The organism is Halomonas piscis, assembly GCF_031886125.1.
GTDB classification, from domain to species: Bacteria; Pseudomonadota; Gammaproteobacteria; order Pseudomonadales; family Halomonadaceae; genus Vreelandella; species Vreelandella piscis.
In genome coordinates, this window is sequence record NZ_CP119391.1 from 3004584 (window position 1) to 3062254 (window position 57671).

At 63.7% G+C, this 57671-nt stretch carries 43 protein-coding genes, 2 tRNA genes, 3 rRNA genes and 1 riboswitch (1 of these 49 only partly in view); of the genes, 22 read left to right on the top strand and 26 right to left on the bottom strand.

Annotated features, from left to right (window positions below; genetic code table 11):
- Positions 1–155 precede the first annotated feature (155 nt).
- The 3 genes from mobA to moaA are packed head-to-tail and all read left to right on the top strand — an operon-like array spanning position 156 to position 3048.
- Entirely contained in the window at positions 156–770 is a 615-nt protein-coding gene (gene mobA / locus P1P91_RS14155; protein WP_311883430.1) for a molybdenum cofactor guanylyltransferase MobA, read from the top strand.
- The gene (gene moeA, locus P1P91_RS14160; protein ID WP_311883431.1) at positions 767–2053 is read left to right on the top strand and encodes a molybdopterin molybdotransferase MoeA; all 1287 of its coding nucleotides are present in this window, start codon (positions 767–769) and stop codon (positions 2051–2053) included. Before mobA ends, moeA begins: the two co-directional genes overlap by 4 nt.
- Positions 2050–3048, top strand: coding sequence for a GTP 3',8-cyclase MoaA (moaA, locus tag P1P91_RS14165; RefSeq protein ID WP_311883432.1), 999 nt, complete (start codon positions 2050–2052; stop codon positions 3046–3048). The genes moeA and moaA overlap by 4 nt, the downstream gene beginning before the upstream one ends.
- On the opposite strand, the gene P1P91_RS14170 is transcribed toward moaA, so the two are convergent.
- Positions 3045–4763: a putative bifunctional diguanylate cyclase/phosphodiesterase gene (locus P1P91_RS14170; RefSeq protein WP_311883433.1), complete on the bottom strand. Its 1719-nt coding sequence runs from the start codon at positions 4761–4763 to the stop codon at positions 3045–3047. The two genes, moaA and P1P91_RS14170, sit on opposite strands and share 4 nt — an antisense overlap.
- A 109-nt stretch (positions 4764–4872) precedes the next feature.
- Here P1P91_RS14170 and P1P91_RS14175 point away from each other — a divergent pair, with 109 nt between their 5' ends.
- From P1P91_RS14175 to P1P91_RS14190, 4 genes are all read left to right on the top strand, one after another.
- Positions 4873–6030, top strand: coding sequence for an IS701 family transposase (locus P1P91_RS14175; RefSeq protein WP_311882712.1), 1158 nt, complete (start codon positions 4873–4875; stop codon positions 6028–6030).
- A 252-nt stretch (positions 6031–6282) separates the two neighbouring features.
- Positions 6283–7136 (top strand): IS5 family transposase gene (locus P1P91_RS14180; protein WP_311883434.1). Its coding sequence is split into 2 segments (ribosomal slippage): positions 6283–6637 and positions 6637–7136, totalling 855 coding nucleotides; the frame shifts between segments, so codons are not numbered across the junction.
- A 139-nt stretch (positions 7137–7275) separates the two neighbouring features.
- Positions 7276–7647, top strand: a complete 372-nt coding sequence (locus P1P91_RS14185) for a hypothetical protein (RefSeq protein ID WP_311883435.1) — start codon at positions 7276–7278, stop codon at positions 7645–7647.
- A 46-nt stretch (positions 7648–7693) separates the two neighbouring features.
- The gene (locus P1P91_RS14190) at positions 7694–8161 is read left to right on the top strand and encodes a TspO/MBR family protein (protein ID WP_311883436.1); all 468 of its coding nucleotides are present in this window, start codon (positions 7694–7696) and stop codon (positions 8159–8161) included.
- Here P1P91_RS14190 and P1P91_RS14195 read toward each other — a convergent pair.
- A complete protein-coding gene (locus P1P91_RS14195; protein ID WP_311883437.1) occupies positions 8158–8988 on the bottom strand; it encodes a sirohydrochlorin chelatase in 831 nt (276 codons plus the stop codon). The two genes, P1P91_RS14190 and P1P91_RS14195, sit on opposite strands and share 4 nt — an antisense overlap.
- Before the next feature lie 89 nt (positions 8989–9077).
- Here P1P91_RS14195 and P1P91_RS14200 point away from each other — a divergent pair, with 89 nt between their 5' ends.
- Positions 9078–9965: a DMT family transporter gene (locus P1P91_RS14200; RefSeq protein WP_311883438.1), complete on the top strand. Its 888-nt coding sequence runs from the start codon at positions 9078–9080 to the stop codon at positions 9963–9965.
- Positions 9966–9990: 25 nt separating this feature from the next.
- On the opposite strand, the gene P1P91_RS14205 is transcribed toward P1P91_RS14200, so the two are convergent.
- Positions 9991–10284 (bottom strand): hypothetical protein, encoded by a 294-nt coding sequence (locus tag P1P91_RS14205; RefSeq protein WP_311883439.1) that lies wholly within the window; start codon positions 10282–10284, stop codon positions 9991–9993.
- Between the two features lie 135 nt (positions 10285–10419).
- Positions 10420–10531: riboswitch (glycine riboswitch) on the top strand.
- Positions 10532–10699: 168 nt separating this feature from the next.
- On the opposite strand from P1P91_RS14205, the gene P1P91_RS14210 reads away from it, so the two are divergent.
- Positions 10700–11947: a D-amino acid dehydrogenase gene (locus P1P91_RS14210; protein ID WP_311883440.1), complete on the top strand. Its 1248-nt coding sequence runs from the start codon at positions 10700–10702 to the stop codon at positions 11945–11947.
- Between the two features lie 12 nt (positions 11948–11959).
- Here P1P91_RS14210 and hglS read toward each other — a convergent pair whose 3' ends face one another.
- A complete protein-coding gene (gene hglS / locus P1P91_RS14215) occupies positions 11960–13363 on the bottom strand; it encodes a 2-oxoadipate dioxygenase/decarboxylase HglS (RefSeq protein ID WP_311883442.1) in 1404 nt (467 codons plus the stop codon).
- A 203-nt stretch (positions 13364–13566) separates the two neighbouring features.
- On the opposite strand from hglS, the gene cydD reads away from it, so the two are divergent.
- The 5 genes from cydD to P1P91_RS14240 all read left to right on the top strand — a co-directional run bounded on the left by cydD (position 13567) and on the right by P1P91_RS14240 (position 20772).
- A complete protein-coding gene (cydD, locus tag P1P91_RS14220) occupies positions 13567–15240 on the top strand; it encodes a thiol reductant ABC exporter subunit CydD (RefSeq protein ID WP_311883443.1) in 1674 nt (557 codons plus the stop codon).
- Complete coding sequence (cydC, locus tag P1P91_RS14225) at positions 15233–16978, top strand: thiol reductant ABC exporter subunit CydC (RefSeq protein ID WP_311883444.1); 1746 nt, start codon at positions 15233–15235, stop codon at positions 16976–16978. Before cydD ends, cydC begins: the two co-directional genes overlap by 8 nt.
- Positions 16979–17112: 134 nt before the next feature.
- Positions 17113–18525, top strand: coding sequence for a cytochrome ubiquinol oxidase subunit I (locus P1P91_RS14230; protein WP_311883445.1), 1413 nt, complete (start codon positions 17113–17115; stop codon positions 18523–18525).
- The gene (locus P1P91_RS14235) at positions 18522–19520 is read left to right on the top strand and encodes a cytochrome d ubiquinol oxidase subunit II (protein ID WP_311883447.1); all 999 of its coding nucleotides are present in this window, start codon (positions 18522–18524) and stop codon (positions 19518–19520) included. The genes P1P91_RS14230 and P1P91_RS14235 overlap by 4 nt, the downstream gene beginning before the upstream one ends.
- 217 nt (positions 19521–19737) lie before the next feature.
- Positions 19738–20772 (top strand): IS110 family RNA-guided transposase, encoded by a 1035-nt coding sequence (locus P1P91_RS14240; protein ID WP_311882018.1) that lies wholly within the window; start codon positions 19738–19740, stop codon positions 20770–20772.
- A 416-nt stretch (positions 20773–21188) separates the two neighbouring features.
- On the opposite strand, the gene P1P91_RS14245 is transcribed toward P1P91_RS14240, so the two are convergent.
- Complete coding sequence (locus P1P91_RS14245) at positions 21189–21842, bottom strand: peroxiredoxin (RefSeq protein WP_311883449.1); 654 nt, start codon at positions 21840–21842, stop codon at positions 21189–21191.
- A gap of 286 nt (positions 21843–22128) precedes the next feature.
- On the opposite strand from P1P91_RS14245, the gene uraH reads away from it, so the two are divergent.
- Positions 22129–22548 (top strand): hydroxyisourate hydrolase, encoded by a 420-nt coding sequence (gene uraH / locus P1P91_RS14250; RefSeq protein WP_311883451.1) that lies wholly within the window; start codon positions 22129–22131, stop codon positions 22546–22548.
- A gap of 88 nt (positions 22549–22636) precedes the next feature.
- On the opposite strand, the gene P1P91_RS14255 is transcribed toward uraH, so the two are convergent.
- From P1P91_RS14255 to P1P91_RS14285, 7 genes are all read right to left on the bottom strand, one after another.
- Complete coding sequence (locus P1P91_RS14255; RefSeq protein WP_311883453.1) at positions 22637–23557, bottom strand: hypothetical protein; 921 nt, start codon at positions 23555–23557, stop codon at positions 22637–22639.
- 396 nt (positions 23558–23953) lie between these two features.
- Positions 23954–24676 (bottom strand): GntR family transcriptional regulator, encoded by a 723-nt coding sequence (locus P1P91_RS14260; protein WP_311883455.1) that lies wholly within the window; start codon positions 24674–24676, stop codon positions 23954–23956.
- 134 nt (positions 24677–24810) lie between these two features.
- Positions 24811–26286 (bottom strand): pyruvate kinase, encoded by a 1476-nt coding sequence (pyk, locus tag P1P91_RS14265; protein ID WP_311883457.1) that lies wholly within the window; start codon positions 26284–26286, stop codon positions 24811–24813.
- A 256-nt stretch (positions 26287–26542) separates the two neighbouring features.
- The gene (locus P1P91_RS14270) at positions 26543–27430 is read right to left on the bottom strand and encodes a 2-hydroxy-3-oxopropionate reductase (protein ID WP_311883459.1); all 888 of its coding nucleotides are present in this window, start codon (positions 27428–27430) and stop codon (positions 26543–26545) included.
- Between the two features lie 78 nt (positions 27431–27508).
- Entirely contained in the window at positions 27509–28285 is a 777-nt protein-coding gene (gene hyi, locus P1P91_RS14275) for a hydroxypyruvate isomerase (RefSeq protein ID WP_311883461.1), read from the bottom strand.
- A 98-nt stretch (positions 28286–28383) separates the two neighbouring features.
- Positions 28384–30168, bottom strand: coding sequence for a glyoxylate carboligase (gene gcl / locus P1P91_RS14280; protein WP_311883462.1), 1785 nt, complete (start codon positions 30166–30168; stop codon positions 28384–28386).
- 404 nt (positions 30169–30572) lie between these two features.
- Positions 30573–31325 carry a GntR family transcriptional regulator gene (locus P1P91_RS14285; protein WP_311883464.1) on the bottom strand — a complete coding sequence of 251 codons (753 nt, stop codon included), beginning with the start codon at positions 31323–31325 and terminating at the stop codon, positions 30573–30575.
- A gap of 477 nt (positions 31326–31802) precedes the next feature.
- On the opposite strand from P1P91_RS14285, the gene P1P91_RS14290 reads away from it, so the two are divergent.
- The 3 genes from P1P91_RS14290 to P1P91_RS14300 all read left to right on the top strand — a co-directional run bounded on the left by P1P91_RS14290 (position 31803) and on the right by P1P91_RS14300 (position 34836).
- On the top strand, positions 31803–33266 hold the full coding sequence (locus P1P91_RS14290) for a uracil-xanthine permease family protein (RefSeq protein ID WP_311883466.1): 1464 nt from the start codon (positions 31803–31805) through the stop codon (positions 33264–33266).
- A 303-nt stretch (positions 33267–33569) separates the two neighbouring features.
- Positions 33570–34034: an META domain-containing protein gene (locus P1P91_RS14295; protein ID WP_311883468.1), complete on the top strand. Its 465-nt coding sequence runs from the start codon at positions 33570–33572 to the stop codon at positions 34032–34034.
- 28 nt (positions 34035–34062) lie between these two features.
- Positions 34063–34836, top strand: a complete 774-nt coding sequence (locus P1P91_RS14300) for a glucose 1-dehydrogenase (protein WP_311883470.1) — start codon at positions 34063–34065, stop codon at positions 34834–34836.
- Between the two features lie 75 nt (positions 34837–34911).
- On the opposite strand, the gene ssb is transcribed toward P1P91_RS14300, so the two are convergent.
- Both ssb and P1P91_RS14310 read right to left on the bottom strand, forming a co-directional pair.
- Positions 34912–35466, bottom strand: coding sequence for a single-stranded DNA-binding protein (ssb, locus tag P1P91_RS14305; RefSeq protein ID WP_311883471.1), 555 nt, complete (start codon positions 35464–35466; stop codon positions 34912–34914).
- A gap of 45 nt (positions 35467–35511) precedes the next feature.
- Positions 35512–36915 carry an MFS transporter gene (locus P1P91_RS14310; RefSeq protein WP_311883473.1) on the bottom strand — a complete coding sequence of 468 codons (1404 nt, stop codon included), beginning with the start codon at positions 36913–36915 and terminating at the stop codon, positions 35512–35514.
- Positions 36916–37242: 327 nt separating this feature from the next.
- Between P1P91_RS14310 and uvrA the strand changes: the two genes are divergently transcribed.
- Positions 37243–40092 (top strand): excinuclease ABC subunit UvrA, encoded by a 2850-nt coding sequence (uvrA, locus tag P1P91_RS14315; RefSeq protein ID WP_311883474.1) that lies wholly within the window; start codon positions 37243–37245, stop codon positions 40090–40092.
- 62 nt (positions 40093–40154) lie between these two features.
- Here the strand turns inward: uvrA and P1P91_RS14320 are convergent, their stop codons facing one another.
- From P1P91_RS14320 to P1P91_RS14340, 5 genes are all read right to left on the bottom strand, one after another.
- Entirely contained in the window at positions 40155–41276 is a 1122-nt protein-coding gene (locus tag P1P91_RS14320; RefSeq protein WP_311883476.1) for an alkene reductase, read from the bottom strand.
- Positions 41277–41325: 49 nt separating this feature from the next.
- Positions 41326–42324, bottom strand: a complete 999-nt coding sequence (locus P1P91_RS14325; protein ID WP_311883477.1) for an NADP-dependent oxidoreductase — start codon at positions 42322–42324, stop codon at positions 41326–41328.
- Between the two features lie 168 nt (positions 42325–42492).
- A complete protein-coding gene (locus P1P91_RS14330) occupies positions 42493–43494 on the bottom strand; it encodes a DUF481 domain-containing protein (protein ID WP_311883479.1) in 1002 nt (333 codons plus the stop codon).
- Between the two features lie 89 nt (positions 43495–43583).
- Positions 43584–44360, bottom strand: a complete 777-nt coding sequence (locus P1P91_RS14335) for a ribonucleoside-diphosphate reductase (protein ID WP_311883480.1) — start codon at positions 44358–44360, stop codon at positions 43584–43586.
- Positions 44361–44437: 77 nt separating this feature from the next.
- On the bottom strand, positions 44438–46549 hold the full coding sequence (locus P1P91_RS14340; protein WP_311883481.1) for an adenosylcobalamin-dependent ribonucleoside-diphosphate reductase: 2112 nt from the start codon (positions 46547–46549) through the stop codon (positions 44438–44440).
- Between the two features lie 236 nt (positions 46550–46785).
- Between P1P91_RS14340 and P1P91_RS14345 the strand changes: the two genes are divergently transcribed.
- A complete protein-coding gene (locus P1P91_RS14345; protein WP_311883482.1) occupies positions 46786–47370 on the top strand; it encodes a hypothetical protein in 585 nt (194 codons plus the stop codon).
- Positions 47371–47677: 307 nt separating this feature from the next.
- Here P1P91_RS14345 and rrf read toward each other — a convergent pair.
- The 5 genes from rrf to P1P91_RS14370 form a co-directional block, all read right to left on the bottom strand.
- A 5S ribosomal RNA gene (gene rrf, locus P1P91_RS14350) occupies positions 47678–47793 on the bottom strand.
- A 99-nt stretch (positions 47794–47892) separates the two neighbouring features.
- A 23S ribosomal RNA gene (locus P1P91_RS14355) occupies positions 47893–50782 on the bottom strand.
- A 208-nt stretch (positions 50783–50990) separates the two neighbouring features.
- Positions 50991–51066 (bottom strand) — tRNA-Ala (locus tag P1P91_RS14360).
- 112 nt (positions 51067–51178) lie between these two features.
- Positions 51179–51255 (bottom strand) — tRNA-Ile (locus P1P91_RS14365).
- 99 nt (positions 51256–51354) lie between these two features.
- Positions 51355–52886 (bottom strand): 16S ribosomal RNA (locus tag P1P91_RS14370).
- Together the 16S, 23S and 5S rRNA genes with 2 tRNA genes alongside form the textbook arrangement of a ribosomal RNA operon.
- Positions 52887–53370: 484 nt before the next feature.
- Between P1P91_RS14370 and P1P91_RS14375 the strand changes: the two genes are divergently transcribed.
- Both P1P91_RS14375 and P1P91_RS14380 read left to right on the top strand, forming a co-directional pair.
- Positions 53371–55269, top strand: a complete 1899-nt coding sequence (locus P1P91_RS14375; protein WP_311883483.1) for a sensor histidine kinase — start codon at positions 53371–53373, stop codon at positions 55267–55269.
- The gene (locus tag P1P91_RS14380) at positions 55262–56644 is read left to right on the top strand and encodes a sigma-54-dependent transcriptional regulator (protein WP_311883484.1); all 1383 of its coding nucleotides are present in this window, start codon (positions 55262–55264) and stop codon (positions 56642–56644) included. The genes P1P91_RS14375 and P1P91_RS14380 overlap by 8 nt, the downstream gene beginning before the upstream one ends.
- Here the strand turns inward: P1P91_RS14380 and P1P91_RS14385 are convergent.
- Positions 56641–57291: a metal-dependent hydrolase gene (locus P1P91_RS14385; RefSeq protein WP_311883485.1), complete on the bottom strand. Its 651-nt coding sequence runs from the start codon at positions 57289–57291 to the stop codon at positions 56641–56643. The genes P1P91_RS14380 and P1P91_RS14385 overlap by 4 nt on opposite strands.
- A 95-nt stretch (positions 57292–57386) precedes the next feature.
- On the bottom strand, positions 57387–57671 hold the 3' portion of the coding sequence (locus tag P1P91_RS14390) for a gamma carbonic anhydrase family protein (RefSeq protein ID WP_311883486.1). It continues 255 nt past the right edge of the window; 285 of the gene's 540 nt are visible here — the last part of the coding sequence; its start codon lies off the right edge, out of view; the stop codon is at positions 57387–57389.

The window sequence follows — 57671 nt, forward strand, 5'->3', positions numbered from 1 at the left end:
ATCACAGCGCATATTGACCAATCGGTCAACAAGCGGGCTGGACAAAGCGGGAGCGCGGGCGCCATCATTGGCATAGTCGACAATTTTACTCAGGTATCGCACGCGTATCGCCGTGCCCCTGACGGCATCAACGGCTGGCTACGGGAGTCCCCGCCATGATACCCCCAAACGATCTCACAGGGCTGATTCTCGCCGGTGGCGAAGGGCGGCGCATGGGCGGGCGCGACAAGGGGCTCGAGCTTCTTGCCGGCCGGCCGCTGGTGGCCCACGTCAGCGAGCGCTTTGCCGGGCAGGTGAGCGAGCTTGTGATCAGCGCCAACCGCCACCCGGAAAGCTACCAGCGCTACGGCGATCGGGTCGTGGCCGATCGGGCGCTGAACGGCCAGCGTGACGCTTTCCACGGCCCGCTGATGGGCCTCTACGCCGGGCTGCGCACGGCGCGCACCCCCTGGCTGCTGGTGGCGCCCTGCGATACCCCGGCGCTGCCCCGGGATTTCGCCGCGCGCCTGATAGAGGGGCTGGGTGATGCCGATATCGCCGTGGCCCACGACGGCCAGCGGGTACACCCGGTCATCGCGCTGACGCGCACCGACCTCGCCCAAGCGCTGGGCCAGGCGCTCGATGCCGGCCAGCGCTCGGTACGCGAGTTTTATACCGGGCTGAAAGTCAGCACGGTCAGCATGGCCGACTGCGCCGACGCGCTGGTCAACGTCAACACGCCCGCCGACAAGGCGCGCCTTGAAGCCACGCTTGCCCGGGAGGCCTCATGACCCCGTCATCGGTAACACCCCCCGTAAAAAACCCTGACGGCCCGCTTTCCTGCTTTGACCTGGACGACCGCCAGCTAAGCGTGAAGCAGGCGCGCGACACCCTGCTGACGCTGGTAGAAACGCCAGTCTCCCGGGAGCGCATCGCCCTGCAGACAGCCCACGGCCGGCGGCTGGCAGAAAGCATTACCGCCGCCATCGACGTGCCGCAAAACACCAACGCCGCCATGGACGGTATCGCCCTTGCCTGGCAGACCGGCAAAACCCACTGGGCGCTTGCCGGCCAGGCGCTCGCCGGAGTGCCCTTCACCCCTACGCTGGCTCCCGGCGAGTGCGTTACCATTGCCACCGGCGCGCCGCTGCCAAACGGCGCCGATACGGTTATCATGCGCGAGCAGCTGGAGGTTCACGCCGACCACGTGGTGGTGAACTCGCCCGAACGTGTCAGGGCCGGGCAGAACGTCCGCCAGGCCGGCGAAGACATCGCCCGGGGCAGCGTGGCGCTTGCCGCCGGCGAGCGGCTCGACGCCGCCCGGCTGGGCTTTGCCGCTTCCCTCGGCGCCGGCGACGTCGCCGTGTACCGCCGCCCCCGAGTGGCGCTGTTTTCCACCGGCAGCGAGGTCACCGCTCCGGGCGAAGCGCTGCCCGCCGCGGGCATCTTTGACGCCAACCGCTTTACCCTGGGCGGGCTTGCGCGCGAGCACGGGGCCGAGGTCATCGACCTGGGGATTTTGCCCGACTGCCCGGCCGCTATTCGCAAGGCGCTGGCCCGGGCCGCCGCCGATGCCGACCTGGTGCTCACCAGCGGCGGCGTTTCCATGGGCCAGGCCGACTACACCCGCGAGGCGCTGGACGCGATTGGCCAGCTGGCCTTCTGGCGCGTGGCCATGCGCCCGGGCCGGCCGCTGGCCTGCGGCCTGCTGGGCGAGGCGCGCACGCCGTTTGTCGGCCTGCCGGGCAATCCGGTGGCGGCCATGGTGGCGTTTTTACAGTTTGTGGCACCGCTTTTGGAACGATTGGAAGACCGGCCGCCGCGCCCGCCAGCACGGCTTCAGGCGGCGGCCGACGAGGCCTTTACCGGGCGCGAAGGCCGCTGCGACTTTATCCGCGGCGTCTACACTGCAGACGCTCAGGGACGGCTCGGGGTACGCAGCACCGGCGCCCAGGGATCAGGCATACTGGCGTCCATGGTCGATGCCAACTGCCTGATCGAGCTGCCCGATACCTGCGCGGCGGTATCCCCGGGCGACACGGTCACGATTCAGCCGTTGAGGAGAGACCCATGACGCAACAACAACAGCTCATCGATAACTTCGGCCGGCGCGTTAACTACGTTCGCATGTCGGTTACCGATCGCTGCGACTTTCGCTGCGTATACTGCATGAGCGAAGAGATGACCTTCCTGCCCCGGGCCCAGATACTCACCCTGGAAGAGCTGGGGATGGTCGCCCGGGCGTTTACCGAGCTCGGAGTGGAAAAGATCCGCCTCACCGGCGGCGAGCCGCTGGTGCGCGGCGGAGTGACCAAGCTGGTGGACGAAATCGGCGCGCTGCCGGGGCTCGACGATCTCACCATGACGACCAACGGTGCGAGCCTGCCCAAGCACGCCGAGGCGCTGTATAAAGGCGGCATGCGCCGGCTCAACATCAGCCTTGACTCGCTCAATCCCGAGCGCTTCAAGCGCCTGACGCGCACCGGCAATCTCGACAAGGTCATCCGCGGCATCCGCTCCGCCAAGGAGGCCGGCTTTAAGCGCATCAAGCTCAACGCGGTGATTCTCAAGGGCCGCAACGAAGACGAAGTGCTCGATCTGGTGGAATTTGCCCGGAACGAAGGGCTGGACATCAGCTTTATCGAGGAAATGCCGCTGGGCGAAGTGTCCGACCACGGCCGGGACGAGACCTATTACTCCAGCGACGACGTCAAGGCGGACATCGAGTCGCGCTATCCGCTGGTGCCCACCACCGAGGCCACGCCGGGGCCGTCGCGCTACTTCCGCATGGCGGACAGCGACTCGCGCATCGGCTTTATTTCGCCGCACAGCCATAATTTCTGTTCCACCTGCAACCGCGTCCGGGTGACGGTGGAAGGCCGCCTGCTCCTGTGCCTGGGCAACGAACACTCGGTCGACCTGCGCGCCGTGCTGCGCCGCTATCCCGGCGACATGGACGCGCTGAAAGAGGCGATCATCAACGCCATGCCGCTCAAGCCCGAGCGCCACCACTTCACCACCGACGGCGATGTCCAGGTGGTTCGCTTCATGAACATGACCGGCGGCTAGGCGCCGCGCCAGCAGGCTTCGAGCTCGGCCACCGGCAGCGGGCAATCGAACAGATAGCCCTGGTAGGCGCCGCAGCGACGCGCGGCCAGCCATTCATACTGGGCGTGGGTTTCCACGCCCTCGGCAATCACCGCAAGCCCGAGGCTGCCGGCCAGCGCCATGATGCTTTCCACGATGGCGCCGTTGCTCCTGCTTTCGGGCAGCTCGCGAACGAAGCTCTGATCGACCTTGAGCTGGTCCAGCGGCAGATAGGCCAGATACGCCAGCGACGAATAGCCGGTACCGAAATCGTCCAGCGAGAAGCGCACGCCCAGCCCGCGCAAATATTGCATCTTCTCTCGGAGCCTGTCTTCGGCCTCGACAAACAGGGTTTCGGTCATCTCCAGCTTGAGCCTTGAGGCCGGCGCGCCGGTACGCTGCAGAATCGCCTCGACCCGGGGTACAAAGTCAGCCTCGACGAACTGCGCCGGGCTGATGTTGACGGCCATCTCCCAGGACGCGGTGCGCGACTCAGCCTGCCATACCGCCAGCTGCTCGCAGGCGCATTCCAGCACCCAGGCGCCGACCTCATTGATCATCCGCGTGCTTTCCAGCAGCGGGATAAACTCTCCCGGCGAGAGCAGGCCGCGCTCGGGATGCGCCCAGCGCAAAAGCGCCTCCACGCCGATCAGACGACCGTCGGCGTTGACCTGGGGCTGGTAGTACAGGCGCCATTCGTCATGGGCCAGCGCATGACGCAGATCCGCCTCCAGCCGCGCCCGACTGAACAGCCTGGCCTGCATGCGCGGGTCAAAAAAGGCCAGCGTATTGCGCCCTTCGTCCTTGGCCTGAAACAGCGCTATATCGGCCTGCTGCAGACAGCATTCCACGCCGGTTTCGCTACCGTCCAGCATGGCAATGCCGATACTGCCGGATACCGTCACCGTGGTGCTATCCAGCGCCATCGGCCTGCTGATCGCTGTCAGCAGCTTGTGAGCCATGCGCTCGGCCTGCTCGGCCGCCGGCCCCAGATCGGTACCCAGCTGATGAAGCACCATGGCAAACTCGTCGCCGCCCAGCCGCGACAGGGTGTCGGTATGCTCAAGGGTGCGCCCGAGCTCCCGAGCCATGCACTGCAAAAGCCGATCGCCGGCGTAGTGGCCCAGGGTATCGTTGACCTGTTTGAAATTATCCAGGTCCAGAAACAAAAGCGCGCAGTGCATCGTCTCGCGCCGGGCGGCCGCCAGGCTCTCGCGCAAACGCTCGAGGAACAGGCGGCGGTTGGCAAGCCCGGTCAAAGGGTCAAAAAACGCCAGCCGCTGGATCTCCCGCTCGGCGGCCTTGCGCTCGGTCGTATCGCTCAGAGTGGCAACGTAATGGGACAGCACGCCGTTGCCGTCGTGCACTGCGCTTAGCGTCACCCACTGCGGATACACCTCACCGCTTTTGCGTCGGCTCCAGAGCTCGCCTTCCCAATATCCCTGGCGGCTAACGCTTTGCCAAAGCGCCGCGTAAAAATCGGCGTCTTGGTGCCCGGAGCTGAACGTGCGCGGATGCTTGCCCAGCACTTCCTCTTCGTCGTAGCCGGTTATTCGCGTAAACGTCTCGTTGACCCTGAGAATACGGCACTGAGGGTCGGTGATGATCATGCCCAGATGAGTATGAAACGCCGTCGCTGCAATACGCAGGTCAGTTTCTTCAGGGCGGTCGTCCGTCATGCGGGATACTTCCGTCATGTTGCCGATGTCTTTGTTATCGCTCTGATTATAGGGCACTAGTACTACAGTCGTAACTGAATAAGCTACAATGCATGTGGTTGATATGGAAGCGATCACAGGGTGAAGGATGCAAGAACTGGATCTCTCTGTCTCAGCATTGTTGGATGACCTGGCAGATCGGTTAGGCCCGCTCTTTCCGCGTTCGGAAACGCGCGATCGCGCACTACGCTACCTCCAGGGTCTGCTTAGTCAGTGCGAACGTAAGAATAGCTGGCATCTTGCCGAGTGGCTCGGGGATGCCACCCCAGATGGGGTGCAGTACCTGTTGGATCGTGCCCGCTGGGATGCGGACGCAGCACGCGATATTCTCCGCCAATGGGTCATCGATACGCTGGGCTCGCCTGAGGGTGTCCTGGTCCTGGACGAGACCGGCTTTATCAAGAAAGGCCAGCACTCGGCCGGCGTGCAACGCCAGTACAGTGGCACCGCCGGCCGTATCGAAAATAGTCAGATCGGGGTCTTTCTTCTCTACGCTAGCCCGGCAGGGCATGCCTTCCTGGATCGCGCCCTGTACTTGCCCAAATCCTGGACACAGGACCGCGAGCGTTGTCGGCGTGCGGGCATCCCTGATGACGTCGAATTTGCCAGCAAACCCGAGCTCGCTCGCCGGATGCTGGAGCGCGCGATGGATCAGGACATACCGGCCGCCTGGGTGACGGGGGATAGCGTCTATGGCGGTAACCGCAGCCTGCGTCTGTGGCTGGAGGATCGCTCACAACCCTTTGTTTTAGAAGTGGCTTGCAACGAACCCTTGTGGTGGAAGAGTTTCCAGTACACGCGAGCCGACGAGATCGCGGCGGCACTGCCGGATGACGCATGGCAGACCCTATCCGCTGGCTCAGGCAGCAAGGGCGAACGCAGGTACGACTGGGCGTTGACGCCGCTGACAAGGCTGCAGCCTACGGAAGAGGCACGCCGCTGGGGCCATTATCTTCTGATCCGACGCAGCCTCTCGACACCGGATGAGTTGGCCTATTATGTGGTCCACGCGCCCAGGGACTGGGTATCGATAGAGACGCTGGTTCGAGTCGCGGGTCAGCGCTGGAAAATCGAGCAGGGTTTTCAGACGGCCAAGGGGGAATGCGGTCTGGATGAGTATGAGGTGAGGCGCTGGGCCAGTTGGCATCGCCACATTACTTTGTCGCTGCTCGCCCACGCCTTGCTGGTGGCGATACGGCAAGCGAGTCACCAGCAAAAAAAACTCGTACCGACAGGATTCAGTTGACACTCTCCGAGCTCAGGCGACTAATCGGGAGATGTCTATGGCAAGGACAACAGGCCCTGTCCCATGTGCTTCATTGGTCGGACTGGCGACGAAAGCACCAGTACCGGGCTTGGCAGTGCCACTGTCGGCAGCAGCAAGCCCGGATGGCAATGCATGAACGATCACGGCTGTAGTTACGACTGTAGTACTAGGCTTTGTCCGAAAAGTCGGATGTGCTAATTTTTTCCTATGTCGCAGCTGCATAGGTGACGTATGGCAGGACGCTACGAGATCTCCGACAACGGCTGGGCCCTCATCGAGGATATCGTGTCACCTCCGCAAACGATGGGACGCCCCCGTCGTGATGATCGTCAGATGTTGAATGGCATCTTCTGGATCCTTTGCTCGGGCGCCAAGTGGCGCGACCTTCCAGAGCGCTACGGCCCTTGGAAGACGGTCTATGACCGCTTCCGACACTGGCGAGATGATGGCACCTTCGAGGCGATCCTGGCCCGCCTACAGCTTCGGCTGCGAGAGGATGGCCTGATGGATCTGGATACGTGGATGATCGACTCGACGTCGATCCGCGCCACCCGGGCCGCCTCTGGAGGCGGCAAAAAGGGGGGCAGCAAGAACCCGTAGACCATGCCCTGGGACGCAGCCGAGGCGGGCTGACGACCAAAATTCACATGGTATGTGATCGATACGGGTGGCCGCTGACCTTCACCTTGTCGCCGGGACAGGACTCGGACACCCGGCACTTCATCCCGACCATGGAAAACGTCCACTTGCCTGGTCCCGTCGGCAGACCGCTCAAGCGCTGCCGCTTCATCGTAGCGGATAAAGGCTATGACAGTGATCCGCTGCGCCGCTACTGCGACCGGCACCGAATGAAGCCGATCATTGCCAGGCGCAAGATGAAGCGAAAGCCGCGCCCTGGTGCGCCAAGGGGCTTTGACAAACCCCGGTATCGCGACAGGAACATCATCGAGCGCTGCTTCGGGTGGATCAAAGAGTTACGCCGGGTCTGCACGCGATACGACAAATTGGCCAGTAGCTTCAGGGCCATGGTATGCCTGGCGTGCATAGACCGTTGCCTGCGAGCAGACTTTTCGGACAAAACCTAGCATGCCCAATGCAGCGCAGCCGTAAAGCTCCCTGCCGGTCGCGGCTGCGATAAAACAGCGCCCGGGCATTTGACAGCGGACCCCGTTGCCACTAGCTTTAATACAAGCAAATGAGAATCAATACAAAAGGCGCCCCATCATGAACAGCGAAACTCGCCAGCTGCGCCAGACACTGACCTTTTTGCGCACCTCCTTCGAGGCGGTGCAGCACTCCATTGCCGGCCGCCTGGACGACCCGCTGCCGTGCTGGCTGGACGCCACCCTGCTCACCATGCTGCTGCGCGAGCTGTGCCGCTGCCGCGAGCAGGCCCGGCCGCTCTCGCGGGAGGCCTGCGACCAGCTGGGCGTTGCCAGCGAACGCTGCGAGCTGCTGCTGAAACAGTGCCCCGGCGTGCTCAGCAGCACGGTGTGCCATCGCCAGCTGGCAGCCATACTGCTCCCGCTGGGCAGCGCCGTGGCCTGCCTGGAGCTGCCGGCGCCAAAGCGCCGCTGGCCCTGGCAGCGGCGCTGAGCGTATGCTGTCGCTACCTTAACGCTGGCAACCCGGGAGACCTTCCTTGCTTTCACTGTTCAGCCTGCTGGTGTCGCTCGGTCTGGTAGGCGCGGCGGCCTCCAGCGGCGCGCGCTTCCGTCCTGACGGCTGGTATCGCCAGCTGGCCAAGCCCGCCTGGACGCCCCCTGACCTGGCGTTTCCCATCGTCTGGGGGATTTTGTATCTGCTCATGGCGCTTGCCGCCTGGCGGGTATTTCTCGCCGAGCCGTCGATCTGGCGCACGGCGGGACTCGCCGTCTATGCCCTGCAGCTTGCCGCCAACGCGGCCTGGTCGTGGCTGTTCTTCGGCCGCCGGCAAATTCTGCTCGGGCTTCTCGATATCGCTCTGCTGCTGTGCCTGATCGCTGCCTGTATCGCGCTGTTTGCCCCCTCAAGCGCCCTCGCCGCCTGGCTGATGGTACCCTATCTGCTCTGGGTCACGCTGGCGCTGGCACTCAACGCCAGCGTCTGGCGGCGCAACCGCCGCGCCTAGCCGCCCAGCGCCCGGGCCACCCGCGAGGCCAGAATGGCGACAATGTCCGGGTGCTCGCCCACCAGCGCCGTCGACACGATGCGTCGCCCCGGCCGGCGCCTGGCCGCCGCGCAGATGTTGTCGATATCGCCGCCCTCGCCGGCGTGACGGCCCGGCGACAAAAACAGCAGAGCCAGCACCACGTCGCTGTCGGCCAGGGCCTCGCTTTCCAGCGCGTGCTCAAGCAGCGGCTCGTTGAAGCGGTACTCGTCGCCCTCGCGGCGCTCCATGGAAGCCGGCATCACGCCGGTGGCTTCGTCGGCGAGCAGCACGCTGAGCTGCCCCGCCAGGCGGTTGCGCACCGCGGTAACCTCAGGGGCGGGGCTGCCGTGATCTACCAGCACCACGTTGAACGGCCCGTCCGCCGGCGCGCGGGCGCGCACGTGGTCGGCGAGTATCTGCGCCAGGCGCAGGTCTATCGGGGCCTGCTCGTCCACCAGCGGCGGGGCTATCGTCACGCTGACGCCGGTAAAGCGCGCCTGTACCTCGCCCAGGCGCCTGGGCAGATAGTCGGTCAGCGCCCGGCTGGGGCCGAAGAAAAACGGAATGACGACGATCTCTCTCGCCCCCCGGGAGGCGGCCCGCTCGGCGGCCGGCCCCAGAGTGATCGCCGGCTCGCCGCCGAGGTCTTCAGCGGGGATTTTGTGCGAGTGCAGCAGCGACGCCGCCTGCACCGGCTCGCCGCAGGCTTCGCCAAGCCGCGCCGCGACCCGGCGCAAACTGTGCGTTGCCTGAGGCCGCAAGGAGCCGTTATCGACCAGGAAAATGGCACGCCTGGGGTCTGACATCGCGTCTTCCTTCCATCAGAGGGTGGCGCTATGCCAAGGCGCTGGCATAGCATGTCGGGCACCGATCGCCAACCTGCCCAAGGAGCACCATGCCCGTTTCGAGCCGGCCTACCGCCGTTCCGCTTTCCAGCCTGCTGCTTGCCGTTGCCGGCGCGGTGGGCATGGCCACCATCGGCGTCATCTCGCGCATTACCGGGCTGAACGCCGAGAGCATCACCTTTTATCGGCTGGGGCTTGGCGCCTTTTTTCTGCTGCTCTATCTGGTGCTCACCCGGCGCGGGCGCTACCTGCGCTACGCGCCGGGCGTTGGCGTTGTGATCAGCGGCGGCTTTCTCGCCGCTTTTATTTTGTTTTACGTCCAGGCCATGAACTATACCCAGATGGCCAACGCCATCCTGATGGTCTATCTGGCGCCGGTGTTTTCTGCCGTTGTCGCCCACTTTCTCTTCCGCGAACGGCTGGAGCGCGCCCAGATTGTCTGTATCGCCACCGCCCTTTTCGGTTTTGCCATGATGCAGGAGTTTCGCCTGCAGCTGGGCGGCGGGCGCGACGCCGTCGGCCTGGGCTTCGGGCTGCTGGCCATGCTCGCCTACAGCGGCTTTATCCTCAGCAACCGCGGCCTGCCGCGGCACCTCAACGACCGCACCGGGGCCTTCTGGCAGCTGTTTTTCGGCGCCCTGGCGATTCTGCCGTTTGCCCTGCTAAGGCCCGAGGGGCTTGGCGCCGCCCCCTGGCAGTGGCCGTGGCTTGTGGGCGCCGGTCTGGTGCCCGGTTTTCTGGCACTGCTGTTTGCCGTACTGGCCATCAACCGCCTGCCGACCGCGCTATACGGCACGCTTGCCTACTGCGAGCCGCTGGCGGTGGTGCTGTTTGGCTGGAGCCTATTCGGCGAGTCGCTGACCCCGCTGCAGCTGACCGGCGGCGGCCTGGTGCTGGCCGGCGGCATCTTCCAGGCCCGCCTTGGCCAGCGCGCCTGACGGCAGCTGCGACGGCTGAGCGCGGCTAAACCATCAGCCAGCCAAGCACCAGCAGGCCCAGGCCAATCTGCACGATCGCCCCGAGCAGCCCTCCGCGAAGCAGGGCGCGAAAGCCGCCCAGCAGCAGAAAAAGCCCCACCACCAGCACCAGAATGCTGAAAAACGAGTCGCTGATCCCGAGCGAACGCGTCAGCCCGTCGACAAAGTCGTCGACGGCGGCAAACGCATTGCCGAAAAGCGCAAAAAGAAAGGTGACAAGCGCGTGAATGGCATTGCCGATCGCCTCGCCGACGTCGTCGAAAAATCCGTTGGCCAGCATGGTTCATTCCCTTTGGCAGATGAGCTGCCCATCTTCCCCTGATCGCTGCGCCTTGCGCAACTTCCCGCCACCGGCGGCACGCCGTATAGACCTTTGCCCCATTGCCTTGGCCAGCTATCCCGGGGTATCACATGGTTAGCGCAGGCGGGAGAGACTGCCCTGGCGGATGAAACAAGCACCGCCGGCCGGCAGCGCCGAAGGAGCAACAGCCCCGGAAACTCTCAGGCAACCGGACCGCCTGCGCCACAACATTCCGAAGAGCAGCCGGCCACCGCCGGCGCACCGAAGGAGCAAGCGCGACGCGCGTGAATCTCTCAGGTTCAAGACGGAAGGGGCCAACGCTGAACGGCGATTCGTCGCTGTGCCACAGCGCTTTTGAATACTCCCCTTTCTTCCCCTGCTTCGGGAGCACACCATGCGCCATATTGCTGTTATCGGCGGCGGCATCACCGGCATTACCACCGCCTATAGTCTGTTAAAGCGCGGTTTTGACGTCAGCCTTTTCGAACAGAACCGCTACGCTGCCATGGAAACCTCGTTTGCCAACGGCGGCCAGCTATCGGCCTCCAACGCCGAGGTCTGGAACCACTGGCCTACTATCGTCCAGGGGCTTGGCTGGATGCTTCGCCGGGACGCGCCGCTGCTGGTCAATCCGCGCCCCAGCTGGCACAAGCTCAGCTGGTTTGCCGAGTTCATGCGCGCCATTCCGCGCTACGGCGACAACACCACCGAAACCGCGCGGCTGGCCATTGCCGCGCGCGAGCACCTGTTCCGGTGGGCGGGAGACGAAAACATCGACTTTGACCTCAAGCACAAGGGCATCCTGCATATTTATCGCCACAAGGCCGGCTTTGACCACGCCGCCAGGGTCTCGCAGCTGCTGGCTCGGGGCGGGCTGGAGCGCCGCGCGGTGACGCCGAACGAAATGCGCGAGCTGGAGCCGACCCTGGCCGGCGAATATTACGGCGGTTTTTACACAGAAAGCGACGCCACCGGCGATATTCATCTCTTTACCCAGGGGCTTGCCCGGGCCGTGGAGCGCCACGGCGGCCATATTCACTACGGCTACCGCGTCGAGGACCTTGGCGCCGACCGCGAGGGCGCCTGGGTCACCTCAAGCGCCGACGACGCGCCGGTTCGCCAAACCTTCGATGGCCTGGTAATCTGCGCCGGTACCGCCAGCCGCGCCCTGGCCTCCAGGCTTGGCGATCGCGTCAACGTCTATCCGGTCAAGGGCTACTCCATCACCGTGGAGCTTGATGATCAGGCTTCCCGGGACGCCGCGCCCACGCTGAGCCTGCTGGACGACGAAACCAAACTGGTGGCCAGCCGCCTGGGAGACAGCCGCTTTCGCGTTGCCGGCACTGCCGAGTTCTCCGGCTTCAACAAGGACATCCGCGACGAGCGCATTCGCCCGCTGATCCGCTGGGTGGAAACGTGCTTTCCCGGCGTCAGCACTCGCCGAGTGGTGCCCTGGGCCGGGCTGCGCCCGATGATGCCCGACATGATGCCCCACGTTGGGCAAGGCAAGCGGCCGCCGGTGTTTTACAATACCGGCCATGGCCACCTGGGCTGGACGCTTTCCGCCATTACCGCCGAAATGCTGGCCGATACCGTCACCGACGCCTCCTCGAAGATCGGCCAGCCGGCCCGGCCTCGCTAGGGGATCCGCCTCTCAGCGGCTTTTCAGCGCCTTCAGGGCCGCCTCCAGGGAATCGCGCTCGCGCCTGGCGTAGAGCGCGACCTCGTCGATCACCTCGGCCCCCAGCGCCGCTTCGAACCGCGCCTGGCTCGAGCCGTCCGGCTGCCCCTCATTCCGACTCTGTTCTTCGCTTCCCGAGGACGACCGGTCATCGGACAGGTTCGACTGGAAAATGCCCGCGGCGCTCACGGGTAGAAAATCCTCGTACACCATCGGCGTTGCCACCAGCGCGCCGCGCTCCACCAGCGCCTCGGCGTTATCCACACGCAGCGCATCAGCCGGCAGCTGCCGAGAGTTCCTGAGGTCGCTGGCCGGCCAGTAGTGGAAAAACGCCAGCCCCTGCCGGCGCAGCGCAGCCTCGTTATCGGGAAACTCGGCAAAGGCCTCGGTCAGCCGCGCCTGGTGGGTGGCGTTGTCCGCAGCCGGCGCCTGCTGGCTGACGCTGGCCAGCAGGCGATCGTACAGCGCGCGTCCCTTGACCGTCAGCGCCACGCCGCGCTGCTCGATCTCGCCGAACCGGGCGGTGTGCGAGCCCGGGTCATCACCGACAAAGCGCACCGGCTCGTCGAGCGCCTTGAAGCTGGTCTGGCGCAGCAGCAGCGGAGCGCGCCGGTACGGCGGTCCTTCGATGATTGCCTTGGGTTCGATGCCGTACTCGGGCATGCGCCGCTGGACTTCGTCGATGTCCAGGGTGCGCGGCGTCAGGTGGTTGATGTGCGGGCCGCGAAAGCACACCACGTCGGCAATCAGCCGGTGCTCGGCGCTGAGCGCCTCATAGGTCGGCCTGTCCACGGTGGCGTCGCTGTGCCAGCGAAACGTTTCCAGCGCTTCGTTGACGAACGCTCTGGCGTCGCCTTCGTCGAGCCCGCCCTGGGCCTCGCTGCGCTCGATCAGCGTTTTCACCCCGGGGGTAAAGATGTCCCGGGCGTCGAGCAGCGCCAGCGCCCGTTGGCGCAGGTCGTCCGAGGCAATCAGCTCGGGTCGCAGCAGCGAGGTAAACACGCGAAACGGGTTTTCCTGGAGGGCGTCGTCCGCGACCGGGCGAAACGCCGTGGAATGTACCGGCACGCCGGCCGGAGAAAGGTCATAGTAGCCCACCGGAAACATGCCCATGACCGCGAACAGGCGGCGCAGCATGGCAAGCTCGGCCGGCGTGCCCACGCGGATGGCACCGTGGCGCTCAACGCCCAGCCGGCGCACCCCGTCGGCGGAGGCCAGGCGGGCGGCAAGCCCGGCGTCGGCGGCGAGGGTTTCGCGGTTGACCGCCTCCACCAGCTCGACCAGCGCCCCGTACTGGGGCACTTCCTTGCGATACATCTCGGACATCGCTCGGGCAAAGCGCGCGCGTATCTGATCGGGACTTATCCACTGACTCATGGAGTGACTCCTTGCCAAGCAGCAGCGTGTGTTCACACCATAACCGCCCTTTGGCCGCGACGTGTACCACAATTGGCCCGCTTTTCTCCATAAAGGCGCCAGCGGGAGCGCCGGAAAGACAAAGGCCAACGCCAGCGGCACGCCACGTTGGCAAACGCCGGCGCAGGGCTTAAGCTGGTTGCCCGTGCTGCCAAGGAGCCTCCATGCCCGCGCTTACCGCCACCCGGCTACTCACCGATCTCGCCGCCACCCAGCGCCGACGCCTGTCCCTGGCCGCGGCCTGCGGCCTGTTGGAAGGTGTCCTGATCGTCTTTCAGGCGGGGCTCTTTGCCTGGGTCGCCAGCGCCCTGCTGGTCGATCACCGCTCGCTTGACCGCCTGACGCTGCCTTTTATTCTCTGGCTTTCAGCGCTGCCCCTGCGCGGCCTGCTCGGCTACGCCCGGGAGACCCTGGCCCAGGACGCCTCTTTGGCGGTGCGCAAGCGCCTGCGGCGCCGGCTGCTGGACCACCTGGCGCGGCTGGGGCCGGTGCAGGTGGCCGGGCACCACACCGCGTCGCTTGCCTATCAGGCGGTCGAGCAGGTCGAGGCGCTGGACGGCTACTTTTCGCGCTTTCGCGTGCAGCTGGTGCTCGCCGTGGCGGTGCCGCTCACGGTGCTCGGCATCACGCTCTACTTCGACTGGCTGGCGGCCCTATTTCTGCTGCTGGCGGCACCCTTGATTCCGCTGTTCATGGCGCTGGTGGGCATGGGGGCCGAGCGGCTCAATCGCGAGCAGTTCGCCGCCGTCTCGCGGCTGTCCGGTCACTTCATCGACCGCGTGCGCAGCCTCACCACGCTGCGACTTTTCGGCCAGACCGAGCGCGCCACCCAAAGCGTTCACGCCGCGGCCGACGGCTACCGCGTGCGCAGCATGCGCACTTTGCGGCTGGCGTTTCTCTCCTCGGCGGTGCTGGAGTTTTTTGCCTCGGTGGCCATTGCCGTGGTGGCCATCTACGTAGGCTTCGGGCTGCTGGGCTATATCCGCTACGGCCCCGCCGACGAGCTGACGCTGTTCAGCGGGCTTTTAATCCTGCTGCTCGCCCCCGAGTTCTTCCAGCCGCTGCGAAGCCTTGCCCAGCACTACCACGACCGCGCCGCCGCCCTGGGCGCGGCGGAGCACATTGCCGAGCTTCTCGACCAGCCGGTGCCGGCCACGCGCCGCGGCGATGACGCCTCGCCCTCTCCCGCAAGCGACAACGCCCTGCTCGCGCTCGATCGGGCAAGCGTCGTCCATCCGGGCCGCGGCACGGTGCTGGGGCCAGTCACGGTGACGGTCGGGCGGGGTGAAACCATCGTGGTCACCGGCGCGTCGGGTAGCGGAAAGTCCACGCTTTTGCAGCTGGCGGCGGGGTTCGTTGCCCCCGACAAGGACGGCGCCCGCCGGCGCGCGCCGGATCTGCGCTTTGCGTGGATGGACCAGCGCCCGCTGCTGGTTCACGGCACCCTTGCCGACAATTTGCGCCTCGCCGACCCCGAGGCCGACGACGCCGCTCTCGCCCGAGCGCTGGAAAGCGCGCACCTGGGCGAGCTGCTCGCAGGCCTGCCCCGGGGGCTGGAAACGCCCGTGGGCGAGCGCGGCGCGGGGCTTTCCGGCGGCCAGGCCCAGCGGCTGGCGCTGGCCCGGGTGTTTCTCTCGGCCGCGCCGCTGGTGCTGCTCGACGAGCCCACGGCCAGCCTCGACGCCCAAAGCGAGCAGGCGATCATGAGCGCCCTTGAAGTACTCCAGGCCGCCGGGCGCACCCTGATCATCTCTACCCACCATCCGGCCCTGATCGCCCTGGCCGACCGCCGCTGGCAGCTGGATCAGGGCCGGCTCGAGGAGGTGCCCCATGGCTGACCCCGACTCTCTTGTGCGCACCCTGCGCCCCTGGCTCGGCGTACTTGCCCGGCGTCGCCGCCGGCTGTGGCTGGGCGGGCTGCTCATGGCGCTGACGCTTTTTTCGGCGCTGGGGCTGTTTGCGGTGTCGGGCTGGTTCATCACCGCCACCGGGCTTACCGGCCTTTTGTTCGCCGCCGGGGTGGCGGCCACCCTGGACGTTTACGTGCCCGGCGGCCTCATCCGCCTGTTTGCCGTCACCCGCACGGCGAGCCGCTACCTGGAACGGCTGTACAACCACGATACGGTGCTGCGCCTGCTTGCCGACCTGCGTACCCGGCTGTTTGCCACCCTGGCCGGGCAAGACAGCCGAACGCTCGCCGGCCGCCGGGCCAGCGACTGGCTCAACCGCCTGACCGCGGACATCGACACTCTGGACAGCCTCTACCTGCGGCTGCTGGCGCCGCCCGCCGTGGCGCTGGCGGTCGGCGCCCTGCTCAGCGCCGGCGTGGCGTATTTCGTGCCCCTGGCCGGCGCGGTGCTCGGCGCCACCCTGCTGGCCGGCTGGCTGTGGTTTACCCTGGGCCAGGCGCGGCTGGGCATGGCCGCCAGCCGGCGCCACGTGGACGAGCTCGAGGCCCTGCGCGGCGGCGTCATGGAAACCCTCCAGGGGCTGGCGGAGCTTGAAGCCTACGCCACCTTGCCCCGACGCCTGCGGCGGCTCGAACGGCTGGAAGCCCGCCTGCACGAAAGCCAGCGCCGGCTCGGCCGCCGGGTGGCGCTGGGTAACGCGCTGCAGGTGTGGCTGACCGGCACCGCCGTCGCCGTCACCCTGTGGCTTGCTGCCGGGGCCTTCGAGGCCGGGAGCATCAGCGGGGCGGTAGCGGTGATGCTGCCCATGGCAGTGCTGGCCATGGGCGAGGCCTTCGGCGCGCTGCCGGCGGCCTTTACCTGGCTGGGCGCCACCCGGGGCGCGGCCGAGCGGCTCAACGAGATGGCTGGCCCGACGCCTGCCGCCGTATCGGAGGCCGCTGAAGTGCCTGCCACGAACGCGCTGACGCTACGCCTCGACCGCGTTGGCGTACGCTATCCGGGCGCGCTTCAGCCGGCGCTGGAAGATCTCTCGCTGCGCCTCGCGCCGGGGGCGCGGCTGGCCGTCGAGGGCGCCTCGGGGTCAGGCAAGTCCACCCTCACCGCCCTGCTCGGCCGCCAGCTGGCGCCGTCCGCGGGGCGTATCACCCTTGGCGGTATAGCGCTCGACGCCTGGCCCGAGGCCGAGCTGCGCCGCCGGGTCGCAGTGCTGACCCAGCAGACCGAGCTGCTCGACGACAGCCTTGCCGCCAACCTGCGCCTGGCCGACCCGAAGGCGGATGACGAAGCGCTCTGGCAGGCGCTGGGGCAGGTGTCGCTTGCCGATTGGGCCCAGGCGCTACCCCAGGGGCTGCAGACTCGGGTAGGCGAAGGCGGCCGGCGGATTTCCGGCGGCCAGGCGCGCCGGGTGGCGCTGGCGCGGCTTTTTTTATGCGATCCGGCGCTGGTGGTACTCGACGAACCCTTCGCCGGCGTCGACCGAGCCACGGCCCGCGCGCTGGGCAGCGCGCTTGACGCCTGGCTTGCCGAGCGCAGCGTGGTTTATCTGGTACACAAGGCCGATGGCGAGGCCTCGCTACCGGGTATTCAGCAGACAATATCGCTGGCCAGCGGCCGCCCGCAGCGCGCTGCGACAATACACCATGGCCCTGGAGGCAGCGCTCAGTAATAGGATATTGGGCATAGCTCATAGACGATAGATGAGTGCTAAACCGCTTCAAAAAGCGCTAATCTCGCTATGAAGGAAGGTTAACGGCACATTTGCCGGCTTTTTGGTACGCCCATTTTATCCCGGAGGTCATCATGGAGCTGGATCCGCTTCTGCTCTCCAGGCTGCAGTTTGCTTTCGTGGTGCTGTTTCACGCCATTTTTCCGGTGTTCACCATCGGTCTGGCATCCTACATCGCCCTGCTGCACGGCCTGTTCTACAAAACCAAAAACCCCGCCTGGGATCGCCTGGCGCTGTTCTGGACCAAGGTCTTTGCCGTGGTGTTCGGCATGGGCGTGGTGTCGGGCATCGTCATGTCGTTCCAGTTCGGTACCAACTGGAGCAACTTCGCCCAGGCCACGTCCAACTTTATGGGCCCGGTGCTGAGCTACGAAGTGCTGACGGCGTTTTTCCTCGAGGCCGGCTTTCTCGGCGTGCTGCTGTTTGGCCGTCACAAGGTACCCGAAGGCGCGCACCTGTTTGCCGCGCTGATGGTGGCGCTGGGAACGTTCATTTCTGCGTTCTGGATCCTCTCCGCCAACAGCTGGATGCAGACACCGGTGGGCTACGAGCTGGTCGACGGCCGCTTTCACATCACCTCCTGGACTGATGCCATCTTCAACCCCTCCTTCCGTTACCGCTTTGCCCACATGGTCATGGCGTCGTTTTTGACCGGAGGCTTTGTGGTGGCCGGCGTCAGCGCTTGGTTTCTGCTGCGCAAGCGCGACGTTCCCGCCAACAAGAAGGCACTCTCCATGTGCCTGTGGCTGCTCTTGATCCTGACGCCGGCCCAGGCGGTGGTGGGCGACTTCCACGGCCTCAACACCCTGGAGCATCAGCCAACCAAGGTAGCGGCCATGGAAGCCAACTGGGAAACCGACTCGGGCGTGCCGCTTTTGCTCTTTGCCCTGCCCGACGGGGACGCCCAGACCAACCATTGGGAAGTGTCGATCCCCCGTCTCGCGAGCCTGATCTTGACCCACGACCTCGACGGCACGGTACCGGGGCTTAAGGAAGCACCGGCTGATGAGCAGCCGCCGGTATTCATCGTCTTCTGGTCGTTCCGCATCATGGTGGGACTGGGCCTGGCGATGATCGCCGTGGCGCTGGCCGGCCTTGTTCTGCGCCGGGGCGGGCGCGTCTATAGCCAGCCGCTCTACCTGAAGACCCTGGTAGGCATGATCGGCGCGCCCTTCGTGGCGGTGCTTGCCGGCTGGGTGGTCACCGAGTCCGGCCGCGCGCCCTGGCTGGTGCAAGGCGTGATGACCCACGCCGAGGGGCTGACGCCATCGCTGACCGGCGCCATGGCGCTGTTCAGCCTGATCGGCTACATGGCGGTATACGCCGTCGTATTTTTGGTGGGTATTTACTATCTGACCCGCGTGGTGAAAAACGGCATGCTGCCCGACCCCGACGAAGTCGACGACGGCATGGGAAGCGCCAAGCGTCCGTTTTCCGCCGCGCATACGCCCTTTGACGACCACGACCTGCAGGGAGCCAAGTCATGAATCTGGATATTACCCTGGTATGGGCCGGCATTATCGGCTTTGGCGTTATCATGTATGTCCTCATGGACGGCTTTGACCTGGGCCTGGGGATTCTCTATCCCTTTGCCCCGGATGAAACGTCTCGGGACGTGATGATGAACTCGGTAGCTCCGGTGTGGGACGGCAACGAAACCTGGCTGGTGCTGGGCGGAGCCGGCCTGCTCGGTGCCTTTCCGCTGGCCTACTCGGTATTTCTCCCGGCGCTTTACATCGGCGTATTCCTGATGCTGGCGGGGCTGATATTTCGCGGTATATCCTTTGAATTCCGCTTCAAGTCCAGAAAGAATCGCCACTGGTGGAACCGCGCCTTCTGCTGGGGCTCCGTGGTGGCCACTTTCGCCCAGGGCGCGGTGGTTGGCGCCTATATCCAGGGCTTCCCGGTCGAAGACAAGATCTTTGTCGGCGGCGCCTTCGACTGGCTGACGCCGTTTACCGTGATTACCGGTCTGGGGCTAATGGCCGGCTATGCGCTGCTCGGCGCTACCTGGCTGATCCTCAAGTCTGAAGGGCATACCCAGGACTGGGCCTACGCCATTACCCCGCGGCTGCTTTGGGCCGTACTCGGCGTGTTTGCCATCATCAGCCTGTGGACGCCGCTGGTCAGCGTCGACGTGCGCGAGCGCTGGCTCAGCCATATTCACCTGATCTGGGTATTCCCGATTCTCGCCATGGTCTGCGCCGCCGCCCTTTATCGTGCGGTGAAGCAGCGCGAGGAGGGACGCCCCTTCATCATGGCGCTGGGACTTTTCATCTTCACCTATCTGGGCATGATTGCCAGCAAATGGCCGGTCATCGTCCCGCCGGACTACACCGTCTGGGACGCCGCCTCGGCGCCGGAATCCCAGGTCTTTTTGCTCATCGGCACGGTGTTTGTCATTCCCGTTGTCCTGGCCTACACCACCTGGACGTACTGGGTGTTCCGCGGCAAGGTAAAGGCGGATGACGGCTATCATTAAGCCGGCAACCATTATCAAGGCATAAAAAACCGCCCGCTTTCTCAGCGGGCGGTTTTTTTTGTGGCTCATCGCACTTTATTAGCGGGAATGCAGGCGCAACTTCCCGACCAAGTGTGGTGGGAAATGGGATGGACCCGTCCTTCTGTGCCAAGCTGGATATAACATCTAGCCAGCAGTGCACAGAACACTGACGGCATCGGTGAAGGAGGATCCATCCATGAAACAGATTAGCATTATAGGCATTGACCTGGCGAAACACGTTTTTCAACTGCATGCCGTGGATGCGCACGGTCACAAAGTATTCAGCAAGCAAGTCCGGCGAGAGAAGTTACGCTTGACGCTGGCCCAAATTCCGCCTTGCCACGTCGCCATGGAAGCGTGCGGCTCCGCTCATTACTGGGCGAGAGACATTGGCACGCTGGGCCATGAGGCCGAGCTACTGCCACCGCAGGCGGTCAAGCCCTTCGTGCTGGGCCACAAGAACGATGCGCGCGATGCCGCGGCTATCGCCGAGGCTGCGGCGCGCCCGGCCACGCCTCGAGTGACGATCAAGACGGAAGCACAACAGTCCCTGCAAGCAGTGCACCGAGTACGCAGTCGGTTAGTGCGCGAACGCACCGCCGTCGGCAACGAGCTGCGCGGCCTGCTGGGCGAGTTTGGTCTAATCGTGTCGCAGGGGCACGCGGTGATACGCCAGGGCGTTATTCGTGAGCGGCTGGACGAGCAACGGGCGCGGCTGGGGGAAGAACTCTACACCCTGCTGAACGACCTGCTCGATCAATGGCTCGAGAACGATGCCCGGATCGCGCGCTATGACAAGCGTCTGCAGCGTCTGGCCAGGGCATCAGATGACATGCAGCGGCTGATGAGTCTGCCCGGCATCGGCCCGATCAATGCGACGCTGTTGTTCAGCCATCTGGGCGATCCGGCGCGATTCCCCAACGGACGTCAGTTCAGCGCCTCGTTGGGGCTAGTGCCACGCCAGCATTCCAGCGGGGGTCGCAACCAGTTGATGGGGATCACCAAACGCGGCAATGGCGAGGTTCGAAAGCAGTTGGTGCACGGTGCCCGCGCGGCATTACGCCAGTTCCAACGTCAGGAACATCCCGACCGGCTGTCCCGTTGGGCCTGCTCGTTAGCGGCGCGTCTTGGGCAACGCAAGGCCATTGTGGCCCTGGCGAACAAGATGGCGCGGATTTGCTGGTCGCTATTGGCCCATGAACGGCGCTATCAGCCGCAGGAGGCCGCTTGATGATACCGAACAAACAGGGAATATAGCTTAGCATGCGATAAGTTACCCAACCCCGAGGTTGCGCAGGCGAGATGCTTCGATGGCATAACGGGTCAGACCGGCTTTCTGTCACTCTGTAAAGTGCGCAGGCCCATCACGAGGCCGAGTGGGAGATCAGAGCAGAGAGCGCGTATTCCATCAGGGCCAGGCACGGCAAGTGCCATCAATAGGCCGGATATAAGCGTGCAGTCCTCACTCTTATGCGTTGTTGCTTCTGGCTTGCACAACAGGACGGGTCCATATAAGCGCAATTTATTGCGCTCCCACCCTGTCAGGATGCTTCGGTGCCAGCGCTTGCAAACATGGCGTTTATACCAGGATATGGCGGTACTCCTATCCGTCAAAGTCGGCGAAGAAGCTTTCTTGTGCTGCGGCGATTATTTCGGCAGCTGGGCCTTGCGTACGTAGGTCAGCGGCGCCTCGAACTCGCCAAATTTGGCCCGGGCATCGTCGTCGGAGACGCTCGGCGGAATGATCACGTCTTCGCCGACGGTCCAGTCGGCCGGCGTGGCAACGCCGTGGCCGGCGGCGGTCTGCAGAGCATCCAGCGCGCGCAGGATCTCGCTGAAGTTACGCCCGACGTTCATCGGATAGGTCATGGAAAGCTTGAGCTGCTTGTCCGGGCCGATAATGAACACCGAGCGCACCGTGGCGCTGTCCGCCGGCGTGCGACCGTCCGGCAGGTAGGCTTCCGCCGGCAGCATGTCGAACAGCTTGGAGACCTTGAGATCTTCGTCGGCAATGATCGGAAAGCCCACGGCGCAGCCGGCGTAGGACTCGATGTCCCTGGCCCAGCCCTGGTGATCCTCCACGCCGTCAACGGAGACGCCGATCACCTTGGTGCCGCGCTTTTGCCACTCGTCATTCAGCGTGGCCACGGCGCCGAACTCGGTGGTGCACACCGGCGTAAAGTCCTTCGGGTGGGAAAACAGAATCGCCCAGCTGTCGCCGATCCAGTCGTGGAAGCTGATGCTGCCCTGGCTGGTATCGGCTTCGAAATCGGGGACGGTCTCATTGATACGTAGCGACATCGTTGACTCCTGAGAGTTGCATTTCCGGCGCCCGCGTTGGGCGCAGCCTGATTCACACAGAGCTATCATAGCCTCGGCAGCGATTTATATACAAATGGCATCAGATACATAATTCTTATTACTTAATTACGGTTTTAACTGCTCTTACCTCACCCTGCCCGTTCTTGCTCCGCTGCCCGGCGCCGATACACAGCTTTTTCTTGACGCCCGGGGAGCAGTGCTATAAAACTATAATTGTACACAACATCGTATTTGCACAATATCTGGACAACCCAAGGAGCCTCTAATGAAAACAGCGCTGACTACCGCCCTGGCTACCGGCGGCCTGATGGGCACCATCGCCGGTGCCAGCATGGCCGCCGACAACCCCATGAGCGTGCACGTACTCAACATCGAAAACGGCCTGCCCTCGCCGGACGTCAACGTCACCCTCGAGCAGCGTCACGACGACGGCCAGTGGGAAGAGATCAACAGCGCCGTCACCGGCGACAACGGCCGCATCAACGCGCTCTACCCCGCAGATACCGAACTTGAGAACGGCGTCTATCGGGTAACGTTCGATACCGGCGAATGGTTCGAAAGCCACGACACCGAGACTTTCTTTCCCGAGGTGCCGGTTGTCTTCGCCATCGACGGCGAGCTGGACCACTACCATATTCCGCTGCTGCTGAGCCCCTACGGCTACTCCACCTACCGCGGCAACTAAGCGTATCGCCGCCGACGCCATGAGCGTCCGCTACAGCGCCCCAAACGAGACTGCCCCCGCTGCCACAAGGCAACGGGGGCAGTTTTTTTCAAGACGTTGACCGGCAGACCGGGCGAGCCTGGCTGTGCAGCGCTGCCTCTGACAGGGTCAGCGTTTGCTTACAGGTGCCATTCGAGGTTGAACGTGGCGCATCGGTGTCCACGCCCTTGTTGCCGAACTTGTTGCGCCAGAACTCGTAGCCCACGCCGGCCCAGAGGCGGTTCTCCTCGCCCCAGGCAAGCTTGCCGACGTCCATCATCAGCGACGGGCGCGAAAGGCGCTCGGGCTTGGTGTGCTCACTGCCGCCGCCCTTGCCCTTGGCGCCGTTGTAGTTGAAAAAGCCCTGGAACTTCATCGGCACGGCGCCGGCCTCGAAGGGCAGTCCCCACGCCAGGTTGACCTGGTAGTAGTCGTCAAACTCACGGGGGCCGATGAAGTTGGCGTGGTTCCACTCGTGGGAGTAGAAAAAGCTCAGGTCGAGAAAGCCTTCCGGCACGTCGAACTTGAGCGTCGGCCCCGCCAGCAGCTGTCGCTTGCGCGGCGCAAACTCGGTGTTCTTGGTGTTGAGGTCCACCCCGCCGGTCAGCGCCACGTCCTTGACCGGCCCGAACGCCAGCTCATCGCCAAACAGCTTGCCGTAGTGCAGCTGGTTGCGATACATCACGTAGGCTTCGGTCGCGCCGGTATCGCCGCCGCTTGTCGGGTCGTTGCTGTCCGACTGCAGCAGATCGAGGTTGAACAGGTGCTGGCCCAGCGAATGGCCGCCAACGTAGTTGAACTGAAGAATATGCTTTTCGATGTGCTTGTCCCCGTCTTTCTGAGGACCGGGCCCCGGCTCGGTGAAGTCGGTGCCGTAGCGATAACCGATGAAAGAGTCGCTCCAGGTAGCTGCCTGGGCCTGGGTGAAAGCGCACGCCGCCAGCGTCGTGGCGCCCACCAGAGCGGCCACGGAGTGTTTGGTGCTAAACATCAGTCAAATACCCTTTGGTTTTATTGTAAGAGTTGTGCCCGGCGCTTTGGCGCCGGATGTTGCTCCAACTGCCCACCGCGTTGTTGCGCCTTGGCGCTTTGTTGTCGGGGCTGCAGTCAGCTTGCGGTACGTCCGGCCGGCAATGACGGAGCGCCAGCCGAACAAGGCGCCGGCCATGTACCGAACACCTATTGTATACAATAACAACCTACACAAAACGCTTCGAATCGACAACAGTTTCTCCAAAATGTTGTCGCTCTTTATGCTTTATCCCAGCACACAGTGGCGGTGCTCGGCCGCCTCTTTACCAGCGCCAGAGGGACGGCCACCCACAAAAAACGGCGCCCTCTCGGGCGCCGTACGCCGCCGGAAGCGGCCGGGCTGAGCCGGACGGCGCTAGCCACGGGCGCCGAAGATGGCCATCAGATCGGTTTCTGCCTCTCGGGGGCAGAGCTCCAGAAGATTCTCCAGGCTGTATAGGTGGTGATCCACGCCGGCCCTGGCCGCCTCGGCATCGCCGCGCTGCAAGCTGTCCAGCAGTCGGGGATGATCGCCTTCCAGATAGCAGGAGCTCAGCGTTGGGCGCTTGTAAAGCGCAATCACGATGGACGTGCGCACGATCAGGTCGGTGAGCATGGAGCCCAGGATGCGGTTGGGCGCGTGCTCTGCCAGCAGATGGTGAAAGCTCAGCGAGTGCTCGATGCGCGCCGGCTCGTCACCCTTGGCGTAGGCCAGCCTTTCCTGCTCGACGTGATGGCTCAGCGCGTCCAGCGCTTTGGCGTCGAGCCTGCCCGCCTGGAGCGCCACGGCTTCGCCTTCTACCAGCCGCCGGGCGGCGAAGGTGTCCCGGGTTTCCTCGATGGTCGGCGCCCGCACCCGCGCCACCTGGTTGGGGCGCTGGTCCAGCACGTGCTCCGAGGCCAGCCGGGTGAGCGCCTTGCGCACCACCGAGCGGCTGACGCCAAACACCTCGCCCAGCGTGACTTCGGGCAGCCGGGTATCCGGCGGCAGGCGCTGCATCAGCACCGCTGCGCGAATGTGGTCCACAATATCCTGATCGCTGACGCGACCGCGCTCCCGCGCAGTCGGCGACAGCGTTTTACGCCAGACGGGGTTCATCGACCGTTCTCCACATGAGTGCATCACAAAACGGTGCATTTTAGCCCCGAAAGGCGGCAGAAAGACAGCGGCGGCTTGAAAAGGCCGCCCCGCTGCTCTGCCGCAATGGTTCGCGCTGAAGCCTAGCTACCGGGTCAGTCTCGCCGGTGGGCATCGGTCACGCGCAGCACTTTCATGGTGTTGGTGCCGCCGTGGGCGTTCATGTGATCGCCTCGGGTTACGATGACGTGGTCGCCAACATGGGCAAGGCCTTCCTTGACCAGCAGCGCCAGCGCATTGCCGTGAAGCGCCGAGGCCTCCATGCGGCTGGTATCAAACGCCAGCGATACCACGCCGCGATAGAGCGCCATGCGCCGCTGGGCAATGGCGCTGTGCGCCAGCCCCACGATGGGCAGGCCTGAGTGGATGCGCGAGGCAATCAGCGCGGTATAGCCGCTCGAGGTCATGCAGGCGATGGCCGAGACGCCCTCCAGGTGATTGGCAGCGTACATCGCCGACAGCGCCACGGTTTCATCGCTGCGGGTGAAGCCCTGGTGGATACGGTGGCCGGACTCCTGGGTGCTGCGTTCGCGCTCGGCACCCAGGCACACCCGGTCCATGGCCTCGACGGTTTCCACCGGATAGTCGCCGGCGGCGGTCTCGGCGGACAGCATCACCGCATCGGTGCCGTCGAGCACGGCGTTGGCCACGTCGAAGACCTCGGCCCGGGTGGGCAGCGGCGACTCGATCATCGACTCCATCATCTGGGTGGCGGTGATCACCGCGCGGTTCAGCGTGCGCGCGCGCTTGATGATGCGCTTTTGCACGCCGATCAGCTGGGAGTCGCCGATTTCCACGCCCAGATCTCCCCGGGCGACCATCACCGCCTCGGAGGCCTTGATGATGCCGTCCAGGGTGGCCTCGTCGGCCACCGCCTCGGCGCGCTCGATCTTGGCGACCAGGCCGATCGCCCTGCCTTTCTCGCCCAGCAGCCGGCGCGCTTCCTCCATGTCGGCGGCGGTCCGCGGGAAGGAGACGGCCATGTAGTCCACGCCGATGTCCAGCGCGGTTTGCAGGTCTTCCCTGTCCTTGTCGGTGAGCGCCGGCGCCGACAGGCCGCCGCCCAGCTTGTTGATGCCCTTGTTGTTGGAAAGCGTACCGCCGACCACCACGCGGGCATGGACTTCGCGACCTTTGACCGCCTCGACGTCGAGCACCAGCCGGCCGTCGTCCAGCAGCAGGCGATCGCCAACGTCCAGGTCATCGGCCAGGGTCTTGTAGTCGCAGCCGACCCGGGTGCTGTCGCCGGCGTCGCTGTCCAGTTCCATGTCGAGGATGAAGGGCGCGCCTTCGTCAAGCTCGACTTCGCCGTCCTGGAAGCGGGCGATACGGATCTTGGGCCCCTGCAGGTCGGCAAGGGCAGCGACGCTCTTGCCGATACGGTCGGCAATCTCGCGCACCCGGGCCAGCCGCTGGCGGTGATCGTCCGCCGAGCCGTGGGAGAAGTTGAGGCGCACGACGTCGACGCCGGCGCGCAGCATACGTTCCAGCTCGCCCTCACGGTCGCTGGCGGGTCCCAGCGTAGCGACAATCTTGGTGCGGCGAATGGGAACATAGATATTGTTGTTCATACGAACCTCGGCAGCGCCGGAGAGGCGCGAAAATCGTTGACGTTGGTGCGGGCTGACCGACCCGTCACGCTTGAGTGTGCCAGGGGCAAAGAGGAAGGGAGGAAAGCCGGCGCCAGGTGGTTCAACAGGCGGGATGAGACCTGACGCCGGATAAGGGGCACCGCTCGCGCGGTGGCCGCAGGTGCCACCCTCTTTGCCCGGGGGTGACACCTGACTCGGGGCGCGGCGCGCACGGCAGCGCGCCGCAAGCGGCAAATTACTTGCCGACTTCGTGGTTGGCCAGCATTTCCAGCGCGCGCACCATGCCGGCGTGGTCCCAGTCGGCGCCGCCGTTGGCCGCGCAGGCCTGCAACAGCTGCTGGGCGTTGGCGGTACCCGGCAGGGAGACGTCCAGCGTCCGCGCACCTTCCAGCGCCAGGTTGAGGTCCTTCTGGTGCAGCTTGACCTTGAAGCCCGGATCGAAGGTGCGGTTGATCATGCGCTCGCCGTGGACGTCCAGAATCTTCGACTGCGCCAGCCCGCCGAGCAGCGACTCGCGCACCTTGGCCACGTCGGCACCCGCCTTGGAGGCGAACAGCAGGCCCTCGGACACGGCTTCGATGGTCAGCGCCACCACGATCTGGTTGGCGACCTTACAGGTCTGACCGGAGCCGTTTTCCCCGATATGGGTAATGGAAGCCCCCATGATGTCGAGAACCGGCTTGCCGCGTTCAAAGGCCGCTTCGCTACCGCCTACCATGATGGTCAGCGCGGCGTTGATGGCCCCGCCTTCGCCGCCGGACACCGGAGCATCGAGGTAGTCACCGCCGGCCTCCTTGATGCGCCTGGCGAAGTCCTGAGTGGGCATCGGCGCGATGGAGCTCATGTCGATGACCAGGGTGTCTTTCTGGAGGCCTTCGATCACGCCGTCCTCGCCGAACAGGACTTTTTCCACGTCCGGCGTGTCCGGCACCATGGTGATGATGATCTCGGACTGCTCGGCGACCGCCTTGGGATTGTCGACGACGTTGGCGCCCTTTTCCTTGAGGTCGGACGGCAGCGGTGAGTTGTGCAGCACGGTGTAGATGTCGTGGCCGGCGTCCAGCAGATGGCCTGCCATCGGGCGGCCCATGATACCCAGTCCGATAAAACCGATCTTGCTCATCGTAATCTCCTGTCACTTGCACTGAAGACGTGTCACCTGCAGCCAGGCGCCACGTACGGCTTGCGTTGTGTCTATGGCTTAGCGCGCGTCTTTCAGCCAGCCAAGCCCTTCTTTGGTGCCGGCCTTCGGCTTGTATTCGCAACCGATCCAGCCACTGTAGCCCAGGCCATCGAGGTGGGCGAACAGGAAAGGATAGTTGAGTTCGCCGGTGCCGGGCTCGTGGCGGCCCGGGTTGTCGGCCAGCTGCACGTGGGCGATGCGTCCGAGATGCTTTTCGATGGTCGGCGCGATATCGCCTTCCATGATCTGCATGTGATAAATGTCGTACTGCAGCTCGAGGTTGTCGCTGCCCACCTCGTCAAACAGCGCGATCGCCTGCTCGGTGCGGTTGAGGAAGAACCCCGGGATGTCGCGGGTGTTGATCGGCTCGGCGATCAGCAGGATCCCTTCGGCCTTGAGCTTGTCGGCGGCGAAGCGCAGGTTGTCGACCAGCGTCTTGCGCGCCTCCTCGTCGCTGACGCCTTCCGGCTGGATACCCGCCAGGCAGTTGACCTGGGTGTTGCCCAGCACCTTGGCGTATTCGATGGCCTTGTCCACGCCTTCGCGAAACTCGTCGACGCGGTCCGGGTGGCAGCCGATGCCGCGCTCGCCGCCGCCCCAGTCGCCGGCCGGCAGGTTGAACAGCACCTGCTCCAGGCCGTTGTCGTCCAGGCGCTTTTTGATCTCGGAGGCGTCGAAGTCGTAGGGGAAGAGGTATTCCACCCCCTTGAAGCCCGCGTCGCCGGCCTCCTTGAAGCGGTCGAGAAAATCCACCTCGGTGAACAGCATGCTGAGATTAGCGGCAAATTTGGCCATATCAATCTCCCTGTGTGTTTGCGTGTAGGTCAACGCGCTTGGCGTGCCTGTCAAAGGGCCCGGCACCGCTAACCGCCGGTGCCGGGGCGTCACACTGCCTAGCGCAGAGAAGCGATGGAGCTCGGCGCGTCGGTTTCGTTTTCCGCCAGCGCCTCGAACTCGTTGACGGTGCTCAGGTCCTTGCCGCTCATGGAGATATTGGTGACCCGCTCGAGAATCACCTCTACCACCACCGGCACCTGGTGCTCTTCCTTGAGCTTCTTGGCTTTTTCGAAAGCCGGAGCGATCTCTTCCGGATCGGTGACACGGATGGCTTTACAGCCCAGACCTTCCACCACGGAGACGTGGTCAACGCCGTAGCCGTTGATTTCCGGGCAGTTGATGTTCTCAAACGACAGCTGAACCTGGTAGTCCATGTCGAACCCGCGCTGGGACTGGCGGATCAGGCCCAGGTAGGAGTTGTTCACCAGCACGTGGATGTACGGCAGGTTGAACTGCGCGCCCACGGCCAGCTCTTCGATCATGAACTGGAAGTCATAGTCGCCGGACAGCGCCACGATGTCGGTCTTCGGGTCGGCGCGACGCACGCCCAGCGCGGCTGAAATGGTCCAGCCCAGCGGGCCGGCCTGGCCGCAGTTGATCCAGTGGCGCGGCTTGTAGACGTGCAGGAACTGCGCCCCGGCGATCTGCGAAAGGCCGATGGACGAAACGTAGCGGGTATTCTTGCCGAACGCCTTGTTCATCTCCTGGTAAACGCGCTGGGGCTTGACCGGGGTTTCCTTGAAGTCGGTCTTGCGCAGCATGGCGGTATCGTGCTTGCGGTCGTAGCACTCTTTCGCCCAGGCGCTGCGATCCTTCAGCTTGCCTTCGGCCTTCCACTCTTTCGCCACTTCGACGAACAGCTCGAGCGCGGCTTTGGCGTCGGAGACGATGCCGTAGTCCGGACCGAAGATGCGGCCGATCTGGAACGGCTCGATATCGACGTGGACAAACTTGCGGCCCTCGGTGTAGGTCCCTACGTCACCGGTGTGACGGTTGGCCCAGCGGTTGCCGATGCCGATGACGAAGTCGGACTCGAGCATGGTGGCGTTGCCGTAGCGGTGGTGCGTCTGCAGACCGACCATGCCGGCCATCAGCTCGTGATCGTCAGGAATCGTGCCCCAGCCCATCAGCGTGGGGATCACCGGCACCCCCGCCGTTTCGGCAAACTCGGTCAGAAGATCGCTGGCGTCGGCGTTGATGATACCGCCGCCGGCCACGATCAACGGCTTGTCGGACTCGTTGAGCATGGTCAGCGCTTTTTCGATCTGCGCCCGGCTGGCGCTCGGCTTGTACGCCGGCAGCGGCTCGTAGGTATCCGGGTCGAACTCGATTTCGCTCATCTGCACGTCGATGGGAAGATCGATCAGCACCGGCCCCGGACGCGAGCTGCGCATCAGCTGGAAGGCCTTCTGAAAGGCGCGCGGCACCTGGGCCGGCTCCAGCACCGTGATGGCCCACTTGGTGACCGGCTCGGCAATCGCCTGAATGTCGACCGCCTGGAAGTCTTCCTTGTGCAGCTTGGCCGCCGGCGCCTGGCCGGTTACGCACAGGATCGGAATGGAGTCGGCGCTGGCCGAGTAAAGGCCGGTGATCATGTCGGTACCGGCCGGGCCCGAGGTGCCCAGGCACACGCCGATATTGCCCGCTTCGGTACGGGTGTAGCCCTCGGCCATGTGGGAGGCGCCCTCCACGTGGCGCGCCAGCACGTGATCCACGCCGCCGACCTTGCGCATGGCCGCATAAAAGGGGTTGATCGCCGCACCGGGCAGGCCGAACGTCACGTCCACGCCCTCTTTCTTGAGCACGTGGATGGCGGCTTCAGCAGCAGTCATCTTAGCCATTTGAATCTCTCCTCAGTCAGACACCCCGGCTGCCTCGATCAGCAAGCGCCAGAGCCCCTCGATAAACGAACGTCCCACCGTCAGGAACATTGCCGTAGCCGATACGGTTGTGTTCAAAACCGGCCACCCGACCGTCGGTCTTCCAGGGGCGGTGGCCACAACGGTATCCAGTACTTGTATTCAAAAATATGCGCCAGACGCCGAGCTGTCAATAATTTGTGGAAATATTTTCCATTAAATTGAAAAAGCCGAAAAAAGCCCCGGCGGGATCTCTATTTTTCCCTATTAATCAACAATTTAAGATAATAAAGCCAGGCAGGAAGGGAGCAAGCCCGTGCCCAGGGGCAGCGCAGCGTCAGCCGCCGCTGACGGGGAGGCAACGGGCGGCAGCCGCCGCCCGGCGCCTATGGGCGATCCAGGCCGAATATCTGATGGAGGTCGGGCACGCCGGTCTGCTCGTCCACGACGGCAAGCGAGGCCTCGATGTCTTTCAGATGGCGCTGCATGAACGCCTTGGCGTTGGTGCCTTCGCCACGCTCCAGGTACCCCACCAGATCATCGTGGTCGTGGGATTCACAGCCCAGGTGACCGGTATTGCCGTACACGGCGAGAATCAGCGAGGAGCGCGAGCACAGCTGACGGATAAAGCTGGCCAGGGTGGCGTTGCCGGAAAGCTCGCCCAGGCGCTCGTGAAAAGCGGCAGACAGCTTGATGGCCCGGCTTTGCTCGCTACGGCTCAGGGCCTCGCGTTCTTCGCGCGCCATCTGGCGCAGATCACGCACGTCTGCCGAGGTAATCCGCCGCGCGACCTCGGGCATCAGGCCGCATTCCACCAGCTGCCGGGCGGCAAACACGTCCCGCGCCTCGCTCGCCGTGGGCCGGGTCACGCTTGCCCCACGCCGGGGCGTCAGCGTCACCAGCTGCTCAAGAGCCAGGCGCTGCAGAATCTTGCGTATCCCGGTTCGGCTGACGCGGAACACCTCGGCCAGCGCATCTTCCCGCAGCCGCGCGCCCGGCAGCAGCTGATGCTCGATAATCGCGTCGCTGATGGCCCGATAAATGGCTTCATGCCGCTCGGCGCCGTCGCCGTTTTTGCCCGCCCGCCGGGTACGTGCCGGCGTCGGCGATGGGTTTTCCCGGTCGTGCAACTTATCCATGGCTGAGTCCTTTTTTCGCCTTACCCACGATGACAGTGCGGCCGACTACCGGGCCCATGACAGCATCGGCGAAGCGGCTATGCCGGCATGGAATCAACGATAAGCGCCGCAAACGGGGACAGTATCGCCTGTTTTTGTATACAAAAACACCCTTATACTAAAGACTAAACGTGCCTTTATCATGCCACAATAGGGGATATGTACACTCCGAATGCCGCCAACCATCTTCCGCCATTTCCCGCATAATAATCACTAACTTTCTGTTTAATCGAATTATTCAGGACGCTTCAGCGCCACGGCAACGCTGGGCTGCGCCCGCCGTAGAGAAGCCGGCCAGCACCGTGCAGCATCAAGGCAACAAAGAAAAACGCCAAACTTATTTATTTTTCACGATCGTTTTGTGTACAGTGACTCGATACTGACGAAACAAGCCACTCCACGCAGTGCATACAACAACAAAGCCAAGGAGAAATTCCGATGAGCGATGCAAGCGCATCTCCGGAGCTGGGGAAGCGTACAGCCACGACCAACCGGTCCCTGTTCGACTACTACAGCCGGCCCAAATTCTACAAGGCCCTGCCTATCTCCCTGCAGCACCTGCTGGCCATGATCGCCGGCGTCATCACGCCGCCGATCATCGTGGCCGGCGTGGTGGATGCCACAGACGCGGAAAGGCTGCTGCTGATCCAGGCAGCAGTACTTGCCTCGGGGGTTTGCACCATTTTCCACCTCTACGGCGTGTGGAAATTCGGCGCCCGCCTGCCGGCCATTTTCGGCGTGGGTTTCGCCTATGTACCGACGCTGGTCGCCGTGGGCGGCGGCTACGGCATCGGGGGTATCCTCGGCGCCCAGCTGATCGGCGGTATCACCATGATGATCGTGGGCTACTTCATCCAGTATATCCGTCACCTTTTCCCACCCGTCGTCGCGGGCACCGTGGTGCTGGTGATCGGGCTTTCGCTGTACGACGTGGCCGTGAAGTACATGGCCGGTAGCGGCAACCCCACGGCCGACGGCTTTGGCGACCTGATGAACTGGGCCATCGGCGGCATTACGCTGGTCACCGTGCTCATTGCGTCACAGTTCGGCAAGGGCGTGATCAAGCTTTCCGCGATCATCGTGGGCATTGTCGTGGGCTATCTGGCCACCATGCTGTTTGACGCCATGGGCCTGACCAACCTGATGAACTTCAGCAGCATCGCCGAATCCAGGACGTTTGCTCTGCCCCGGGTGGTGCCGTTCCAGCTCGAGTTTTACACCCCGGCCATCATTTCCATGGTGGTGATCTGCGTGATCAACTCGGTACAGACCATTGGCGATCTCTCCGCCACCTCGGTTGGCGGCATGAACCGCGAGCTGAAAACCAAAGAGATGACCGGCGGCCTGCTGGGTAACGGCCTGACCACTGCGCTGAGCTCCTTTTTCGGCGCGCTGCCCACCTCCACGTTCAGCCAGAACGTGGGAATCGTCGCCATGACCAAGGTCATCAGCCGCTTCGTGCTGGCAATTGCCGGCGTGTTCATGATCCTGGCCGGCCTGAGCCCCAAGTTCAGCGCCGTCATGACCACCATCCCCTTCCCGGTGCTGGGCGGCGCCACCATCACGGTTTTCGGCATGATCACCATGACCGGTATCCAGCTGCTGACCAAGGACGAAATGTCCGCGCGCAACATGACCATTGTGGGTCTGTCGCTGGCGCTGAGCATGGGGATCAACCAGGTACCCGCCTCCGCCATCGAGCAGTTCCCGCAGCAGCTGGTGGAAGTCGTCAGCGGCTCGCCGATCGTGATTGCGGCTATCGTGGCCTTTGTGCTCAACATCGTGCTGCCCAACAAGTCGCTGTCCGATGAAGCCAGGGAGCGCGAGGCCATCGAGGCCGCCGAAGCGGCCGAAGATTCTGTCAGCCATCAGCCTGGCGCCAGGGCCGACAGCGCAAGCTGATGCGCCAATCTTGTCCCCGGCCTGCCAACGCCGGGGCAACGGCTCGATTGCGATGCCGTGGACACGCCGTGTTCACGGCATTTTTTATGTCGCAGCCTGACCCACCGCGAGCACGGCTACGCGCCCGGCGTTGAGGGCCCTGGTTGTCAATCCATCTACAAATTAATGATAAGCTTATGCAGCGATCGGGGAACTTGCAGCCGTAAAGGGCTCTAAGAAGGGGCGTTTCTGCAGGCGCGCCGAAGCCTACAGATCTATACGCCATCGTTCTGCTCAACCGACTGATTCAACCCAAGGAGCATCATGAAAAACGTTGCCAAAACAGCCGGCTATTCACTGCTACTGGGGCTTGCGCTGGGGCTTGGCGGCTGCGCCGCCCAAAGCAGCAGCCAGAGCGCCGACGACACGCCTGACGTTGCCCTTGCCAACACCTACTGGAAGCTCACCGATCTGGCGGACGGCCCCGTGGCCGATACGGAGGATAACCAGCGCGAGGCGCACTTTGTGCTGCACGAAGACGACCAGCGCGTCGCCGGCGCCACGGGCTGCAACCAGCTGATGGGCAACTATACGCAAGACGCTACGCATATTGCCTTTGAGCAGCTGGCAACCACCATGATGGCCTGCCCCCAGGCAGCCGGTGCCGAACGCGCCTACCTCAACGCCCTGAACCAGGCCGAGCGCTGGGAAATCGACGGCAAGACGCTGACGCTTGCCGATGGCGACAACGAGACGCTGGCCCGCTTCCAGGCCGTTCACCTGTATTAATCACCCACTCGATCCCCAGGAGCCGCCCATGAGCGCACCCGCCCTGCTGAGTCTGGATAGCAAAGTCGCCATTGTCACCGGCGGCGGCAACGGCATCGGCCGCGCCACCAGCCTGATGCTGGCCGATCACGGCGCCAGCGTCGTCATTGCCGATCTGAAGATGGAAAACGCCCGCCGCGTGGCCGACGAGATCGACGCCCGGGGCGGCACGGCGCTTCCCGTGACCTGCAACGTGACCGACGATGACGACCGGCAAGCGCTGATCAAGAAGACCCTCGAAGCCTTTGGCAGCCTCCACGTGCTGGTCAACAACGCCGGCGGCGGGGGCGCGGGCCGGGAAAGCCCCGACGATATCGACGTCGACCGCTTTGCCAGCGTGTTCGAGCTCAACGTCTTCAGCATCTGGCGGCTATGCCAGCTGTGCGCCCCGCACATGCGCCGGGCGGGTGACGGCTCGATTATCAACATGTCGTCCATGAGTTCGGTCAATAAAAGCCCGGCGATCAGCGCCTACGCCTCGTCCAAGGCCGCCATCAACCACATGACGGCCAACCTCGCCCACGATTACGGCCCCGAGATCCGCGTCAACGCCGTGGGCCCGGGCGCGGTACGCACCGACGCTCTGGCCTCGGTACTTACCCCGAAGATCGAAAAGGCCATGCTCAGCCATACGCCGCTCGAACGCCTGGGCGAGCCCGAGGACATCGCCGGGGCGGTGCTGTACTTTGCCGCGCCCATTTCCCGCTGGGTCAGCGGACAGGTGCTGTTCGTCAACGGCGGCGGCGTGCAGACACTGGACTGACCGCGCGGCCATCTTCACCGGCCCAAAAAAAGCCCCGTCAAAACGGGGCTTTTGCCAGCGCACGATAGCTATTGACTAGAACGGAATCTCGTCGTCGAAGTCGTCGAAGCTATCGGGGTTGGGGGCGCCGTAGCTGCCGCCCTGCTGCCCCTGCTGGGGCGGGTTTTGCGGGGCCGGCTGCTGTTGCTGTCCCGGATAGCCCTGCTGCTGGGGCTGCTGCGGCTGCTGCGGCTGGGGAGCAGGCTGCTGATAAGGCTGCTGCCCGCCCGGATAGCCACCCTGCTGGCCACCGCCGCGGGAGTCGAGCATCTGCATGTCGTTGCACACCACTTCGGTCGAGTAGCGGTCCTGGCCGTTCTGATCCTGCCATTTGCGCGTTTGCAGCCGCCCTTCGATGTAGACCTTGGAGCCCTTGCGCAGATACTGCTGGGCGATCTCCGCGGTCTTGCTGAACAGCACGACGCGGTGCCACTCGGTACGCTCCTGGCGCTGGCCGCTCTGGCGGTCCATCCACGTATCCGTGGTCGCCAGGTTGAGGTTGGCCACGGCCGTGCCCGAGGGCGCAAAACGCACCTCGGGATCCTGGCCGAGGTTGCCGATAAGAATCACCTTGTTAATACCACGAGCCATCAGATACTCCTTGATGCGTCTGTCAGCGTTTCGTCAAAAAAAGTGTCAGCCGGCGTCGCCGGCATCACGGGAGTGCGCCGATGCCGGCAACAGCCGGGCAAGCGCCGCTTCGTCAAGGGTATTACGGTTGACCTTGAGATAGGCGACGCGCTCCTCCGGCGCCAGCATCACGTCTTCAACGCCGGCCACCTGGGCCAGGCGCTCGAGCAGTGCGTCCAGCGTTTCCGTCGGCGTTTCGTCAAGCGCTACCACCTCGCTTGCCAGCGGCGGCGGCTTGGGCATGGACCACATGATAGCCCACCAGGCGAGAGCCAGCGCCGCGCAGCCCAAAAATACGGCGTTGAGCCCGAAAGCGCTGGACAGCCAGCCGCCCAGGGTGCCGCCAAGAAACGCACCCAGAAACTGCCCGGTGGAATACACGCCCATGGCAGTACCCTTGGCGCCCGCCGGCGCCAGCTTGCTGAGCATGGAGGGCAGCGTGGCTTCGAGCAGATTAAAGCCGGTGAAAAACGCCAGCAGCAGCGCAAACAGCCCCACCCCGTGGGATAGCGGCAGCCCCAGGCCGGCAAGGCTTGCGGTAATCACGCCGATGGCCAGCAGGCAGACGGGCTTCATCAGCTGCTTTTTTTCCGCCACGATCACCAGCGGAATCATCAGCACGAAGGCACCGCCCATGATCAGTAGGTACACCAGCCCGTGCCAGGATTTGTCGATACCCGCGTCCACCAGCCGCAGCGGCACGGCGACGAAGCTTGCCATCAGCGTCAGATGCAGGGCAAAGATCGACAGGTCGATACGCCACAGGTCGGGGCGGACGAGCACGCGTCCAAGCTGCCCTCGGTCCATGCCCACGTCCTGGTGTTTCACCCGGCGCGGCGCGGCAGGCACCCAGCGCCACAGCACAAAAAGCCCCACGGCAGTTAGCCCGGTAGTAAACCAGAACACCCCGGAAAGCCCGGTCTCGGCGGCAAGCCAAGGGCCCAGCGCCATGGCCACGGCAAAGGCAATGCCGATGGAAAGCCCGATGGTCGCCATGGCCGCCGTGCGCACCTGTTCCCGGGTCTGGTCGGCCAACAGTGCCATGATCGCCGCCGCCACCGCGCCGCTGCCCTGAAGCGCGCGCCCGGCAATAATGCCGGTGATGGAGTCGGCCATGGCGGCCACCGCGCTACCCAGGGCAAACAGCACCAGGCCCAGGGCGATGATGCGCTTGCGCCCGAAGCGGTCGGACAACAGGCCGAAAGGAATCTGCAGGCAGGCCTGGGTCAGCCCGTAAACGCCCAGCGCCACGCCCACCAGCAGAGGCGTTGACCCGGCCAGCTCGTCGGCGTACAGCGCCAGCACCGGCAGCACCATGAAAAGCCCCAGCATACGCGACGCGTAGAGCCCCGCCAGGCCGCTGATGGCGCGGCGCTCGGAAGGTAGAAGCAGTGCGGAAACCTTGGCCATAAAGCCTCAACGTCAATACATCGGGGGCGGCCGCAACGCCTTGGCGTCAACGGCGCGCAAAAAGAAGGAAAGCGCTCTATTCTAGCGCGCTTCGCCGCCGCTGAAAACGCCGGCCCCCAGGCCTCAAGGGCAGCGCGCCGACAAGAGCCGTCTACACCAGGGATGGCGCAGGCAATTCCAGGAAGGGGTTCACAGCGCCCCCTCGCAGGCCTGTCGACGGCTTGCTCCAGGGAAAGTCCGAGCTAAGAGGAATAGCCTGCCGCGCTTTGCCCCCGGGGCTCGGCAAACCGTATACTCGACCTTTTGCCGCGCGTAAATGAGGTATTGATGGAAAGCATTCTGGTCAGGGGCGCCCGCACCCACAACCTCAAGAGCATCGACGTTACCCTGCCCCGGGACCAGCTCATCGTGGTCACCGGGCTTTCCGGCTCGGGCAAGTCGTCGCTGGCGTTTGATACGCTTTACGCCGAAGGCCAGCGGCGCTACGTGGAGTCGCTCTCGACCTACGCGCGCCAGTTTCTGTCGATGATGGAAAAGCCCGACATCGACCACATCGAAGGGCTCTCGCCGGCGATTTCCATCGAGCAGAAATCCACCTCGCACAACCCGCGCTCCACCGTGGGCACCATCACTGAGGTCTACGACTACCTGCGCCTGCTGTTTGCCCGGGCGGGGACGCCGCGCTGCCCCGAACACGGCGAGGACCTCGAAGCCCAGACCGTCTCCCAGATGGTGGATCAGGTATTGAACCTCACCGCTGGCACCAAGCTGATGCTGCTGGCCCCGGTGATCAAGGGGCGCAAGGGCGAGCACCTGCAGCTTTTGGCCGAGCTTCGCGCCCAGGGGTTTGTGCGCGTGCTGATCGACGGTCAGGTGCTGGAGCTTGACGACATCGCTCCGCTGGACAAGCGCAAGAAGCACGACATCAGCGTCGTCGTTGATCGCTTCAAGGTCCGCGACGATATCGCCCAGCGGCTGGCGGAATCGTTCGAGACGGCGCTTGCCCTGGCCGACGGCACGGCGATGATCCACTACATGGACGGCGAGGCCGAGGACCTGGCGTTTTCCTCGCGCTTTTCCTGCCCGGTGTGCGGCTATTCGCTGGCCGAGCTCGAGCCGCGGATGTTCTCGTTCAACAACCCCGCCGGCGCCTGCAGCGGCTGCGACGGCCTCGGGGTGCAGCAGTATTTCGACCCCGACAAGCTGATCAGCCACCCGGAGCTGTCGCTTGCCGAAGGGGTGATCAAGGGCTGGGACCGGCGCAACGTCTACTACTTCACCCAGCTCAAGTCGCTCGCCGACCACTACGGCTTCCCCCTGGAGACGCCGTGGCAGGAACTGACCTCCGGCGAGCGCGACATCATCCTCAACGGCACCGGCCGCGAGCCGGTGCCCTTTGTCTATGCCAACGACCGCGGGCAAAAGGTCACCCGGGAGCACCCGTTCGAGGGCGTGCTGCCCAATCTGAAGCGCCGCTTTCACGAAACCGAGTCCACCATGCTGCGCGAAGAGCTTGCGCGCTACGTTACCGCCAGCGCCTGCACTCAGTGCCACGGCACCCGGCTGCGCCGGGAAGCGCGCAACGTCTTCGTCGACGGCCGCACCATCGCCGACGTGGTGCGCCTGCCCATCGGCGAGTCCTGGGACTACTTTTCCCGCCTGGCGCTTCCCGGCCAGCGCGGCGAGATCGCCGCGCGCATTGTCTCCGAGATCCACTCGCGGCTGGAGTTTCTGGTCAACGTAGGGCTGGACTACCTGAACCTCGAGCGCAGCGCGGATACGCTCTCCGGCGGCGAAGCCCAGCGCATTCGCCTCGCCAGCCAGATCGGCGCGGGGCTGGTGGGGGTGATGTACATCCTCGACGAGCCCTCCATCGGCCTTCACCAGCGCGACAACGACCGCCTGCTGAGAACCCTTGAGCGCCTGCGCGACCTGGGCAACACCGTGATCGTGGTCGAGCACGACGAAGACGCCATTCGCCGCGCCGACCACGTGCTGGATATCGGCCCCGGCGCCGGCGTTCACGGCGGCGAGGTGGTCGCCCAGGGCACCCCGGACGAGGTCACCCACACCTCGGGCTCGCTCACCGGCGAGTACCTGCGCGGCGAGCGCGAAATCGCCGTGCCGCCCCACCGCATCCCCGGCAACCCGGAAAAGCAGCTGGTGCTTTCCGGCGCTACCGGCAACAACCTCCAGGACGTCACGCTCACCCTGCCGCTGGGGTGCTTTGTCTGCGTCACCGGGGTCTCGGGCTCGGGCAAGTCGACGCTGATCAACGGTACCCTGATGCCCGTTGCCGCCCGGGACCTGAATCGCGCCACCACCCTGACCCCGGCGCCGTACAAGGCGCTTGACGGGCTTGCGCAGCTGGACAAGGTCATCGACATCGACCAGAGCCCCATCGGGCGCACGCCGCGCTCCAACCCGGCCACCTACACGGGGATTTTCACTCCCATTCGCGAGCTGTTCGCCGGCACCCAGGAAGCCCGGGCGCGGGGCTACAAGCCCGGGCGCTTCTCGTTCAACGTCAAGGGCGGGCGCTGCGAGGCCTGCCAGGGCGAGGGCATGATCAAGGTGGAAATGCACTTTCTGCCGGATATCTACGTGCCCTGCGACGTGTGCAAGGGCAAGCGCTACAACCGCGAGACCCTGGATATCCACTACAAGGGCAAGAGCATCGACGAAGTGCTGCAGATGACCGTGGAGGAGGCGCTGGCGTTCTTCAGCCCGGTGCCGGCCATCGCCCGGCGGCTGCAGACGCTTCTCGACGTGGGGCTTTCCTACGTCAAGCTGGGGCAAAGCGCCACCACGCTGTCCGGGGGCGAGGCCCAGCGGGTCAAGCTCGCCCGAGAGCTGGCCAAGCGCGATACCGGACAAACCCTTTATATCCTCGACGAGCCCACCACCGGGCTGCACTTCGAGGATATTCGCCAGCTTTTGGTGGTGCTCCACCGCCTGCGCGACCACGGCAACACCGTGCTGGTCATCGAGCACAACCTGGACGTGATCAAGACCGCCGACTGGCTGATCGATCTGGGGCCGGAGGGCGGCGCCGGCGGCGGCCGTATCATCGCCGAGGGCACGCCGGAGCAGGTGACCGAGGTAGAGGCCTCTCACACCGGGCGCTTTCTCGCGCCGATGCTTGAGCGGGCCAAAAAAGCGCAAGCCAAAAAATAGCGCCCCGAAGGGCGCTATCTCGAGAGGTAGCCGTACGCGCCGGGCTAGCCGGCCCGGAAGGGCTAATCCGTCAGAGCCCGAGGCTGGTCTGCCAGGAAAGGATAGTCGGTGTAGCCTTCCTCACCGCCGCCGTAAAAGGTAGCGGTGTCCGGCTCGTTGAGCGCCGCTCTCTGGCGGAAGCGCTCGACCAGGTCGGGATTGGCGATGTAGGAGCGACCGATGGCCACGGCATCGGCGATGCCCGCGTTGATGATCTGCTCGGCGCGCTCGGCATCGTAATGGCCGCAAAAGATCAGGGCGCCGCCAAAGCGCTCGCGCAGCCCCCGGCGAAACGCCTCGGAGAGGGTAATATCGCCGCCGGCCCAGTTGGGTTCGTTGATGTGCAGGTAGGCAAGCCCCCGGGCGGAAAGCTGCTCGGTCAGGTAAAACGCCATGGCCTCGGGTTCGTCGTCGGTGAGGCCGAAAATTTCGATAAACGGCGACAGGCGCACACCGGTACGCTCGGCGCCGAACACCTCCGCCACCGCGTCGATCACTTCCAGCGGAAAGCGCGCGCGGTTTTCCAGCGAGCCGCCGTAGCGATCGCTGCGCCGGTTGCTGCCGGTGGCAAGAAACTGGTTGAGCAGGTAGGCGTTGGCCGCGTGCACCTCGACCATGTCGAAACCCGCACGCCTGGCGCGCACCGCCGCCCGGCGGTAGTCGTCCACGACCTCGGCAATTTCTTCCGTCCCCAGCGCCCGGGGCGTGCTGGTGGGATGGCGCCCGGCGCTGCCGTCGTCGAACTCGACGAAGCACTGGGCGCCTTCGCCCTTCAGCGCGCTGGGCGCGACCGGCGGCTGGCCGTCGGGCTGCACCATTTCATGGGATACGCGGCCCACGTGCCACAGCTGCAGCGCCATGCGCCCGCCCTTGGCATGTACCGCGTCCACCACCCGTTTCCAGCCGGCTTCCTGGGCGTCGGTCCAGATGCCCGGGGTATACACATAGCCCCGGGCGGTGGGGGAAATATTGGTCGCCTCGCTGACGATCAGGCCGGCGCCGGCGCGCTGGCCGTAGTAGGTCTGCTGCAGCGGACCGGGGACGCTGTCGGGCGTACGCGCCCGGGTCAGCGGCGCCATGAGAATCCGGTTGGGCAGCGTCAAACTGCCCAAACTGACCGGCGTCAGTAGCGTTTCGTGTGCCATCGGGCATCCTTGAACAGAGAATAAAACGGGCCTGGAATGGGATCCAGACTTACAGCTTCACCAGCATCTTGCCCTGATTGCTGCCGGAGAAGAGCCCCAAAAAGGCGTCGGGCAGGCTTTCCAGCCCTTCCTTGACGGTCTCCTGATAGTCGATCTCGCCGCTTGCCACCCGGGGGCCAAACGCGTTGACAAAGTCGGTGTGATGCTCCCAATGGTCAAAGACGATGAAGCCCTGCATCCGCGCCCGGCGAATCAGAATCATCGCCAGGTTGCCGGGGCCGGCGGCCGGGGCGTCGTCGTTGTAGCGGGCAATCATGCCGCACACGGCGATACGCGCGCCGACGCGCAGGTTGTTCAGCGCGGCTTCGAGGCAGTCGCCGCCGACGTTTTCGTAGTAGACGTCAAAGCCCTCGGGGCAGGCCTCCTTCAGCGCTTTGCTCAGCTCGGCGGCGCTCTTGTCCTTGTAGCTCACCGCTTTGACGCCCTTTGACTCAAGCCACGCCAGCTTTTTCGGGTCGCCGGCAATGCCCACCACGGTACCGCCGTTGGCACGGGCCAGCTGGACGGCGAGCGATCCCACGGCGCCGCCGGCGGCGCTCACCAGCACGTTGTCGCCCTTCTGCATCCCGGCGATGACGTTGAGCCCCACCCAGGCGGTGGTGCCGGGCATGCCCAGCACGCCAAGGTAAGCCTGCTCGGGCACGTCGAAGTTTGGCAGCGGCTCGACCTGCTCCGCCGGCAGCTGGGCAATATCCCGCCAGCCGGCCATGTGGCGCACCTTGTCGCCGATCTGGAAACGCGCGTCCCGGGATTCCATTACCTCGCCCACGGCGCCGCCTTCCAGGGGCTCACCGAGGACAAACGGGTCGATATAGGTGGTCACGCCGTCCATGCGGCCGCGCATGTACGGATCCACCGATAGCCAGACGTTGCGCACGCGTACCTCGCCCTCGGCGAGCGCACCAAGTTCGCGCTGCTCCAGCGCAAACAGCTCCCGGGATGGCAGCCCCTGGGGATGTTCATGAATGGTGTAATAGCGGCTTTGCATGATGCACTCCTCAAATGAAAGATCGGTGCCGGATCAGCGGGGCACCTGAAAAGTAGCACGCTAATAATAGGCTCTCCGATAGCGGAATACCAATGCAGGCTATATACAGGCGCCATGCATAATATCAATCCTGCCGAAGATAATTGGCGCTGTCGGACAGCAAACCGGCTACCAGTTGAGGCCGATACCCAGGTTGTAGGTGGTGTCGTTGAGGTCTTCGACGCTGTTTTCCACCCAGTCGGTTTCCACCGACATCTGCAGCGAGGCCCATTCGGTGAACGGGTAGCGCAGGCCGCTTTCGGTATCGAGCAGAAAGCTGGTGCCGCGAGAAAGCGCGCGGCCGGCGCGGCCGTTGGCGTAAACCTCGAACAGCTGGTCCCACAGATAGCGGTTGAACTGCCACTGCAGCACGCCGGCCTGGAAGTTTTCGTCACCCACGTTGGCGTATTCGTAGCGGTTGCGGGTCAAAAGCGCCGACAGCGAAAAAGCGCCGCGCTCGTTGTCCCACAGCTGATACCCCGGTCCCGCGCCAATGGAGAAACGCCGCTCCAGCGCCTCGCCCCAGTCGCGGTTGCTGCTCAAGCGTCCCTGCCAGAAACGCTGGGGGGCGAAAAAGCGCTTGGGCGAGTAGGCCAGGTGCCAGTCGTTCTTGCGCCGCTTGCCGTCACGGTATTCCCGGTGATAGCCGGCGCGCCAGCTGTGCCGCCAATGGCCGGTCTCGATGCGCTGGCGCACATCCAGCTCGAGCTCCTGGGTGTCGGCGGTGCTGTGATCGTACTCCAGGGCAATATCCACCCCGCCGCTGGCGGTAAACGGGCGCTCGGTCGGTGACGAGGCGGCCTTTTCCCGGGCGGTTTCGGGGTCGGGGGGCTTGGGCTGAGTAGCGAATCCCAGGGCATTGGCTACTTTGATGCTCGGCGCCGGCGGCTCGTCCAGCGCCACGCGCTCCACGCGTTCGGCGTCGATGTCGATTTCGCCGGCGTAGCCGGTGTCGACGCGCCAGCGCGTCGCCGTTTTCTCGATGACCTTGCCGGTAATTCGGTCGCCGTTTTCGAGCCATAGGGTATCCGCCCACAGCGGCGACGACACCAGCCAGCAAAGCAGCACAGAAAAGCAGGGGGCAAGCCCGTGAAAGGGCGTGAACAACAACGTCGAAATGCGTGGCGGCATGCTGGGTCAGGGCGTTAGCCCTTGCGCGGGTCACGGATAAAGGTAAGAGCCTCCCCGTTCCGGGGAGGCGAAGCGCCAAGGATAACGGCTTAGCCGCATTTGGACCAGCCGCAGCCGGCGTAGCAGGTAGGGCAGCCGTCCATCATGATCAGCTCGCCGCGGCACTCGGGGCAGTGGCCGACCACCGCCGGGCCGGCGGCCTCCGCGGAAGCGGAGGCACCGCCGTCAATGGGCTCGACCGTACCGGTTTCGGGCGCCCCGGCCTCTTCTTCCTCGGGCTGCCAGGCATAGCCGTTGGCTGCGCGCTGGGCATAGCGCTCCACCAGATCTTCCACCGGTACCTGGTTGCCGTCCTGATCGAGAAACCCTCGGCGATAGAGAATCTGCTGAATCGACCAAGCGATGGCCGAGACTTCGGAGTCGTGAAACACCGGCTTGCCGTGGCGATTCCAGCCGCAGCGCACCAGCCCCTTGTCCCAGGCCACCTTGCGCAGATCCGCTACCGCCTGGGTGACGTAGCCCCCTCGGGCGGCAAGCGACAGGCTGCGCATGGTGGCGGTGATCCACTGATGCTCGCTGGATAGCTGCCCGGAGGGGAAGAAAAACTCCACCGGGCGCTCGATTACCACGCGCTTGCCGCCGACGACGCCCTCCACGGGCATGAAGGAAACCAGCAGGTAGACTTTCTTGCGCCCTTCGGCGCCGACGTAGGAAATCTTTTCCGAAACGGCTTCCAGCGTTCCTTCAGGACGCGATGGAATACGCACGGTCAGCGGGTTCTCGTCCGGCAGCACCGGTTCGGGAGCCGCGGGCTCGTTCTGTTTGATGCGATAGCCCACGATTTTCGAGGTAATTTCAACGGCCATGATGTTCTCCACTCAACAGCAAAATCTGGATAACGGACACGAAATGACGCCCGGGCCGCCGCCCGGACGCAAGGCGCTTACCACTTGCCGTAAGTGCCTTCCTTCAGCGCATCAAACAGGTTGGCGGCGTTATGTTCTTCGCCATCGTAAATCACCGTGTCGTTGCCGTTAAGCTCGACGGTTTCGCCGTTTTCCAGTTCGAACTCGTAGACAGTACTCTTCAGGTCATCCTCGCGTACCAGCACGCCCTGGAAGGCTTCGGGGTTGAAGCGGAAGGTGGTGCACCCCTTGAGGCGGCTATCGTAGGCTTGCAGGTAAAGATCCTGGAACTGCTCGAAGGGAAACTCCGTGGGCACGTTGACCGTTTTCGAGATCGCCGAGTCGATCCACTGCTGGGCCGCGGCCTGCACCGCCACGTGCTGTTCCGGCGTCACGCTGTCGGCGGTGATGAAGTAGCCCGGCAGGTCGCTCTCCACCGCGTCGGCGGCGATGAAGTGGCGATAGGCGGCCAGCTCGAAGGACACCACCTCGACCTGCTCCTTGGTTTTCTTGCCCGTCTGGATCACGTTGCGATAGTAGCGATGCGAGAACGACGGTTCGATACCGTTGGAGGCGTTGTTGCCCATGGACAGCGAGATCGTGCCGGTGGGCGCAATCGAGCTGTGGTGGGTAAAGCGCGCGCCGTGCTCGGCAAGCGCCGTGACCAGTTCGGGCTCGCGCTCTGCCACCTTGGCCATATAGGCGCTGTAGCGGGCGTGAAGAATGCGGCCGGGCACCTTGTCGCCGATCTCGTAGCCGTCCTTTTTCAGCTGAGGACGCTGGCGCAGCATTCGCGGTGTGATCGTGTGCTCTTCCTGCAGCACCGGCGCCATGCCCTTCTCCCTGGAGAGCTCCAGCGCCTGCTTCCAGCCCTCAATGGCAAGGTGGCGGCTGACCTCCTCGGTAAATTCGAGCGACTCCTTGGAGCCGTAGGGAATCTTGAGCATGGTCAGCGTGGAGCCCAGCCCCAGAAAGCCCATGCCGTGGCGGCGCTTGGCCTCGATCTCGCGCTGCTGCTCGGGGAGCGGCAGCCCGGCAATTTCCACCACGTTGTCTAGCATCCGAGTGAAAATCGCCACCACCTCGCGGTAGCGCTTCCAGTCAAAGCGCGGCTTGTCGCTGAAAGGATCAATGACAAAGCGCGTCAGGTTGACCGACCCCAGCAGGCAGGCGCCTTCCGGCGGCAGCGGCTGCTCGCCGCAGGGGTTGGTCGCGCGGATGTCTTCGCAGAACCAGTTGTTGTTCATGCGGTTCACCTGGTCGATCAGGATGAAGCCCGGCTCGGCGTAGTCGTAGGTGGAAGCCATGATGGTATCCCACAGCTCCCGGGCGTGGATGACCTCGACCACGCGGCAGGCCACCCGGCCCTCGTCGTCCACGGTGTAGCCGTCTTCCACCACCGGCCAGTCGCGGTAGATGATATCCTTGTCGCTGACGTCTTCCTTCTCGCCCGGATGCAGGGGAAAGGCCAGCGGCCATTCGGCGTTCTGCTTGACCGCTTCCATGAACTCGTCGGTGATCAAAAGCGACAGGTTGAACTGGCGCAGGCGGCCGGCCTCGCGCTTGGCCTGGATAAACTCGCGCACGTCCGGATGGCCGACGTCAAAGGTGCCCATCTGGGCGCCGCGGCGCCCGCCGGCGGAGGCGACGGTGAAGCACATCTTGTCGTAGATATCCATGAACGCCAGCGGGCCGTTGGTGCCGGCGCCGGCGCCGAAGACAAAGGCGCCCTTGTGGCGCAGGGTGGAAAAGTCGTAGCCGATACCGGCGCCGGACTTCAGCGTCATGCCGGCATCCACCACCGAATCGAGGATATCGCGCATGGAATCGCGCACGGTGCGCGACACGGTGCAGTTGATCAGGCTCACGGCGGGCTTGTACGCTTCCGCTCCGGCATTGGACAGAATGCGCCCGGCGGGCACGGCGCCGTTTTCCAGCGCCCAGCGGAACTTGGGCAGCCACTGCTTGGCCTTGTCGCCTTCGACCTCGGCCAGCGCCCGGGCAACGCGCTCGTAGGTTGCGCTGACGTCGGCGTCCACCGGCTCGCTGTGACGGTCCTTGAGGCGGTATTTGGCATCCCAGATTTCCCGCGAGGGAACCTGCAGCGGCACATCATTGGACGATTGAGTGGCCTTGGCAGCAGTACTCATGACGCAAAACTCCTTCCCCTCGCGGGCAGTCAGATGAAGTAAAATGGGCGGCCATTATACGTGCTGGCGCATGAAAGTATAGCCGGCTCGCAAACCATATGAGGTATTTTTCTTGATGCCGACTACTATATATGGGGTGTTAAAAAATATCGAGCCTCGAAACAAACCGCCGTCCGATGCCCATGCTTCCAGCTCGGCGTGCCCCTCAGACAGTGAATAACGCAGGCAGCAATGCAATGACACAACGCAGGCAGTATCCGACACGCGCGCAGCGGCTTGCAGCCATCGCCACGCTAACGGCCGGGATGATCCTGGGCGGCAGCGCCCAGGCGGCGACGTTCGACGTCAGCGACGCAGAGACTTATGGCGGCTGGCAGGCGGCGACCCTGACCCGCAGTGCGGAAGGCGAGCAGGAGCGCCATTTTCGCGCGGTGGATACCACCAGCTACGGCGACGCCACCTTGAGCGTCAACGCCACGCCCGGCGTCTGCGATATGCCCTGGCTCGAGGTAAGGGTGGCGCTTAACGATGCCCCCGCTGAGGCCGGCGCCGTCGACGTGGTACCGGCTCAGCTGCGCGTGGATGATCGGACGCTGCGGCCGGCCGTTGCCGAGTTTTTCACCGAGCCGGATAACAACGGCTTTTACGTGCATTTTTACCTGAACGATCTCGCCGGCCTGCTTGACGATATGCGCGCCGGACAGCAGCTGTTTCTGGGTTTTGAACAGGGCGAGCGCGAGCCCTGGTACATGACGTTCGGCCTTGACGGTGCCGAAAGCGCCGTTGACGAGGCGCTAGCGCGCTGCTGGCGCGCTAAATAGAACCGGCTGCCTCTATATATAGCCCCTTTGCGCAGCGGCCTCATCTCGAGGACGCTTGCTATTCGGCAAGGCAAGGAGATGGCGTCGCAGGCTCGCGATGACCGGCAGCCAACCTCGGCTGAGCGGACAGCCGTCTACACGTCATGGCGAGCGAAGCGTGGCGATCTCCTGACGTTGCCGGTTGCAAGAAACCCCGAGATTGCTTCGCTACGCTCGCAATGACTCATGGCCGCTGGGACGCCGTCTTCCCGCCATATCCCACGCACACAAAAAACCCGGCGCAGGGCCGGGTTCTCTGTGTATCAGTGCCTGACGATGTCCTACTCTCGCATGGGGAGGCCCCACACTACCATCGGCGCTGAGCGGTTTCACTGCTGAGTTCGGCATGGGATCAGGTGGTTCCCGCTCGCTATGGCCGTCAGGCGTAACCGGTGACATATCATGCCGAGGGTGATCGTCTCGTGTCGTATCCGACGACTTTACTGTCTCATCGTTGTCGCGACCCGACCCCTTGGGCGTTATAGGGTCAAGCCTCACGGGCGCATTAGTACCGGTTAGCTCAACGCCTTGCAGCGCTTCCACACCCGGCCTATCAACCAGCTCGTCTTGCTGGGCCCTTCAGGAGGCTCACGGCCTCGGGGATGTCTCATCTTGAAGGGGGCTTCCCGCTTAGATGCTTTCAGCGGTTATCCCGTCCGCACTTAGCTACCCGGCAGTGCCACTGGCGTGACAACCGGAACACCAGAGGTGCGTCCACTCCGGTCCTCTCGTACTAGGAGCAGCCCTTCTCAAACATCCGACGCCCACGGCAGATAGGGACCGAACTGTCTCACGACGTTCTAAACCCAGCTCGCGTACCACTTTAAATGGCGAACAGCCATACCCTTGGGACCGACTTCAGCCCCAGGATGTGATGAGCCGACATCGAGGTGCCAAACACCGCCGTCGATGTGAACTCTTGGGCGGTATCAGCCTGTTATCCCCGGAGTACCTTTTATCCGTTGAGCGATGGCCCTTCCATACAGAACCACCGGATCACTAGAACCTGCTTTCGCACCTGCTCGACGTGTCTGTCTCGCAGTCAAGCACCCTTGTGCTCTTGCACTCACTGCACGATGTCCAACCGTGCTGAGGGTACCTTCGTGCTCCTCCGTTACACTTTGGGAGGAGACCGCCCCAGTCAAACTACCCACCACACACGGTCCTCGATCCGGATCACGGATCGGAGTGAGAACGCCAATGATGCCAGGCTGGTATTTCAAGGGTGGCTCCCCCCGGTCTGGCGACCGGGGTTCCAGGCCTCCCAGCTATCCTACACAAGCAACATCGGCGTCCAGTGTGAAGCTATAGTAAAGGTTCACGGGGTCTTTCCGTCTGGCCGCGGGTACACCGCATCTTCACGGCGATTTCAATTTCACTGAGTCTCGGGTGGAGACAGCGTGGCCATCATTACGCCATTCGTGCAGGTCGGAACTTACCCGACAAGGAATTTCGCTACCTTAGGACCGTTATAGTTACGGCCGCCGTTTACCGGGGCTTCGATCAAGCGCTTCGCCGGAGCTAACGCCATCACTTAACCTTCCGGCACCGGGCAGGCGTCACACCCTATACGTCCGCTTGCGCGTTGGCAGAGTGCTGTGTTTTTAGTAAACAGTTGTAGCCACCTGGTATCTTCGACCGCCTTCCGCTCCGTCCGCGAGGGACTTCACGTACCGGCGGCGTGCCTTCTCCCGAAGTTACGGCACCATTTTGCCTAGTTCCTTCACCCGAGTTTTCTCAAGCGCCTGGGGATTCTCACCCTGACCACCTGTGTTGGTTTGGGGTACGGTCCCACCGTATCTGAGGCTTAGAGGCTTTTCCTGGAAGCGTGGCATCGATGACTTCCAGCCCGTGGGCTGTTCGTCTCGTCTCTCGGCCTTGAACCACCGGATTTCCCTGATGGTTCGGCCTACGGACTTTCACCGGGACGACCGTCGCCCGGCTCACCTAGCCTTCTTCGTCCCCCCGTCGCAATACTGTGAGGTACGGGAATATTGACCCGTTTCCCATCGACTACGCCTTTCGGCCTCGCCTTAGGGGCCGACTCACTCTGCTCCGATTAGCGTCGAACAGAAACCCTTGGTCTTCCGGCGAGGGCGTTTTTCACGCCCTTTATCGTTACTCATGTCAGCATTCGCACTCGTGATACCTCCAGCAAGCCTTTCGACTCACCTTCATCGGCTTACACGACGCTCCTCTACCACGTCTCCCGAAGGATACGTCCGTAGCTTCGGTACCTGATTTAGCCCCGTTACATCTTCCGCGCAGGCCGATTCGACCAGTGAGCTATTACGCTTTCTTTCAAGGATGGCTGCTTCTAAGCCAACCTCCTGGCTGTCTAAACCTTCCCACATCGTTTCCCACTCAATCAGGATTTGGGGACCTTAGCTGACGGTCTGGGTTGTTGCCCTTTCCACAATGGACGTTAGCACCCACTGTGTGTCTCCCACGCTGGCACTCACCGGTATTCGGAGTTTGCCTCGGGTTGGTAAGTCGGGATGACCCCCTAGCCGAAACAGTGCTCTACCCCCGGTGGCGATACGTGAGGCGCTACCTAAATAGCTTTCGAGGAGAACCAGCTATCTCCGGGCTTGATTAGCCTTTCACTCCGACCCACAGCTCATCCCCGCATTTTTCAACATACGTGGGTTCGAGCCTCCAGTTGATGTTACTCAACCTTCACTCTGGCCATGGGTAGATCGCCCGGTTTCGGGTCTATTCCCCGCAACTTGTCGCCCGGTTAAGACTCGCTTTCGCTACGCCTCCCCTAATCGGTTAAGCTCGCTACGGAAAATAAGTCGCTGACCCATTATACAAAAGGTACGCGGTCACCGAACGAGTCGGCTCCCACTGCTTGTACGCACACGGTTTCAGGATCTGTTTCACTCCCCTCACTGGGGTTCTTTTCGCCTTTCCCTCACGGTACTGGTTCACTATCGGTCAGCCAGGAGTATTTAGCCTTGGAGGATGGTCCCCCCGTCTTCAGTCAGGGTTACACGTGCCCCGACCTACTCGATTTCACGCGATCGGACTTTCGACTACGGGGCTGTCACCCACTATGGCGGCCCTTCCCAGGGCCTTCGTCTAGTCGTTCACGCGCTTAAGGGCTGGTCCCCGTTCGCTCGCCGCTACTGGGGGAATCTCGGTTGATGTCTGTTCCTCGGGGTACTGAGATGTTTCAGTTCCCCCGGTTCGCCTCGTCTCCCTATGGATTCAGGAGACGATACTCGCCTTGTGGTGAGTGGGTTGCCCCATTCAGAGATCGCCGGGTCAAAGGTTGTTTGCCACCTCGCCGACGCTTATCGCAGGCTGCCACGTCTTTCGTCGCCTCTGGCTGCCAAGGCATCCACCGTGTGCGCTTCATTGCTTGACCCTATAACCCCAAGGGGTCGGTGTCGCAATGACAACGATTGCCGGATACGCTTGAGACGTATCACATGATCTTCTTGCGAAGATCGTTTTGTCAGCATGATATATCTTGTTAAAGAGCGACTGTTCAGTGAACAGTGATAAGCGCACGCGATGCGTTTATCACTGGTCACGAAACGCAAGAGCAGCACGGACGGCACCGGGAACGATAATGGTGGAGCCTAGCGGGATCGAACCGCTGACCCCCTGCGTGCAAGGCAGGCGCTCTCCCAGCTGAGCTAAGGCCCCGAATCGTTTGCTGTTCGTTGTTTCCACCGAAAATTCGTGTAAGGCAAGGCGCTTTCATGTCGACGCATAGCCTGCTATGCGAGGCATAAAGCAACGCCGCTTTACGCGAATTTGGTGGGTCTGGGCAGACTCGAACTGCCGACCTCACCCTTATCAGGGGTGCGCTCTAACCAACTGAGCTACAGACCCGAACGTGACCGCCTGCCGTACCGGCAGGGACACTTCGTGCTCTCTTTGCTTGATCAGGCAATTCATTGTGGGCACTTGCCGGGCGGGTGACGCATCGGTTAAGGAGGTGATCCAGCCGCAGGTTCCCCTACGGCTACCTTGTTACGACTTCACCCCAGTCATGAACCACACCGTGGTGATCGCCTTCCGAAGTTAGGCTAACCACTTCTGGTGCAGTCCACTTCCATGGTGTGACGGGCGGTGTGTACAAGGCCCGGGAACGTATTCACCGTGCCATTCTGATGCACGATTACTAGCGATTCCGACTTCACGGAGTCGAGTTGCAGACTCCGATCCGGACTGAGACCGGCTTTACGGGATTCGCTGACTCTCGCGAGCTCGCCGCCCTTTGTGCCGGCCATTGTAGCACGTGTGTAGCCCTACCCGTGAGGGCCATGATGACTTGACGTCGTCCCCACCTTCCTCCGGTTTGTCACCGGCAGTCTCCCTGGAGTTCCCGACCGAATCGCTGGCAAAGAGGGACGAGGGTTTCGCTCGTTACGGGACTTAACCCAACATTTCACAACACGAGCTGACGACAGCCATGCAGCACCTGTCACTGCGTTCCCGAAGGCACCCCGAGATCTCTCTCGGGTTCGCAGGATGTCAAGGGTAGGTAAGGTTCTTCGCGTTGCATCGAATTAAACCACATGCTCCACCGCTTGTGCGGGCCCCCGTCAATTCATTTGAGTTTTAACCTTGCGGCCGTACTCCCCAGGCGGTCGACTTATCGCGTTAACTTCGCCACAAGGGTCTCAAGGACCCCAACGGCTGGTCGACATCGTTTACGGCATGGACTACCAGGGTATCTAATCCTGTTTGCTACCCATGCTTTCGCCCCTCAGCGTCAGTGTCAGTCCAGAAGGCCGCCTTCGCCACTGGTATTCCTCCCGATATCTACGCATTTCACCGCTACACCGGGAATTCCACCTTCCTCTCCTGCACTCTAGCGCGACAGTTCCGGATGCCATTCCCAGGTTGAGCCCGGGGCTTTCACAACCGGCTGATCGCGCCGCCTACGCGCGCTTTACGCCCAGTAATTCCGATTAACGCTTGCACCCTCCGTATTACCGCGGCTGCTGGCACGGAGTTAGCCGGTGCTTCTTCTGTGAGTGATGTCGTTCCTGGCGGGTATTAGCCGCCAGGCCTTCTTCCTCACTGAAAGTGCTTTACAACCCGAGGGCCTTCTTCACACACGCGGCATGGCTGGATCAGGCTTTCGCCCATTGTCCAATATTCCCCACTGCTGCCTCCCGTAGGAGTCCGGGCCGTGTCTCAGTCCCGGTGTGGCTGATCATCCTCTCAAACCAGCTACGGATCGTCGCCCTGGTGAGCCGTTACCCCACCAGCTGGCTAATCCGACATAGGCTCATCCGATGGCGGGAGCCTGAGCCCCCTTTCTCCCGTAGGACGTATGCGGTATTAGCCCGAGTTTCCCCGGGTTATCCCCCACCACCGGGCAGATTCCTATGCGTTACTCACCCGTCCGCCGCTCGACGCCCAGGAGCAAGCTCCTGTCGTTTCCGCTCGACTTGCATGTGTTAAGCCTGCCGCCAGCGTTCAATCTGAGCCATGATCAAACTCTTCGGTTTCAATCATATAGTCCGTTAAGCGGACCAAACTTGGCTCAAGGTATCAAACGTCTCAAACGAGACCCGAAGGTCTCTGACGAGTCGCTTGCCTTGACGATAGGTGATTTGTCACCCACCCAGGCAAGCGCCCACATGAATTACCTGATCAACTTGTTAAAGAGCATCTCGCGTTTTGCTGCGAGGAGGGCGTATTCTACACGCCTTTGAGCGGCTGTCAACGGCGATTGTTTCGAATCGCGTAACTCGTTGAAACCACCGACCTTTTGGACCTTTCGCCGCCGGTGACGGCTTGGCGTCGTCGGCAGCGGGTGCGTACTATAGGAGCTGACAGAGGATTTGGCAACAGGGAGCGAGCGTTTTATTTGTTACGCTTCCCCATGACGCCGGATCAGCGCGGCTATCGTTTACTCTGCTCGCGCCCTGTGCCGCGCCACGACCCCGCAAGCAGCCCGGAGCCGCACCCAATGATAGAGCTCAAGACAGCATGAGGCGTCCGCGATTCGCACGCCACAACCGGCGCCTGGCCCTCACGCTATTGCTGCTGGGGCTTGCGCTATGCATCTGGCAGGCGGCGCGCATTGCCCACGAGCAGGCACTCGCGAGCCTCGGCGACGACGCCCGCAATGAGCTACGCCTGTCGGCCGCCAATCTGAAAGGCTATCTGCTGCGCTATGACTACCTGCCGCTGATGCTGGCTTCCCGCGAGAGCGTAAAACGCTTTCTTGCCGCACCGGCAAAGCAAAGCCCCATGCCGCTCAACCTGCAGCTCGACCGCTTTCGCTTTACCGCCGACGTATCCGACGTTTATCTGCTGGACCGCGAGGGCACTACGGTGGCGGCCAGCAACTGGCATCGCGCCGACACTTTCATCGGCCAGAACTACTCGTTTCGCCCTTACTACCAGGACGCCATGGCCGGTAACGAAGGCCGATTTTACGGGCTGGGCACGCAGTCCCTGGAGCGAGGCTATTATTTTTCCGCCCCGGTATGGCTGGACCACACCGCGCCCGATGCCCGCCCGGCGGGCGTCGTAGTGGTCAAGATCCTGCTCGACAGGGTAGAGAAAGGCTGGTCGGCGCAAAATGCCGAATTTCTGGTCACGGACCATGAAAACATCATCTTCATGGCAAGCCGGAAAGCGCTGCGCATGAACGCGCTGCAGCCGCTGGCCCCGCCCCAGCGCCGGGCACTGCGGGAGACCCGCCGCTACGCTCAAAAGCCGCTGGACGCCTCGGGCATTCGCGTGGAACGCACTTACCGCGACAATACCCGTATCGTCAGCTTTGCCCACGGTCCGCTGGATGAAGGCCGCTACCTGAACCTGACCCACCCGCTGCCCGAGTTCGGCTGGAACATGCATATTCTCAAGCCGCTGGATCCGGTTATTCGGGCGCAGTGGCTCGCCGCTCTGCTGGCCGGCGGCCTCTACGGCGTGGTGGCCCTCGGTGGCGGCATCACCTGGCAGCGCCTGCGGCTGCGCCGCGAGCGAGAAGCCTTTGCCGAACGCGAGCGCCGCACCCTGGCCCGGGCGCGCGACGAGCTTGAAGAAAGCGTCGAGCGTCGCACCCGCGACCTGACTGCCAGCAACCGACAGCTTTCCGCCGAAATCGAGGAGCGTCGCCGGGCCGAAGCCAATCTGCGCCAAACCCAGGACGAACTCATTCAAGCGGCCAAGCTCGCCGTGCTCGGCCAGCTGGCAGCGGGCATCAACCACGAGCTCAACCAGCCGCTGGCGGCCATTCGTGCCTATGGCGAAAACGCTCGGCGCTTTATTGAACTGGCGCGCCATGACCAGGCCGATGCCAATCTCGAGCAGATTATCGAACTAACCCACCGCATGGCCGACATCAGCGCCCAGCTGCGCCAGTTCTCCCGCAAGAGTAGCGAACGCCAGGAACGCATTGCCGTGCAGTCCTGTGTGGCCTACGCCCTGCGCCTGTTTCAAAGTCGTCTCAACAGCGGCCGGATACGCCTTGAACAGCACCTGCCCGACGCCCCAATCTGGGTGACCGGCGATCTCGTGCGCCTCGAGCAGGTCATCGTCAACCTGATCAGCAACGCCCTGCAGGCGATACAGGACACAAAAACCCCCGAGCTCAGCATTACCCTGACCGCAGGCCGGGAGCACGCCAGCCTCTGCATCGCCGATAACGGCCCGGGAATCGCCGAGGCTCACCTTTCCCAGATATTCGAGCCGTTTTTCACCACCCGGGCGCCGGGCACCGGGCTGGGGCTGGGACTTTCGATCTCGGCGCGTATCATGGAAGATCTGGGCGGCCACCTGACCGCCGCCAACCGCCCGGAAGGCGGCGCCGCTTTTACCCTGACGCTTCCGCTCGCACCGCCGCCCGAGGCCGAACCGGAGACACTGCCCCATGCATGAGCCGTCGAGCCTGCCGGTTATCGTCATCGATGACGAGCCGCATCTGCGCATCACCGCCGCGCAAACCCTGGAGCTTGCCGGCTATACGCCGCACTGTTTCGAGACCGCCGAGCAGGCACTCGACGCGCTGCCGGCCCACTTTCCCGGCGTGGTCGTAAGCGACATCCGCATGCCCCGCATGGACGGAATGACGCTGCTGCGCACGCTGCAGGAGCAGGACCCGACCCTGCCGGTCATTCTGATTACCGGCCACGGCGATATTTCCACGGCGGTGGAGGCCATGCGCGCCGGTGCCTGGGACTTTCTGGAAAAACCGTTTGCCGGCGATCGGCTACTCGACGTGGTGCGCCGCGGCCTGGACAAACGCCAGCTAAGCCTGGAAAACCGCCGGCTGAAGGCCGAGCTCGAAGCCCAGCAGGCAGCGCTGGGCCCGCGGCTGGTCGGGCGTACCGCGGCCATTTCACGGCTGGCGGCGATGATCCAGCGCATCAGCCAGGTCGAGGCCGACGTTCTCGTGGTCGGCGAAACCGGTACCGGCAAGGACCTGGTGGCCCGAGCCATACACGAGCGCAGCCACCGGCGTCACGCGCCCTTTGTCGCCATCAACTGCGGCGCCATGCCCGAAAGCATCATTGAATCGGAGCTGTTCGGCCACGAAAAAGGCGCCTTTACCGGCGCCGTGGAGCAGCGCATCGGCAAGTTCGAGCACGCTGACGGCGGCACGGTGTTCCTCGATGAAATCGAATCCATGCCGCTGGCGCTGCAGGTCAAGCTGCTGCGCGTGCTGCAGGAGCGCGCGGTAGAGCGCCTGGGCGGCAACCGAGCGGTGGCGCTGGACCTCCGCGTGATTGCCGCCACCAAGATCGACCTCAAGGCCGCCGCCGAGCGCGGCGAATTCCGCGAAGATCTCTACTACCGGCTGGACGTGGTGACGCTGCCGCTGCCGGCCCTGCGCGAACGCCGCGAAGACATCCCGCTGCTGTTCCAGCACTTTGCCGTTGTTGCCGCCACGCGCAGCGGCCTGGAAACACCGCCGCTCGACAGCCACGATACCGCCATCCTGCTTGCCCACGACTGGCCGGGCAACGTGCGCGAGCTGCGCAACCTGGCAGAGCGCTACGTGCTGCTGGGGGCCGCCTTTGACCACCGGCTTGGCGCTCTGCTGGAAGGCGCAAGCGACGATACCGCGGAGACCGGGCTGGCCCAGCAGGTCGAGCTGTTTGAAAAAAGCCTGATCAACCAGGCCCTGTCGCGCCATCAGGGGCAGGTCACCACCGTCTGCCAACAGCTCGACATACCGCGCAAGACGCTTTACGACAAGTTGAAAAAGCACGGCCTGAAGGCCGAAGACTACCGCCACCAAACGAAGCCCTAAACGAGCAGCGCTCCCAGCGCCTCCCAGGGCGGCAGCCAGGGCAGCAAGGCCGCGGTCGCCACCAGCATCAGCAGGCTTGACGCCGGACGGTGACAATCGAACGGTTTGAGCGCCGTGCCGAAGGAGCGCTTGAGCCGCCCCCCGGCCAGGTCCACGCTGTAGATCTCGTCCAGCACCAGATGGATCAGAAAGCCCGCGAGTACGGCCAGGCCGTGGAGCCAGGCCAGCCACCCCGGCTGCGCCAGCCAGTGGTAGCTGAACGCCGCCACTGCCCAGGTGCACAGAACCGCCGCGAGCAGCGAATGCCAGCTGCCGCGGTGGACGGTAAGGCGCGAGAACAGCGTACCGCCGACATAGCGCACGCCGATATAAATGCCGCCGCACGCCAGCAGCAAGGCTCCCGGGGATAGCCAGGTCTGCAGCAGCACCCCGCCGACCCCCAGCGCCGGGACGGCCAGGAGCGTAAAAATCAGCCGGCTGGAGCGCGAGTGATCGGCGTCGATATCGGGAAGGATGCCGCCAAAGGCCGTGAGCGCGCAGGCCGCCAGCGCCTGGAGTGGCGGCCACCCCTGCAGCTGATAGCCGGCACAGGCCAGAAGCGCGCCGCCGGCCGCGGCCACGGTGATGTGCGTGCGAAAGTTAGCCATATAACGGTATCCTGAAAAAGCTGGATAAATTACCAGACTTTTTCCACACCGCAATACGCTGTCCGAGAAATGTCGCCGCCGCCGCGACCCAAGGCTCAGGTTGCTGCCAGAAACTGGTCCTTGAGGGTGACGTAGTTGCCCGCCGTGTAGGTAAAAAAGGCCCGCTCGCTGTCCTTGATCGGGCGCATTTGCCTGGCCGGGTTGCCGGCATAAACGTAGCCGCTTTCCAGCGTTTTGCCCGGCGTCACCACTGCGCCGGCGGCGATGATCACCTCGTCTTCCACCCTGGCCCCGTCCATCACGATCGCGCCCATGCCCACGAGGATACGGCTACCCAGGGTGGCGCCGTGCAGGATGGCACGGTGACCGATGGTCACATC

What these genes read in the sequence shown, in the direction of transcription:
- mobA (WP_311883430.1), top strand. Translation starts at nt 156, where the DNA reads ATGATACCCCCAAACGATCTCACAGGGCTGATTCTCGCCGGTGGCGAA.
- moeA (WP_311883431.1), top strand. Translation starts at nt 767, where the DNA reads ATGACCCCGTCATCGGTAACACCCCCCGTAAAAAACCCTGACGGCCCG.
- moaA (WP_311883432.1), top strand. Translation starts at nt 2,050, where the DNA reads ATGACGCAACAACAACAGCTCATCGATAACTTCGGCCGGCGCGTTAAC.
- P1P91_RS14170 (WP_311883433.1), bottom strand. Translation starts at nt 4,763, where the DNA reads ATGACGGAAGTATCCCGCATGACGGACGACCGCCCTGAAGAAACTGAC.
- P1P91_RS14175 (WP_311882712.1), top strand. Translation starts at nt 4,873, where the DNA reads ATGCAAGAACTGGATCTCTCTGTCTCAGCATTGTTGGATGACCTGGCA.
- P1P91_RS14185 (WP_311883435.1), top strand. Translation starts at nt 7,276, where the DNA reads ATGAACAGCGAAACTCGCCAGCTGCGCCAGACACTGACCTTTTTGCGC.
- P1P91_RS14195 (WP_311883437.1), bottom strand. Translation starts at nt 8,988, where the DNA reads ATGTCAGACCCCAGGCGTGCCATTTTCCTGGTCGATAACGGCTCCTTG.
- P1P91_RS14200 (WP_311883438.1), top strand. Translation starts at nt 9,078, where the DNA reads ATGCCCGTTTCGAGCCGGCCTACCGCCGTTCCGCTTTCCAGCCTGCTG.
- P1P91_RS14205 (WP_311883439.1), bottom strand. Translation starts at nt 10,284, where the DNA reads ATGCTGGCCAACGGATTTTTCGACGACGTCGGCGAGGCGATCGGCAAT.
- P1P91_RS14210 (WP_311883440.1), top strand. Translation starts at nt 10,700, where the DNA reads ATGCGCCATATTGCTGTTATCGGCGGCGGCATCACCGGCATTACCACC.
- hglS (WP_311883442.1), bottom strand. Translation starts at nt 13,363, where the DNA reads ATGAGTCAGTGGATAAGTCCCGATCAGATACGCGCGCGCTTTGCCCGA.
- cydD (WP_311883443.1), top strand. Translation starts at nt 13,567, where the DNA reads ATGCCCGCGCTTACCGCCACCCGGCTACTCACCGATCTCGCCGCCACC.
- cydC (WP_311883444.1), top strand. Translation starts at nt 15,233, where the DNA reads ATGGCTGACCCCGACTCTCTTGTGCGCACCCTGCGCCCCTGGCTCGGC.
- P1P91_RS14230 (WP_311883445.1), top strand. Translation starts at nt 17,113, where the DNA reads ATGGAGCTGGATCCGCTTCTGCTCTCCAGGCTGCAGTTTGCTTTCGTG.
- P1P91_RS14235 (WP_311883447.1), top strand. Translation starts at nt 18,522, where the DNA reads ATGAATCTGGATATTACCCTGGTATGGGCCGGCATTATCGGCTTTGGC.
- P1P91_RS14240 (WP_311882018.1), top strand. Translation starts at nt 19,738, where the DNA reads ATGAAACAGATTAGCATTATAGGCATTGACCTGGCGAAACACGTTTTT.
- P1P91_RS14245 (WP_311883449.1), bottom strand. Translation starts at nt 21,842, where the DNA reads ATGTCGCTACGTATCAATGAGACCGTCCCCGATTTCGAAGCCGATACC.
- uraH (WP_311883451.1), top strand. Translation starts at nt 22,129, where the DNA reads ATGAAAACAGCGCTGACTACCGCCCTGGCTACCGGCGGCCTGATGGGC.
- P1P91_RS14255 (WP_311883453.1), bottom strand. Translation starts at nt 23,557, where the DNA reads ATGTTTAGCACCAAACACTCCGTGGCCGCTCTGGTGGGCGCCACGACG.
- P1P91_RS14260 (WP_311883455.1), bottom strand. Translation starts at nt 24,676, where the DNA reads ATGAACCCCGTCTGGCGTAAAACGCTGTCGCCGACTGCGCGGGAGCGC.
- pyk (WP_311883457.1), bottom strand. Translation starts at nt 26,286, where the DNA reads ATGAACAACAATATCTATGTTCCCATTCGCCGCACCAAGATTGTCGCT.
- P1P91_RS14270 (WP_311883459.1), bottom strand. Translation starts at nt 27,430, where the DNA reads ATGAGCAAGATCGGTTTTATCGGACTGGGTATCATGGGCCGCCCGATG.
- hyi (WP_311883461.1), bottom strand. Translation starts at nt 28,285, where the DNA reads ATGGCCAAATTTGCCGCTAATCTCAGCATGCTGTTCACCGAGGTGGAT.
- gcl (WP_311883462.1), bottom strand. Translation starts at nt 30,168, where the DNA reads ATGGCTAAGATGACTGCTGCTGAAGCCGCCATCCACGTGCTCAAGAAA.
- P1P91_RS14285 (WP_311883464.1), bottom strand. Translation starts at nt 31,325, where the DNA reads ATGGATAAGTTGCACGACCGGGAAAACCCATCGCCGACGCCGGCACGT.
- P1P91_RS14290 (WP_311883466.1), top strand. Translation starts at nt 31,803, where the DNA reads ATGAGCGATGCAAGCGCATCTCCGGAGCTGGGGAAGCGTACAGCCACG.
- P1P91_RS14295 (WP_311883468.1), top strand. Translation starts at nt 33,570, where the DNA reads ATGAAAAACGTTGCCAAAACAGCCGGCTATTCACTGCTACTGGGGCTT.
- P1P91_RS14300 (WP_311883470.1), top strand. Translation starts at nt 34,063, where the DNA reads ATGAGCGCACCCGCCCTGCTGAGTCTGGATAGCAAAGTCGCCATTGTC.
- ssb (WP_311883471.1), bottom strand. Translation starts at nt 35,466, where the DNA reads ATGGCTCGTGGTATTAACAAGGTGATTCTTATCGGCAACCTCGGCCAG.
- P1P91_RS14310 (WP_311883473.1), bottom strand. Translation starts at nt 36,915, where the DNA reads ATGGCCAAGGTTTCCGCACTGCTTCTACCTTCCGAGCGCCGCGCCATC.
- uvrA (WP_311883474.1), top strand. Translation starts at nt 37,243, where the DNA reads ATGGAAAGCATTCTGGTCAGGGGCGCCCGCACCCACAACCTCAAGAGC.
- P1P91_RS14320 (WP_311883476.1), bottom strand. Translation starts at nt 41,276, where the DNA reads ATGGCACACGAAACGCTACTGACGCCGGTCAGTTTGGGCAGTTTGACG.
- P1P91_RS14325 (WP_311883477.1), bottom strand. Translation starts at nt 42,324, where the DNA reads ATGCAAAGCCGCTATTACACCATTCATGAACATCCCCAGGGGCTGCCA.
- P1P91_RS14330 (WP_311883479.1), bottom strand. Translation starts at nt 43,494, where the DNA reads ATGCCGCCACGCATTTCGACGTTGTTGTTCACGCCCTTTCACGGGCTT.
- P1P91_RS14335 (WP_311883480.1), bottom strand. Translation starts at nt 44,360, where the DNA reads ATGGCCGTTGAAATTACCTCGAAAATCGTGGGCTATCGCATCAAACAG.
- P1P91_RS14340 (WP_311883481.1), bottom strand. Translation starts at nt 46,549, where the DNA reads ATGAGTACTGCTGCCAAGGCCACTCAATCGTCCAATGATGTGCCGCTG.
- P1P91_RS14345 (WP_311883482.1), top strand. Translation starts at nt 46,786, where the DNA reads ATGACACAACGCAGGCAGTATCCGACACGCGCGCAGCGGCTTGCAGCC.
- P1P91_RS14375 (WP_311883483.1), top strand. Translation starts at nt 53,371, where the DNA reads ATGAGGCGTCCGCGATTCGCACGCCACAACCGGCGCCTGGCCCTCACG.
- P1P91_RS14380 (WP_311883484.1), top strand. Translation starts at nt 55,262, where the DNA reads ATGCATGAGCCGTCGAGCCTGCCGGTTATCGTCATCGATGACGAGCCG.
- P1P91_RS14385 (WP_311883485.1), bottom strand. Translation starts at nt 57,291, where the DNA reads ATGGCTAACTTTCGCACGCACATCACCGTGGCCGCGGCCGGCGGCGCG.